Source organism: Falsiroseomonas sp. HW251, assembly GCF_050563545.1.
In the GTDB taxonomy this organism is placed as follows: domain Bacteria; phylum Pseudomonadota; class Alphaproteobacteria; order Acetobacterales; family Acetobacteraceae; genus Falsiroseomonas.
On sequence record NZ_JBNXUM010000039.1, the window covers coordinates 1 to 52890 of the forward strand.

Below are 52890 nucleotides of genomic sequence, written 5' to 3' on the forward strand. Positions count from 1 at the left end.
GGGGACGAGGTTCGGCGCTTCGGACAAATAGGCTGGACTGCTCGACGCGATGCTGCCCTATCCTCCACGGCAGGCACGTAGGAACTTGGCGGCATAGACGATGGCGGATTGACGGGTTCAAAGATCGGCAAGTTTTCCTATATCGGCTTCTCGACCTCACGTCCAGCGATTTCCCTTGCGTCCAGCAGACAGAACACGCGCAGCGCGCTGGCCAGCGGCAGGGCCGGGTCGGCGCGGCCCGCATCCACGGTCGCCACAAGACCCGCCAGGCTCACGTCCCTCGCCGCCGCGATGTCCTCCAGCGCTTCCCAAAAGGCCGGTTCGAGCGCCACCGAAGTCCGGTGGCCCGCGAGGCGGAAGCTGCGCTTGCGGAGGTGGAGCGTCACGCGCCGCCGCCGTCGCGCACGGCCTGCGCGACCAGCCAGGCGGCGACCGCGGCCGCGTCCGGATGGTCTCGCCAGCGCGCCACCTGGAGCTTTCCGCAGGGCCGGGCCTCGGATCGCGGTGCGAGGCGGACCAGGCGGCGGCGGCGCAGCGCACCCGCCACCAGCAGGGACCGGCCGAGCGCCACGCCGCTGCCGTCGAGCGCGGCCTGCAGCACGCCGCCGATGTCGCGGAAGCGCAGCGCGAAGGGGCGGGCGCGTCCGGGCCCGATCCAGGCCGGCCAGGACCATTCGGGCCCGGTCTCCTCGCCGCTGCGGCCCTTGGCGAGCAGCGGCGCGGTCTCCCGCCAGGTCGCGCGATGCGCGCGCAGCAGCGCGGGCGCGGCGACCGGAAAGACGGTCTCGGGCGGGAAGGCGAGTTGGTGCGTGCCGGAAGGCGGACTGCCCGGGGGCTGCCAGAACAGGCCGAGTTCGACCTCGGCCCGCGCCGCCTGACCAGCGCTGTCCCAGGTCTCGACATCGATCGCCAAGCGCGGGAACGCGGCGGCCAGCGCGGGCAGCAGCGGCGAGAGCCACCACGCGAAGAGCCCCTGGCCCGTGCCGAGCCGGAAGGGCGCCGGCGCACCGCGCGCGAGCGCCGTCGCGCGCAGCGCCGACAGCCCGGCCAGGGCGGGGCCGAGCGCCTCCGCGAGCCTGGCGCCGGCCGGCGTCGGCCGCAGCCCGGGATTGAGCCGGTCCAACAGGCGCGTGCCGAAGAAGGCCTCGAGGGCACGCAGCCGGTGGCTCACGGCGCTCTGCGTCAGGCCGAGTTCCTCGGCCGCGAGGGTGACGGAGCCGTGGCGCAGCGCGGCCGCGAAGGCGAGGAGCCCGGGGACGGAAGGCAGGTCGCGGTGGTCCGGCACGAGCGCATGAAATCCGTTCATGCGCCGGCGCACAATGCTCATTTGCACGCCGGCCGCGCCGGGCGTCCCTCGGCTTCATGGCACGAACGGACCTTGTCATCGGTGTCGCCGCGGCACTGGGCGCGGCGCTGGTGGGGGCGGGCTGGCAGGTCGCGACGCGCGCGGCGTTGACGGGCAGCACGCTCGCGCCGCTCGACCTCGCAGTGTTCCGCTATGTCGTGCCGGCGCTGGTGCTGCTGCCGGTGCTCCTCCGCCAGGGGCCCTGGCCGAGCACGCGGCCGCGCTGGCTGGCGCTGCCGCTGGTCGCGGGCGGCGGCCTGCCCTTCGGCCTGCTCGCGATGTCGGGGGCGAGCCTGGCGCCGGTCGCGCATATGGGCGCGCTGATGCCCGGGACGATGCCGGTGCTGACCGCGCTGCTGGCCGCGGCGCTGCTGGGCGAGCGATTGCGGCGGCGGCAGGTCGCGGGATTCGGCGTGGTGACCGCGGGCGTCGTGCTGGTCAGCGGCAGCGCGCTTGGCGACGCCGGCCTTGCCACGCTGGCCGGCGACGCGCTGTTCCTCTGCGCCGCCATGGCCTGGGCGGTATTCGGCGTGGCGTTCCGCGCGGCCGCGCTGCCGGCACTGTCCGCGACCGCCCTGATGTCGCTGGTCTCCTCGGTCCTGGTCATGCCGCTGTGGCTGGCCTCCGGCACTGAGCGGCTGATGCAGGCGCCGCCGGCGGTGCTGCTGCAGGCCATCGCGATGCAGGGGTTGGTGGCGGGGCTGCTGGGGGTCTGGACCTATGCCGTCGCGGTGCGGCGGCTCGGCGCCGCGCCCGCCGCGCTGTCCGGCGCGGCGGTGCCGGCGCTCTCGGCGGCGGGCGGTTGGCTGTTGCTGGACGAGCTGCCGGCCCTGCCGGCGCTGGCCGGCATCGCGCTGACCATGGCGGGGCTGGTGCTGGCGGCGCCGCCCGGGATCATCCGCCGTCCAGCGTTCCGCCAGGCCGGATCATCGCTTCCGGCCGCACCCAGCGCTCGAAATCCTCGGGCGTGACATGGCCTAGGCGCTGCGCGGCGTCCTTCAGCGTGATGTCCTCCGCCAGCGCCAGCTTCGCGATCTGTACGGCCTTGTCGTAGCCGATCCTGGGGTTCAGTGCCGTCACCAGCATCAGCGACTTCGCGAGGTTGTCCTCGATCCGCGCCCGGTTGGGCTCGAGCTTGTCCACCATGTTGGCGGCGAAGCCCGCGGCGGCGTCGCCGATCAGCCGCGCGGATTGCAGCACGGCCTGGATGATAACGGGCTTGAAGACGTTGAGCTCCAGATGGCCCTGCGCGCAGGCCACCGTCACGGTGGTGTTGTTCCCCATGACCTGCGCGGCGACCATGGTCAGCGCCTCGGACTGCGTCGGGTTGGTCTTGCCGGGCATGATGGAGCTTGAGAGGCCGTCCGAGGGGATCACCAGCTCCGCGATTCCCGCGCGCGGACCCGAGCCCAGCAGGCGGATGTCATTCCCGATCTTGGTCAGCGAGACCGCGACCGTGTTGAAGGCGCCGTGCAGCTCGACGAAGGCGTCATGCGCGGCCATGCCCTCGGACGGCAGGGCGGAATCGACGAAATCCACCCCGGTCAGCACGGCCATGCGCTCGGCGAAGATGCGGGCGAAGTCGGGGTGGCGGTTGAGCCCGGTGCCCGCCGCCGTGCCGCCCTGCGGCAGGACCTTCATCCGCGGCAGCGCGACCTCGATCCGGGCGATGCCGAAGCGGACCTGCTCCGCCCAGGTCGCGGCTTCCATGCCGAGGGTGACGGGCACCGCATCCATCAGATGCGTCCGCCCGATCTTTACCACCTCCGCCCATTCCGCCGCGCGGCGCGCCAGCGAGGCATGCAGCGCCTGCAGCCCGGGGATCGTCGTATCCAGCACCGCCAGCACGGCGGCGACATGCATCACCGCGGGGAAGCTGTCGTTGGAGGACTGCCCGCGATTGACGTGGTCGTTGGGATGCACGGGCTTGCGCCCGTCGTCGGATCCCAGCGCGCGGTTGGCCAGGCGCGCGATCACCTCGTTGGCGTTCATGTTGGTCTGCGTGCCCGATCCCGTCTGCCAGACCGGCAGGGGGAAGTGCTCGTCACGCCGGTTGGCCGCGACCTCGGCGGCGGCCGCGGCGATGGCGTCGGCGATGTCGGGCGGCAATTCGCCGAGCGCCTTGTTGGCCTCGGCGGCCGCCTGCTTCTGCAGGCCGACGGCGCGGATCAGGATGGGGGGGAAGCGCTCCGTCCCGATCCGGAACAGGCGCCGGGCGCGCTCGGTCTGCGGGCCCCAGAGGCGGTCGGACTCGATCTCGATCGTGCCGAGGCTGTCTGTTTCGGTGCGGGTGCTGGTCATGGCTGTCTCCGGGGGCTCAGATGGGGAGCGCAACGCGGGGGCGTCATCACGGCTCCGCATGATGGTTGGAGCGAAGACGACATGACCGAACGCGTCGCCGACTACCTGGCGGGCCAGAAGGACGCGATCCTCGACCGCCTGCTGACGCTGATCCGCTTTCCCTCCGTCAGCACCGACCCGGCCTTCGAGTCCGGCATGCGCGGCGCGCGGGAGTTCCTGCTGGACCGGCTGCGCGCGATCGGGATGCAGGATGTGCGCCTGCTGGAGGCGCCGGGTGGCCAGCCCGCGGTCTATGGCGCCTGGCTCGGCGCGGGCCCCGACAAGCCCACCATCATGATCTACGGCCATTACGACGTGCAGCCCGCGGACCCGCTGGAGCTCTGGCATTCCCCGCCCTTCGAGCCCGCGATCCGCGACGGGCGGATCCATGCGCGCGGCGCGTCGGACGTGAAAGGCTCCACCACCATCGCAATCGAGACCATCGCCGGCTTCCTCGCGGTGGAGGGCGGCTGCCCCGTCAACGTCAAGCTCTTCCTGGAAGGCGAGGAGGAGGTCGGCAGCCCGTCGCTCACCGGCATCATCGAGCGCAACCGCGACCTGCTCCGCGCGGACGCCATGCTGTCGGCCGATGGCGGCGGCGCGGCCGGTCCGCGGCCGGTGCTCAACATCGGCTGCCGCGGCATCACCGCGCTGCAGTTTCGGCTGCGCACCGCGTCCAAGGACGCGCATTCCGGCAAGGTCGGCGGCGCCATGCGCAACGCGCTCCACGAGATGGCGAAGCTCGTGGCCTCCCTGCATGACGAGCAGGGGCGCGTGGCGGTCGAGGGCTTCGAGGCCGGCGCCGCGCCGATCTCCAACGCGCTGCGGGCCGAGGCCGCGTCGCTGCCGCTGGACGAGGCCGCCTGGTATGCCGAGTTCGGCGCGACGCCCTTCGGCGATCCCGCCTACTCCGTGCGCGAACGCACGACGCTCCGCCCGACCGTCGAGGTGAACGGGATGTGGGGCGGCTACACCGGCGCCGGCGGCAAGACCGTCACGCCGGCCGAGGCGCACGCCAAGCTGACGATGCGCCTGGTGCCCGGCCAGAATCCAGCCGCCGCGCAGGAAGCGGTCAAGGCGCATCTCGAGCGGATGGCGCCGCGCGGCGTGACGCTTGCCTTCGACTACACGCCCGGCGGCACCCGCGCCTACACCCTGCCGGCCGACCACCCGCTGCGCGCCGCGACCGCCGCCGTACTGCGCCGCGAGAAGGGCGGCGAGCCCGCGGTGACGCGCCTCGGCGGGACGGTGCCGATCACCACGATCTTCGCCGAGGAGCTCGGGATGGACAGCCTGATGTTCGGCCTGGCCAGCCCCGACGAGGACGCGCATGCGCCCAACGAGTTCTTCCGGCTGTCCTCGCTGGAGGAGGGGCTGCGGCTGTGGCCGCTGTTGCTGACGGAACTCGGCGGGATGCGCGCGGCCGATTTCCGCCGACCGGCCTGACCGGCCCGCCGCGTCATACCGTTCGAGCCTTTTCGTTGGCACGAAAAGGCTCCCTCAAGCGCCGGCGCCGCCATCCGGCGGCTTGGCTCGCCGCACTGGCGGCGGCGGCCGTTCGGCCGCTCGGCCGGCTGCGCCGGCCGCCATCGGATCACTGGAAATGTCCAGCGCGTCAGCCCGGCAGCCCGAGCCGGCGCAGCAGCCCCTCGAGCTCGGCGGACCAGCGCCGCTTGTGCGCGCGGTGGATCTCGAGCGCGGTCTGCGGGTCGCCGCGCCGCACCGCTTCCACCACGGCGGCGTGGTTGACGTTGGCGTAGACCGGCCGCTCGCGCAGCGGGGTGGTCAGCAGGCGGACGCGGTGGGCCTTGTCGAGGAACAGCCTGGCGATCTGCGCGAGGTGGCGGTTGCCGCAGAGCTCGATAATGAGGCGGTGGAAGCGGTAGTCGGCCTCGGCCCAGGCGGCACGGTCCTCGCCTTCCAGCGCGCGGTCCATGGTCGCGATAGCGGCGTCGAGCAGCGCCATCTCCGCAGGGCCGGGATGGCGCCGCGCCAGGCGCTCCGCGGCCTCCGCCTCGAGGCAGGCGAGCACCTCGTTGATCTCGCGGATGTCCTGCGCGGAGAGCGGCGTCACGCGCAGCCCGCGCGGCGCGGGCTCGAGGAACCCCTCGGACTGCAGGCGGATCAGCGCCTCCCGCACGGGGGTGCGGGAGGTGCCCAGCGCCAGGGCGAGCTCGGCTTCCAGCACCTTGGCGCCGGGGGCCAGGCGGCCATCGACGATTCGGGCCTTGATGGCCTCGTAGAGCCCTTCGACGAGGGACTGCCGCTCCGCCTCGTGTGCAGGCGTGGGAATTTGCGTATGCAGGAAACGCCTCCTCGATGCGGCCGGCCCCGTCATCTCCGATCGAGGCCGAGAGGGAACGGCCTTGCCGCGGCCGCAGCATTGCGCATACGCTCGGGCAAGACAACGTGCACGAGGAAGCGGCCCGGTCCATGCCCAGGTTCCTTGTCCTGCCCGGCGACGGCGTCGGCCCGGAGATCACCGCCGCCACGCTCGCCGTGCTGCGCGCCGCCGATGCGCGCTTCCGCCTCGGCCTCGACTTCGATGAGCGGGAGATCGGCTTCGCCAGCCTGCGCAGCCAGGGCACGACGCTGCCCGACGCCGTGCTGGACGCGGCGAAGGCGAGCGACGGCGTCATCCTCGGCCCCATCGGCCATCTCGATTATCCGCCGCGCGAGCAGGGGGGGATCAACGTCTCGGCCGCCTTCCGCGTCGGGCTCGACCTCTTCGCCAATGTCCGGCCGGCGCGGACGCGGCCGGGCCTCGGCTACCGGCCGCTCGACCTCGTGATCATGCGGGAGGCGACCGAGGGCTTCTATCCCGATCGCAACATGCATGCCGGCACGGGCGAGTTCATGCCGACGCCCGATATCGCGATGTCGGTGCGCAAGATCACGGCGCACGCCTCCACGCGCATCGCGCGCGAGGCCTTCCTGCTGGCGCGCCGGCGCCGGGGGAAGGTGACGGCGGTGCATAAGGCCAATACCTTCAAGCTGACCGACGGGCTGTGGCTTCGCTGCGTGCGGGAGGTGGCGCGCGACTTCCCCGACGTGGCGCTGGACGAGATCATCGTGGATGCCTGCGCGGCGATGCTGGTGCGCGACCCCGCGCGCTTCGACGTGCTGGTGGCGACCAACTTCCATGCCGACATCCTCTCCGACCTGGCGTCGGAGCTCTCCGGCGGGCTCGGCCTTGCCGGCAGCACGAACGAGAACGACCGGCTGTGCTGCGCGCAGGCGCAGCACGGCAGCGCGCCCGACATCGCGGGACAGGACCGCGCGAACCCGACCTCGCTGATCCTCTCGGCGGCGATGCTGCTGGACTGGCATGCGCGCCACCGCGGGAACGAGGCGGCGGGCCAGGCCTCGGCGGCGATCCATGCGGCGGTGGACGCGGCGCTCGCCGATCCCGCGACGCGCACGCCCGACCTCGGCGGCCCGCTCGGCACGGCGGCCTTCGGCGAGAGGCTGGCGGCGGCGCTGCGCGGCTGACCGCGCGCGACGGGAGGGAGAAGAGGACCGATGATCACGATGCTGCGGCGTGGATGCCTCGGCGTGATGGCGGCGCTGTTCGGCGCGCTGGCGCCCGTCGCGCCTGCGGGGGCGCAGGCCTGGCCTGACCGGCCCGTGCGGCTCATCATTCCCTTCCCGCCGGGCGGCGGCACGGACGTCGTCGCGCGCGTCGCGGCGCAGTGCATGAACCTCGGCCAGCCCATCGTGATCGACAACCGCGCCGGGGCCGGCGGCACCATCGGCACCGAGGCCGCGGCGAAGGCGCCGGCGGATGGCTACACGCTGGTCTCGCTGACGCTCTCCTCGGCGGTGCTGAACACCTTCCTCTACAACAACCTCGGCTTCGACACCCGGCGCGACCTGGCGGCGGTGGCGGAGATCGGGCGCAGTCCGAACATCGTGACGGTGCGGCCGAACTTCCCGGCACGGGACGTGCGCGGCCTGATCGAGCATGCCAGGGCGAACCCGGAGCGCGTCACCTACTCCTCCGGCGGGAACGGGACGATCGTTCACATGTCTTCCGTCCTCTTCGCCAACATGGCCGGGGTGCGGCTGCAGCACGTGCCCTTCCGCGGCGGCGGGCCGGCGCTGCAGTCGGTGATGGCGGGGCAGGTGGACCTGATGATCGACGCGCTGCCGGTGGTGGGGGCGGCGGTGCGGGATGGCTCGATCCGCGGCCTCGCCGTCACGGCCGCGCAGCGCCTGCCGCAATTCCCCGACCTGCCGACCGTCGCCGAGAGCGGCCTGCCGGGCTACGAGACGCAGAACTGGTTCGGCATCTTCGCCCCCGCCCGCACGCCGCGCGCCGTGGTGGACCGCGTCGCGGCGGAGGTCGCGCGCATCGCGCGAGACCCGGCCTGCCGCGCGCGGCTGACGGATATCGGCGTCGAGCCCACGGGGCTTGGGCCCGAGCCCTTCACCGCCTTCTGGGACCAGGAGCTCGCGACCTGGGGGCCGATCGTCCGCGACTCCGGCGCGCGGGTGGAGTGAGGTCGGGGCCCGGTCAGCGCGCGCGGTCGCCCGCGGCAATCAGCCCGCCGCCGCCCTCGACCAGCCCGATCAGCCAATCCACGGCGTTGCCGACATCCGCCTCCATGCTGCGGCGCGCGGAGGAGGCGTCGCCGCGCGCCAGCGCGCGCAGCGTCGCGCCGCGCAGGCTGCCGCGTTCCTGCTGGGTGTAGCCGCGGAACAGCAGGTTGTTGTAGGGCCCGCTGCGCAGCCAGAGGCCCTCGATCAGCTGCACCAGCGCCGGCATGGCGGAAGCGCGGTAGATCGTGAAGTGCAGCCGGCCGATGGCCGGGATCATCGCCTTGGCGTCGCCCGTCGGGCGAAGCGCGACGATCTCCGCCTCCCGCTGCTGCAATTCCTCGATCAGCGCGGGCGTGACATGCGCGGCGGCGCGCTCCGTCGCCAGCCCTTCCAGCGCGACGCGGATGTCGCGCAGCTCGCGCAGCTCGGCAGCGGTCAGCAGCGGGATGCGGATCCAGCGGTTCGGCTCCGCCTCGATCGCGCGCTCCGCGGCGAGGCGCGCGACCGCCTCCCGCACCGGCGTCATGCTGGTGCCGAGCTCCTCGGCCAGGCCGCGGATGGTGACGCGCTGGCCCGGCTCAAAGCGGCCGGCCATCAGGGCGCGCCGCAGCTCCCGCGTCGCGTGGTCGCGCAGCGTGGCGGGTGCGGTCATCCCCGGCCCTCGCCGCGGCGGACATGGTCGAGAAACTCGCGCACGCGCGGGCCGGCGGGATGGGCGAAGAAGGCTTCGGGCGGGCTGTCCTGCAGGATCTCGCCGCGGTCCATGAACAGGATGCGGTGCGCGACCCGGCGGGCGAAGCCCATCTCGTGCGTGACGACGATCATCGTCATGCCCGTATCAGCCAGGCCGATCATGGCGTCCAGCACCTCGTTCACCATCTCCGGGTCGAGGGCGGAGGTCGGCTCGTCGAACAGCATGACGCGCGGGCGCATCGCCAGCGCGCGCGCGATCGCGACCCGCTGCTGCTGGCCGCCGGAAAGCTCGGCCGGATACTTGTGCGCCTGCTCCGGGATGCGGACCCGCTCGAGCAGCGCCATCGCCTCGGCCTCCGCCTCTGGCTTCGGGCGGCGCTGGACCGTGATGGGGCCGACCGTGCAGTTCTCGAGCGCGGTGAGATGCGGGAAGAGGTTGAAGGACTGGAACACCATGCCGACGCGGCGGCGGATGTCGGGAGCCGTGCCGCGCCGGTGATCCAGCTCGATGCCGTCCACCTTGATCAGCCCGGCATCGTGCGGCACGAGGCCATTGATGCAGGCGATGGCGGTAGACTTGCCGGAACCCGACGGGCCGCAGATCACGACGCGCTCGCCGCGCGCGACGGTGAGGTCAAGTCCCGGCAGCACGAGCACCGGCCCGTAGCTTTTCCGCACGCCCTTCATCGTCACGACGGGGGTCACCGCACGCCGACGCCGAGGCGCCGTTCCAGCCCGCGGCTGTAGGCCGACATCGCGGAGCAGAAGGCGAGGTAGATCACGGCGATGAACAGGTAGGGCTCGATGTAGAGCCCCCACCATTGCGCCTGGGCGGTGGAGGCATTCGCCGCCCCCAGCAGGTCGAGCATCGAGATCACCACCACCAGCGAGGTGTCCTTGAAGGCGGCGATGAAGATGTTGACCAGGCTCGGGATCACGGTGCGCAGCGCCTGCGGCAGGATGATGCGACGCCGCGCCTGCCAGTACCCCATGCCGAGGCTGTCGGCGGCAAGGTATTGCCCGCGCGGGATGCCCTGGAGCCCGCCACGGATCGCCTCCGCCATGTAGGCCGCGAAGAACAGCGCGAAGGCGAGCTGCGCGCGCAGCAGCGTGTCCATCGTCCATTCCGCCGGCACGAGGTAGGGGAACAGGATCGCCGCGAGGAACAGCAGCGCGACCAGCGGCACGCCGCGGAAGAACTCGACGTAGAGCAGGCAGAGCGTGCGGATCACCGGCATGTCGGAGACGCGGCCGAGCGCGAGCAGCACCGCAAGGCCGAATGCCAGTGCGACGCCGACGCCGGCCAGCATCACCGTCAGCGGCAGCCCGCCCCAGAGGCGCGCGGGCACGAAGGCCAGCCCTGCGACGCCGCCCCACATCAGCGCGCCCATCAGCGGCGCGACGAGCAGCCAGGCCAGGGCCAGCGCGCGGGCCCGCCGGGGCGCGCGCCAGGTGGCCGGCGCTGCCGTCGCCGCGACCAGCGCGACGAAGGCCAGGAGTGCCAGCGCCGGCCGCCACTGCTCGGCATAGGGGTAGGGACCGAAGAGGATCAGCCGCCAGCGGTCGCGCAGGAAGGCCCAGCAGGCGCCGCCCGCCCGCGCGCAGGCCTCGGCGTTCGGCGCCTCGAGGCTGGCGCGCGTCACGCCCCAATCCCACAGGCCGAGCGCTGCACGCGCGACGAGCCAGAGCAGCGCGAGCGAGACGACGGCGTTTGGCACGCTGTCGAACATCCCCGCCGTCCAGCGCCTCACCGCCCGCCCCCGCCGCGCGCCATGATCCGGCGGTTGTAGAGGTTCATCAGCAGCGCCGTGAGCAGCGAGAGCGAGAGATAGACCAGCAGCAGGATCGCGATGCATTCCACCGCGCGCCCCGTCTCGCTGATCGTCACCTGGCTGACCCGCACCAGGTCGGGATAGCCGATTACTACGGCGAGCGAGGAGTTCTTGGTCAGCGAAAGGTACTGGCTGGTGACCGGCGGGATCACGATGCGCAGCGCCTGCGGGAAGACGACGAGGCGCAACGACTGGAAGCGCCGCAGCCCGAGCGAGGTCGCCGCCTCAACCTGGCCCTTCGGCACGCCCTGGATGCCGCTGCGGAGCGTCTCCGCCATGAAGGCCGACTGGTAGATGGTCAGCGCGACGACGAGTGCGACGAATTCCGGGCTGAGCGAGACGCCGCCCTGGAAGTTGAAGCCGCGCAGCGCCGGCCGCGTGATCTCGATGGGATCGGCGCGCAACAGCAGCACCAGCAGCGGCGGTGCTGCCATCGCCATCCAGGCGAGCCCGCGCCGCCCGATCGGCAGCAATCGGCCGAGCGCCAGTGCCAGCCCCGCGCCGATCGCCAGGGCCAGCGCGGCCTCGCCGAAGGCCGGCTGTGCAAGGGCTGCGGGAAAGTAGAGCCCGCGATTGGACAGGAAGACGTCCGGCAGCAGCTCCCAGGCCTGGCGCGGGGCGGGAAGCTGGCGGATGGCGATCTGGTGCCAGAACAGCAGCTGCAGCAGCAGCGGCGTGTTGCGCACCACCTCGATCCAGGCGCCGGCGATGTTGCGCGCGAGCCGGTTTGGCGAGAGGCGCATCAGTGCCAGGAAGACGGAGGCGAGCGTGGTCAGCGCGATGCCGACCACGGCGACGAGCACGGTGTTCGCGAGCCCCGCCTTGAAGGCCATCAGGAAACTGTCGCCAGGCCGGTAGCCCACCAGGTTCTCGCCGAACTCGAAGCTCGCGCGGCCGGCGAGGAAGCCGAAATCGATGCCGAGGTTCCGCCGCGCCAGGTTGCCCGTGACGTTGCCCCAGACCCAGAACGCGGCAGCGCCGACGAGGAGCAGCGCCAGTGCCTGCCAGACGGCGGCACGCAGGCCGGGGCGCTTCCACAGCGTGCGGACGGCGGGGGCCGCGGCGTCAGCGCGCAACGGTCGCCCCACCCCGGCCCCCCCCCGTGAACGGGGGAGGGAGAAGCGCGCTCAGCGCCAGGTCGGCGACCATTGCAGCCCGCCATTCTCGGCGAGCGCGTTGAGCCCGCGCGGCAGCTTGATCTCGCTCGCCATGCCGTAGTGACGCTCGAAGATCTCGCCGTAATTGCCGACCGAGCGGATCACCGTGACGGTGAAATCGTTGGGCAGGCCCATGTTGCGCCCGATATCGCCCTCGAGGCCGAGGAAGCGCCGGATCGCGGGGTCGCGGCTTTCCAGCATCTGGGAGACATTGGCCTGGGTGATGCCCATCTCCTCCGCGTTCACCAGCGCGTAGTGGACCCAGCGCGCGACATGGGCGAAGCGGCGGTCGTCGTCGCGGATCACCGGACCCATGTGGGACTTCGCGAAGATCTCGTTCAGGATCAGGTGCTGGTCGGGCTGCCGGAGGCGGGAGCGGCGCATGCCGAGGAAGGGCACCTCCGACGTCACGACGTCGCAGCGGCCTTCCTCGTACAGCGTGTACATCTGCGTGGTGTTCTCGACCGCGAGCGGGCGGAAGGTCATGTTGCGCGCGCGGAAGTAGTCGGCGATCAGGCTGTCGGTGATGCCGCCGGCGACCAGGCAGATGGTGGCGCCGTTCAGGTCGGTCAGGCGCTGCGCGCCGGTGCGCCGGTGCACCATGAAGGCCTGGCCGGAGAACAGGGTGGGGCCCACGAAGTCCAGGCCGAGCTCGGTGTCGCGCTGGATGGTGTAGGTGATGGCCAGCGCCACCATGTCCACCTCGCCGCTGCGCAGCGCCGGGATGCCCTGCGCCAGCGTCATGGTCCGGAACTCGACCTTGTTCGCGTCGCCGAGGATCGCGGCCGCCATGGCGCGGCAATAATCCACGTCGAAGCCGACGCGGTTGCCCCGCGCGTCGAGCGCGGAAAGGCCGGGCACGTTCTCGTAGACGCCGCAGCGGAAGACGTTCCGCTGCCTGATGGTGTCGAGCTGCGGCGCGACCTGCGCCGCTGCCTCCGCGATGCCGAGGCCGAGGCAGGCGGCCGCGGCCAGCAGCAGGGATCTCATCGGGGTCATCGTGCTTCTCCTCCCTTTGGCTTGTTGGTCAGTATGTCCGCTCGACGGGCGTGTCGGATGTCGCGCGCGTGGCGCGCACCTCCTCCACCGCGTCGCGCAGATCGGCGAGGTACATCTCCGCGGTCTCGGCATGGACGGGGTTGAGGTGCATGTGGATGCCGGGCGGCTCCGCCTGGCGGCCGACGAACCAGCCGCGCGCCGTCAGCCCCTCCGCCACCGCGCCGATGTCGAGCGCAGGATCGGTCGAGCGGTAGACGAAGATGCAGAGCTCGTGCGGCTCCAGCACCGCCAGGCCGGGGATCGCGTTGATCCCCGCGGTCAGCGTCGCGACGGTGTCCATGATGACCTTCGCCCAGTGGACATAGCCCTCGCGGCCCAGGAAGTTCATCACCGCCCAGGCCGCCGCCACCGCTCCGCCCGCGCGCGTTCCCTGAGACGTATTGGACACGTAGGCGCCGCGTTCCCAGTCGTTGAAGGTGAAGGTCTGGTACTGCTGCAGCGCCGCGTCGCGCAGCATCATCATGGAGGCACCCTTGGGCGCGTAGCCGTATTTGTGCAGGTCGGCGCTGATGGACATGACGCCGGGCACAGCGAAGTCGAAGGGCGGGATCTCCTGGCCGAGCTCGCGCACGAAGGGCGCGAGGAAGCCGCCGACGCAGGCATCCACATGCATCCAGAGCCCGCGCGCCTGCGCGAGCGCGGCGATCTGCTCGATCGGGTCGAAGACGCCGAAGGGATAGTTCGGCGCGCTGCCGAGCAGCATGATCGTCTCGGGCGTGATCCGCTTCGCCATCTCGGCCGGGTCGGCGCGGAAATCGTTGCGCGTGGTCGGCACGCGGATGACGCGGATGCCGAGATGCTGCGCGGCACGGTCGAAGGTCGGGTGTCCGGTGCGCGGGATGACGATGTTCGGGTTCGTGATTCCCTTCGTCTCCCGCGCCCAGTCGCGCGCGGTTTTCAGCGCAAGGAAGATGCTTTCCGACCCGCCGGAGGTGAAGGTCGCGACGGCGTCCCCGGGCGCGTGGTGCAGCGAGAGGCCCATCTGCAGGACCTCGCTCTCCAGCTTCTTCATGCTGGGGAAGGCGCGCTGGCCCATCGCGTTCTCCGTCCAGTAGGCGCAATAGGCCTCCTGCTGGACGCGCTTCACCTCCTCGTTGAGGTAGTAGAAATAGAGAGCCATCCGGCCCTCGCGCCACCTGAAATCGTCCTTCTTGGCGGATTCGAGCTCGGCCTTCAGCTCCTCCCAGGGGCGGCCTTTCTCGGGGATGCTCAGCATCGTCGCGGTGTCTCCGTCAGGCGCGCGGGCGTGCGCTGGTGGCAAGCGTGAAGCCGTCCATCCGCGGCTCGTAGGCGACATTCGCCCGCGTGGCCCAGAGGTTCGACATGTAGTGGGTCGGCAGCACGGCATGGTCGCGCATGGCGATGGCGGTCGCCTCGCGCAGCAGCGCCTCGCGCGCCGTGTCGTCCATCGTCTCGAAGGCCTGCCACATGCGGCGGTCCACCTCGGGGTTGGAGTAGCGGCCGCGGTTCTGCGCGCCGAAGCCGCGGTCGCGGTCGAAGCTCGCGATCAGGGTGCGCATGGTCGTCAGCCCGCCGGAGGTGCCCGCGCCCCAGGAATTGAAGAAGAAGCCGAACTCCAGCCGCCCGACCCGCGGGAAGAACGCCGTCGAGGGCAGTGCATCCACCTGCGCCTGGATGCCGACCCGGGACAGCATCTGGGCGAGCGCCTGCAGCACCTTCTCGTCGTTGACCAGGCGGTCACTGGTGCCGGTAATGGTCAGGCGGAAGCCGTTGGGCAGCCCGGCCTCGGCCAGCAGGCGCCGCGCGCGGTCGGGGTCGAAGGTCAGCGGCGGCAGGTCGGGGACATGGCCGAAGACGCCGCGGTCCACCAACTGGTTGGCCGGCACCGCCATACCTTCCATGACCACGCGGCAGACGGCCTCGCGGTTGATCGCGAGCGACATCGCTTCCCGCACGCGGCGGTCCCGGAAGGGATTCGCGATCGCGCTGCCGTCGATCGCGGTGACGCCGGGGACGTTGTCGCGGTGGAAGTCGAAGGCGAAGAAGACGACGCGGTTGCCGACGCTCTCCACCACGGCCGTCGCTGGGCCGGTTCGCAGCCGCGGCAGGTCGGCCGGTGGCGGCTGGTCGATCAGCCCGGCCTCGCCCGCGAGCAGCGCGGCAACCCGCGGCCCGTTCGCGGAGACCGGACGGATCACCACGCGTCGGAAGGCGGGCGGCCCGTTCCAGTGACGCGGATTGGCCTCCAGCACGATCCGCTGGCCGCGCGCATACTCCACCGCGCGATAGGGACCGGTGCCGGGGAAGCGCAGCGCGTTGAAGTCCTGCGTCGTCGCCTGCTCTGCCGCCGCCGGCGCGATCATTACCGCGCCCATGTAGTTCGGCATCAGCGGGAAGGGCGCGGCGGTGCGCAGCACCAGGGTCAGCGGGTCCTCCGCCACGGCGTCGGTGATCTGGCGAACGTAGATCGCGAAGGAGCCGGGGCTGTTCGTGATCGCCGGGATGCGCCGGAAGCTCGCCAGCACGTCGGCGGCGGTGAAGGGGCTGCCGTCATGCCACAGGACGTTCGGGCGCAGCCGGAACTCCCAGGTCAGCGGGTCGCGCGGGCGCCAGGACAGCGCGAGCTCCGGCTGCAGCTCCATCCGCGGGCCCTGGCCGACGAGGAACTCGTAGACCTGGCGATGGACGGTGATGGAGGGGTCGTGCTCGTGGAAATGCGGGTCGAGCGAGGTGGCCTCGGCCGCCGTCCCGATGGTCAGCGTCTCGCCCGCCGCCTGCGCGCGAGCGACGCCCGGCACCGCCAGCGCCGCGGCCATGCCCGCCAAGGCGCGGCGAGACACCAGGAGCGCACCATCCACCATCCGAGCCTCCCCGTGTCCTTGCTTGACGTGGAGGCTACCGACAGGATGTGATCACATACAAGAGCTTTGATGGGGGGCCGGCATGTTGAAGGGCGGCGCGGCCGCGGCGGGAATCGGCGATCCGGCCTCGCCCCACTATCCCCGCGCCTTCAACCCGACGCCGCCCTGGCCGCACGGCTTCCCGATCGAGGGCGCGCCGCCCGACATCGCGCGCTGGCGGGCCGGCAACACCGGCATCCCGTATCTCTGGACCTTCGACGGCCCGGCGCCCGGCCCGCACGCCGCCGTCGTCGCGCTGACGCATGGGGAGGAATGGTCGGGCGCGCATGCCGTGGACATGCTGCTGCGAGAGGGCGTGCGGCCGGCGCGCGGGCGCCTGTCACTGCTGTTCCACAACTGGCGCGCCCATGCGCGCTGGAACCCGGCCGAGCCGAACCGCGCCTTCTACATCGACCGCGACCTGAACCGCGTCTGGGATCCCGCGCTGCTCGACGGCGACGCGCAGGGCGGCGAGCTGGACCGGGCGCGCGAGTTGCGCGGCTGGCTCGACACGGTGGATCATCTGCTCGACCTGCACAGCACGCAGCAGCCTTGCCCGCCCTTCGCCCTCGCCGGCCGCCTGTCCCGCAGCGTCGCCTTCGCGCAGGACGTCGGCTTCCCGCACATCGTCATCGAGGACATGCCGCATGCCGCCGGGCTGCGGATGCGCGACTGGCCGCCTTTCGAGGATCCGGCCGGGCACCGCACTGCGCTGGTCGTCGAATGCGGCCAGCACTGGGTCGCGTCGAGCGTGACGCATGCGCGCCAGGCCGCCCTCGCTTTCCTCACGCATCTCGGCATGGCGCCGGCGCCGCTGCTGGCAGCGTGCCCGCCACCCCGCGGCGCGGTCCAGGTGATCGAGACGACAGGGTCTGTCACGGCGACGACGGATGCGTGCGAGTTGCTGGCGACCTGGCCCGACCTTGCGCTGGTGCCGCGCGCGGGGACGCTGATCGGCCAGGACGGCCCGGCGGAGGTCCGCACGCCGCATGACGACGCCGTGCTGATCCTGCCGGTCCGCCGCCCGCGCCGGGGCCTGACCGCGGTGCGTTTCGGCCGCGTGCGTGTTGGAGGTGCGGCCGGATTACCTCTGGCGCACGCACCAGGGTGACGTCAGGGACGGGGCCGCTTCCCGGGAGGGGCAGCGCCCCTCCCGGAACGCATCACGCCGCCTGCTGCAGCGCCACGGGCCACTTCGCCAGCGCGCGCCGGTCGTAGTCGTCGGCCAGGGCCCGCAGCGCCGCTGCGCCGTCCCCGTTGAAGGACGGGCCGTGCATCAGGGCGAGGGTGCGCGGCGCGGTCTCGGCCAGGCGGCGGATCGTGACGCCCATGCCGGGATTGAGGCTCGAATAGCCGAAGAGGTCCTCGCCCTGGATCGCGGGGCCGACGATGTCGCCGCTGGTCAGGGCGGGGCCGTCGCCGAGCTGCGTGAAGAGGTCGCCGCAGAGCAGCGTGCCGCTGCCCTCGTCGTACAGCACGCCGGCGTCCCAGCCATGCGGGATGTGCGGCGTGTCGATGTAGCGCACGCGCCGACCGCGGCCGAGGTCCAGCGCCTCGCCATCTGCGAGCACGCGCGGCGGGCGGTCGGCCATGTCGTTCAGCGAGACCAGCGCGCCGGTCTGGCCATGCGCGACCTCGGCGCGCGGGGCGACGGCGAGCCATTCGTTCATCGCGCCGCACTCGTCGGCCTCGTAGTGGCCGAAGCTGATCCAGCGCAGGGTCTCGAGCGGGATCAGGCGTGCGACGGCATCCCTGAGCAGCGGGAACATCCGGCGCAGGCCGGTGTGGAACAGCAGCGGCTCCTCGCCGCGGATGAGGAAGTGGTTGAAGGTGAAGCCGGCGGGGGGCGCGATGTCCGGCACATGGACGGACAGGCGGAAGATGCCCTCAGCGATCTCGTCGATCTTCGCATTCATGACGCTGTCTCCGGTGCGCCGCCCCGCCGGCAACGGGGGGAGCGCGTCGGTCAATCAATTTGACCGTACAGACATGTATCCCTAAATTGGCGGCAACGTCAACAATGAACGCACATCACTGTGCAGTGAAAATGGCCCGCCCCTACATCCTGAAGCGCCGCGCCGAGCAGCAGTCCGAAACCCGCCAGCGCATCGTCGAGGCGGCGGTGGAGCTGCATTCGAGCCTCGGCCCCGCGCGCACCTCGCTGTCCATGGTGGCGGAGCGCGCCGGGGTGCAGCGCCACACGCTCTATGCGCACTTTCCGGACGAGCGGAGCCTGCACATGGCCTGCTCGGGCCTGGCGCTGGAGCGCGACCCGCTGCCCGACCCCGATGCCTGGGCAGCGCTGCCGGAGGGAAGCGCGCGGGTCGGCGCGGGGATCGGCGCGCTCTTCGGCTGGTATGCGCGCAATGCCGATCTCGCGGCCTGCGTGCTGCGCGACGCGGAGGCGCATGAGGTCACGCGGGAGATCGTCGGCCTGCGCTTCGGCCCGCCGATGCGCCGCGCGACCGAGGTGCTGAACGAGGGGCTGTCAGCACCGCAGCGTGCGATGCTGCACCTGATGATGGGCTACCCTGCCTGGCGCAGCCTGGTGCAGGAGAGCGGCCTGTCGCAGGAGGACGCCGTGGCGGTCGCCGTCCGCGCGGTGGAGCAGTCGGGGTAGCTGGTCGAAGCCTCGGCGAAGGCGCAGAGGATGCACATGGCCTTCGCCGACCCCCGCGACGGGGACATCGAGGACGACGCCTCCTCGACCTCGCGTCACAGCCTGCTGGCGCATGCCGGGACGATGCTGCTCGACACCAGCCTGCCGAAGCTGGCGATCGCGCTGGTGCAGGCGCTGGTGGTCCCGGGCCTGGTGCTGGGCGCGGCGCCGGTCGTGGCGCTGTGGTTCCTGCAGCAGGTCTGGTGGCGTCTTCCCGGAGAGGCGAATGCGGCTTGGCTGTCGGTGTTCCTCGCCGTGGATGCCTGGCTGGTCTGGCGATTCGGCCCCCGGCTGTTCCGGATGGTGGAGCGCGCCTTCTGGTCGCTGAATGCGGGCCTCGTGCAGCCGCTCTTCATGGCGGTGCGGGAGGCGGTGCGGCAACTGCTGGAACGCCGCCTCGCGCGGCGCGAGGCCGGGGCGGAGGCGCTGGCGAAGCGGCGCGTGACGGCGGGGCTGGTCGCGGGCGGGCTGATCGCGGCCGTGGGTGCGCTGACCGCTTATGCCGTAGGGCCGCTGCCGCGCTGGTTCTCGCCGGTGCTGGGGGTCGAGGACCTGCCGCTCTTCCTGCGCGACGCGCTGGCGAACGGGGTCTGGGCGGTCTCGGCCTATCTGGCGGTCGCCGCACCCGCCTGGTCGCTGGGCGAGGCGATCGCGGGCTCGCCGCGCGACCTGCCGCCGGCGCCGGAGGGAGAGGCGGAATGGCGCGTCGCGCATCTCTCCGACATCCACCTGGTCGGCGAGGAATACGGCTTCCGCCTGGAATGCGGCCGCGACGGGCCGCGCGGGAACTGGCGCTTCGAGGCCGCGCTGCGCGCGCTGGAGGAGGCGGATGCGCGCGCGAGGCTCGACCTGGTGCTGATCACCGGCGACGTGACGGATGCCGGCCGCAACGCGGAGTTCATCGCCTTCGCCGACGCCATGCGCGCGCATCCCTCGCTCGCTGCTCGGACGCTGATCCTGCCGGGTAACCACGATCTCAACATCGTGGACCGCGCGAGCCCGGCGCGGCTGGAATTGCCGACCTCGCCGGGGCCGTGGATCCGGCGACTGCGCATGCTGGCCGCGACGGCAGCGCTGCAGGGCGGGCGGGTGAGGGTGATGGCACCGGGGCGGCGCGCGGTCGGGCCGACGCTGGACGAATTCCTCGCGCAGGATGGGCGCAGCGCGTCGATGGCAGCGTTCCTGGACGACGGGCGCGTGCCACGCGGCCAGCCACGCCCGCGGGATGTGTGGGAGGCCTGCTTTCCGATGGTGGTGCCGCCGGCGTCACCGGACGGGTGCGGCGTGCTGCTGCTCGACAGCAACGCGCTGACGCATTTCTCCTTCACCAACGCGCTCGGCATCCTGGCGGCGGCGGAATGGCACGCGGCGGAGCATGCGATGGCGGAATGGCCGCGGGCGCGCTGGCTGGTCTGCCTGCACCATCACCTCGTCGAATATCCGAAGGCCGGCGTGAAGCTCGCCGACCGGATCGCGACGGCGCTGACCAACGGGCACTGGGTGATCGCGCGGCTGCGACGGCAAGCGGCTCGGCTGGTGGTGCTGCACGGGCACCGGCATACCGACTGGACGGGGGAGGTCGGGGGCGTGCGTATCCTCTCGGCGCCCTCGCCGGTGATGGGGGACGCGGATCTGGCGTCGCCACGGTACTTCTGGATCCAGCGTTTCGCGCGCGGGGAAGGTGATGCGCTGGCGGTGCTGGCGGCAGAGCGCATCGATGTTGCCTGCCAGCCCGGCGCGCCAGCCGCCGAATAGCCGTGAACCCGTGGCCTCGGGCGGTGTAGTAGAACCGCTGCTCCGCAGGAGGCGCCCTTGGTCGGGATGTCGTTCCGCGATGCGGAATACGCCGGCTGGACCGCGCGGGCGGCCAGCTACGACGCGCATTTCGCGGCCATCACCAGCCAGGCCATCCCGGCGATCCTGGAGGCCGTCGGCGACCTGGCAGGCCGCAGGTTTCTCGATGTCTGCTGCGGACCCGGCCACCTTGCAGCGGCGGCGGCCGAGCGCGGCGCGCTGGCCGAGGGGATCGATTTCGCGCCGACCATGGTTGCGCAGGCTCGACGCAACCACCCGGCCGTTACCTTCCGCGAGGGCAATGCCGAGCATCTGGACCATCCGGCAGCCAGCTTCGATGCCGTTGCCTGCGCCTTCGGCGTGCTGCATCTGCCCTCTCCCGACCAGGCCATCGCCGAAGCGTTCCGGGTGCTGCGGCCCGGCGGGATCTTCACCTTCACGCAGTGGGCCGCGGAGGACGAGCTGCTCGCCCTCGTCGGCAGCGCGGTGGCGCGGCATGGCGATCCCGGCGTGACGCTGCCCCCGGCACCGCCGCCGATGCGGTTTGCGCTGGCGGATGAGTGCTGCCGCACACTCGTCGCGGCGGGCTTCACGGAGGTCGCGGTCGTCCGCCTCGGACTCGCCTGGCACACCGAGCGGCCCGAGGCCGTGCTCGAGCTCATCCATGGCGGCGCGTTGCGCGCCGCGATGCTGATCGAATCCCAGCCGCCGTCCAACCGCGAGCGCATCGAGGCCGCGATCGTCGAAGCCGTCAGGTCGCGGCCGGCGCCAGGCGGAGGCTTTCGCGTCCAGCGACCGACGTTGCTCGCGAAAGGCCGCAAGCCGCCCGCTCGCTGCCCCGATCAGCCCCCGAACGCTTCCCCGTAGCTCGCGATCTCGATGAGGTTGCCGTCGGGGTCGCGGCAATAGACGCTGCGGATCGGACCGAGCGCGCCCTGCTTGGCCGTCGGCCCGACCTCCACCGTCACGCCGCAGCCATGCAGGTGGTCCACCACCTGCTCGGGGCTGACCGTCACGACGAAACACAGATCCTGCGAGCCCGGCGCGGCGGCGGTGCCGGTGAACCAGTCATGCTGCGTCGCCTCGACGGGGCGCAGGTTGATCTTCTGACCGCCGAACTTCAGGGCGGTGCGGCGGTGCACGCCCGAGGTGAACTCGTCGCGCTCCATCCCGAGCACGCGCTGGTACCAGGCGGCACTGATCTCGACGTCGCGGCAGGTGATGACGAGGTGGTCGAGGCGGTCGACGGCGAAACGCATCAGGGGGTGCTCCGAAGGCGCGCGGTCACTTCGACCTCGATCTTCATGTCCGGCGATTGCAGCCCGGCGACCAGCATGGTGGCCGCCGGCCGCGCCTCGCCGAGCCAGCGCTTCACGATGGGCCAGCAGGGCGGCCAGTCCGCGCGATCCGGCAGGTAGAAGACGACGCGCACGACATCCGCCATGCGCGCGCCGGCTTGGTCGAGCGCGGCGGCGATGTTGCGGAAGGCCTGGTCGCACTGCGCCTCGACCCCCGGCGCGATTGTCATGGTGGCGTAGTCGTAGCCCGTGGTGCCGGATACGAAGACAAGGTCGCCGTCGAGCACGGCGCGGGAATAGCCGATCTCGTCCTCGAAACGGCTGCCGGAGGTGATGAGACGCCTGATCATGGCCGTCCTCCTAGCCCGCGGGCGGCGCGCCGCAAAGGGCGGCTGTGCAAGGCCGCCGGCCTGGTGGCAGGCTGGCGGCGGAGATGGGAGACCGGGACCATGCGCCTTCTGCCGAGCCTTGCCTTGGGGGTATCGCTGTTCCTCGCCGGGCCGGCGATCGGGCAGAACCTGCGGATCGGGATCCAGGCGCCGCCCTCGACGCTCGACCCGCACTGGCTGCTGAACCTCGCGAACACCGGGGCGCTGCGGAACATCTACGACACGCTGGTCGCGCGCGACCACGAGATGAAGCTGGTGCCGGGCCTCGCGGAATCCTGGCGCGTGGTGGACGACACGACATGGGAGTTCCGGCTGCGCCCGGGCGTACGCTTCCATGACGGCTCGCCGCTCACCTCGGCCGATGTCGCGGCGTCCTTCCGGCGCGTGCCGAACGTGCCGGGCAACCCCAACCCCTATTCGATCTACCTGGCGGGGGTGACGGGGGTGGAGGTGGTGGACGACCTGGTCTTCCGCATCCGCACCAGCGGCCCGCTGCCGATCCTCACGACCAACCTGACCCAGGTCTTCATCGTGCCGCGATCGGTGGCCCAGCTCGGCAACCCCGAGTTCAATTCCGGCCAGGCGGCGATAGGCACTGGGCCGTTCCGGGTCGGCAGCTGGCAGACCAACGCGCCGCTCGTGCTGCGGCGGAACGACGCCTACTGGGGCGGCCGCGTGCCCTGGGAGACGGTGACGATGACGCCAATCCCGAACGACGCCGCGCGGATCGCGGCGCTGCTGGCCGGCGACGTGGAGTTCATCAACAACGTGCCCCTGCAGGACACCGGCCGCGTGCAGGGGGACCGGCGGCTCGCGCTGTTTGCGGCGCCGTCCATCTACGCCGTGAACATCTATCCCGACATCGAGCGCGACAACGCGCCAGGGATCGACGCCGGCGGGCGCAACCCGATGAAGGACGTCCGCATCCGCCGCGCCATGTCGCTCGCGCTGAACCGGGACGCGATGGCGCGCCAGATCATGGAGGGCTATGCCGACCCGACCGACCAGCCCGTGCCGCCCTTCGTCTTCGGCGCGATCCCCGACCGCGCCGTGCCCGCGCCCAACATCGCGCAGGCCCAGGCGCTGCTGGCCGAGGCCGGCTGGGGCCAGGGCTTCGGGCTGAACCTGTTCTGCTCGCCCAACCGGACGCCGCGCATCTGCCAGGCGATCGCCGCTTCCTGGACGCGCATCGGCATCCGCACGACGGTCGAGGTCGTGCCGCAGGCGACCTTCCTGCCGCGCCGCAACCGGCGGGAATTCGGGCTGTTCGTGACGGTCTTCGGCTCGCTGACCGGCGAGACGAGCTACCTGCTGGGGTCCCAGCTGCATTCCGTGGGGACGGTGCCGGGATTGGGCACGCTGAACTTCAACGGCCTCGGCGCGCCGGCGACGGATGCGGCGATCGTGCAGGCGCGCGCGACGCTCGACGACGCCGAACGCGCGCGGCTGTTGCGGGCGCTGGTCCAGCATGTCGTGGACGACAGCCTGATCATCGGCGTCGGCCTGCTGCGGTCCGTGAATGCCGGGCTGGCCACGCTGACCGCGCCGGCGCGCGCCGACGAGGAGGTCTTGGCAGTGGAGATCAGGCCGCGGTGAGCGCGATGGGCACGGCCGGCGGGGACGAGGGACGATTGCGCCGCTTCGCGGTGCTGATCGACGCCGACAACACCTCGCCGCGCATCGCGGAAGGCCTCTTCGCGGAGATCGCGCGCTTCGGCGAGGCGAGCGTGCGCCGCATCTACGGCGACTTCTCCTCGCCTCGCCTGAAGTCCTGGGCGGAAATCCTGCAGCGCTTCGCCATCGATCCCCACCAGCAATTCGCCTACACCCAGGGGAAGAACGCGTCCGACATCGCGCTGGTCATCGACGCGATGGACCTGCTGCACGCCGGCCATCTCGACGGCTTCTGCCTGGTGTCTTCCGATAGCGACTTCACGCGGCTGGCGTCGCGCCTGCGGGAGCACGGCGCCGAGGTCTATGGCTTCGGCGAGCAGAAGACGCCGGAGAGCTTCCGCAACGCGTGCCGGCGGTTCATCTACACGGAGAACCTGTCGGCGCCGTCGGAAGCGACGGCGGCGGGGCAGGCCTCGCCACCGGTCGCCCGCCAGCCCCTGGCGACGGCGGCCGAGTTGCTGTCCACGGCGGTCGCGCAGATGGAGGCCGACGAGGACGGATGGGTCCATCTCGGCGGCGTGGGCACCCGCGTCAGGACCATCGCGCCCGATTTCGACGAGCGCACCTATGGCTGCCGGAAGCTCAGCGAGCTCGTCGGCAAGATGCCGGAGTTCGAGGTGAAGCAGTCGGCAAAGGGCATGCTGATCAGGCCGGCCGCGCGGGCCAAGCCACGCGGCACGGCACGACGGTCGCCGGCTTCCGGCGCGCGGTAGCGCCCGCTACCCCCCGCAGGCCGCGAGCTTCGACCGCTTGCGCGTCGTCGCGGCGGGGAACTTCGCGAGCTTCTCCGGCGGCCTGATCGGCCTCGGCTGCAGATCGCCGCCGCAATTCGGGCAGCGTCCGCCGAGCCGTGTTGCCGCGCAGTCACGGCACCACGTGCATTCGAAGGAGCAGATCAGCGCGTCACGGCTGTCGGGCGGCAGGTCGCGGTCGCAGCACTCGCAGTTCGGGCGGAGCTCCAGCATGGCCGGTCAGGACGGCAGGCTGGGCTGGTTGACCTTGAGGCCGAAGAGCACGACGCGCTGCTCGCCCGTGAGGTCGATGCGGATCGAGCAGACGCGGTAGTTCTGCTCGCCGACCAGGATGAACTCGCCGACCTCCGGCAGGACGGAGGTGCGGGTCACCAGCCGCGAAGGACCCCAGGAGCCCTGGCCGGATCGCGACGGAACATATTCCGCCAGGCCGACATCGACGGGGGCGGGGAGGACGGTGGGCATGCCCTGTGACTACTCCAGGCCCTCATAGAAGTCGTTACCCTTGTCGTCGCAGACGATGAACGCCGGAAAATCCTCGACCTCGATGCGCCAGACCGCCTCCATGCCGAGCTCGGGGTACTCCAGCACCTCGACCTTGCGGATGCAGTCCTGCGCGAGCCGCGCCGCGGGGCCGCCGACGGAGCCGAGGTAGAAGCCGCCGTATTTCCGGCAGGCGTCGCGGACGGCCTTGCTGCGGTTGCCCTTGGCCAGCATCACGAAGCTGCCGCCCGCGGCCTGGAAGGCCTCGACATAGCTGTCCATGCGGCCGGCGGTGGTCGGGCCGAAGCTGCCCGTTGCCATGCCCTGCGGCGTCTTGGCGGGGCCGGCATAGTAGACCGGGTGGTTCTTCAGGTAGTCCGGCAGGCCCTGGCCGGCGTCGATGCGCTCCTGCAGCTTCGCATGCGCGATGTCGCGCGCGACGACCATGGGCCCGGTCAGCGACACCCGGGTCTTCACGGGATACTTCGAGAGCTCCGCGCGGATCTCGCTCATCGGCCGGTTGAGGTCGATCCTGACGACCTCGCCGCCGAGGAAGTCGTCGGTGGCCTCGGGCAGGTAATGCGCGGGGTCCTGTTCGAGCTGTTCGAGGAAGACGCCGTCGGGTGTGATCTTCGCCTTGATCTGGCGGTCGGCGGAACACGACACCCCGATGCCGATCGGCAGGCTCGCCCCATGGCGCGGCAGGCGGATCACCCGAACGTCGTGGCAGAAATACTTGCCGCCGAACTGCGCGCCGATGCCGAGGTTCTGGGTGAGCTTGTGCACCTCCTTCTCGAACTCGACGTCGCGGAAGGCGTGGCCGGCCATCGAGCCTTCGGTCGGCAGGCTATCGAGATAGCGGGTGGAGGCAAGCTTCACCGTCTTGAGGTTCGTCTCCGCGCTGGTGCCGCCGATGACGATGGCGAGGTGATAGGGCGGGCAGGCGCTGGTCCCGAGCGACTTGATCTTGTCCTCGAGGAACTTGAGCAGCTTGTCCTTCGACAGCACCGCGCGGGTCTGCTGGAAGAGGAAGGTCTTGTTCGCGCTGCCGCCGCCCTTGAGGACGAACATCAGGTGCAGCTCGTCGGCGTGGTGGTCGCCGGGTGCGGCCAGGATCGAGAAGTCCACGGGCAGGTTGTTGCCGGTGTTCTTCTCCTCCCACATCGTCAGCGGCGCCATCTGGGAATAGCGGAGGTTGGTCTCGGTGTAGGTGCGGTGGACGCCGTAGGACAGCGCCTCCTCCTCGTCGCCCTCGACCCAGACGCGCTGGCCCTTCTTGCCGAAGACGATGGCGGTGCCGGTGTCCTGGCACATCGGCAGGACGCCGCCGGCGGCGATGTTGGCGTTCTTCAGCAGGTCGAGCGCCACGAAGCGATCGTTCGGGCTGGCCTCGGGGTCCTTCAGGATATTGGCGAGCTGCTGCAGGTGGCCGGGGCGCAGCAGGTGGGAGACGTCCTTGCAGGCCGCGAAGGCGAGCTGCTCTAGCGCTTCCGGCTTCACCTTGAGCACGGTCTTGCCGTCGCACTGCACGGTGGACACGCCGCCGATCTCGAGCTTGCGCCAGGGCGTCGCATCGGGGCCCAGCGGGAACATCGTGGAGAAGTTGAAGCCTTGGGGGCGGCCAAGGGGACGGGACGGGTTGTCGAGGGGCATCGCAGCCTTCCGGGGTATTTTCCCGAGGCTTTAGCCCAGGCCGCGCGTCCCGTCAGCCGGGCGGGCCAGAAACCGCTTGAGAGCGCCGGACAAGGTCGGCTCCGCGGGGCTTTTCCGCTCCTGCGTCGTTCCCAGGCTTGCCGATGCAATCAGCATCGGCTGCGCCCGGCGCCTGGCAGGATCAAAAAATCCCCTGCGCTGGCACTCTCAAACGGTCTCTCAGGCGTCCCGGGCCGGCTTGCGGCGGAAGGCGTCGAGGCTGACGACCTGGGCGGGCCCGTCCTCGGCCGCCTTGGCCGGCGGCGGGGGCGCCGGCGGTTCCTCGGCCACCGCGGCGGGCGGGGCTTCCATGTCGGGCTGGAAGCGCAGGCCGTAGCGCACGGCAGGGTCGGCGAAGCCGGTGAGGGCGGACATGGGGACGACGAGGGTCGCGGGCATGCCGCCGAAATAGAGGCGGACGGAGAAGAGGTTGGCCGCGCGGTCCACGGTCAGCGCCTCGAACTGGTGCTGCAGGACGATGGTCATCTCCTGCGGGTATTTCGCCTTGAGGTGGCCTGGCACCTTGGTACCGGGGTGGTCGGTGCGGAAGGTCAGGTAGAAATGGTGTTCGCCCGGCAGGCCGTCGCGGCCGGCGAGCTCGAGCGCCCGCAGCACGACTTCGCGCAGCGCGTCGTCGGTCCAGAGTTCATACGGGATCAGGCTCTCGGCCTGGCGGGACTCGTCGCTCATTCGGGCTTCCCTGGCTAGGCAACCATAGGGCGAGCGACGCCCCGGTGAAAGAGGCCACACCGGAATGCGACATTGCCCGGAAAGCTGGAAGCCCACGGAATCGTATCGCGGCTTTGCCGCGATACGGCGAACAGAATTCCCAGGAACAGGCGCTGAACCGGGCCCCCACGGCGGTGCGGCGTGGCGCGCCTCCGGCGCGCCACGCAGCAACGTCGCGGGGAGAAAGAAGTGGGGGGCTTCTGTTGCCCGGCGCCCCCCGAGCCGCGCTTACCTATTTAGGCAGCGAGTGCGACAGCCTCGCGGCTGTTGTCGTTCGCACTTAGGTTTTAGCCCGATAACGGCGGTACAATGCCGGGCAAAAGCGACCCCTTTACCACGCGCGTCGAGCCTGTTTCGCCCCCGCTCCTGCCCACCCGACAAGTAGGGCTGATTGGTGGAGGCGCCGGGCACTGCCCCCGGGTCCGCAACGCTTATGCCGAGTCGTGTTTATCGCCATAGCCGGCAAGCCGGCACCGCTGGATATAGGCCGTTCCTACCGGGATTGCGAGGTCTGCCCTTCCCGTTGGCGCTGGCATCCCCGGGCTGTTACCGTGCCGCGCACCTCAGCCCGGGAGGACAGGTTCCATGGCAGCTGCGTCATCCACCGCCGCGGCCCCCATCGAGCAGCGCGTCGCGGCCGTCGAGCGCGTGCTGGAAGGCCGGGCGCGCGGCACCGGGCTCTCGGTGGACGGCATGGTCGCGCATGTCGAGGAGAACTTCGTTCCGGAGAACGGCGCCCGCGTGGTCGCGCGCGCCTGGACCGACCCGGCCTTCCGCGAGCGGCTGCTGCGCGACGGCAAGGCGGCCGTCGAGGAGCTCGGCATCCGCTTTCCCGCGCATCACCGGCAGCTCGTCGTGCTGGAGAACACGCCGGCGGTGCACAACGTGATCGTCTGCACGCTCTGTTCCTGCACCGCGCTCGCGGTCATCGGGCTGCCGCCGGACTGGTACAAGGATTTCGAGTACCGCGCGCGCGTCGTGCGGGAGGCGCGGACGGTGCTGCGGGAGATGGGGTGCGACCTGCCCGAGGGCGTCGAGATCCGGGTCTGGGACACCACGGCCGACACGCGCTACATGGTGCTGCCCGAGCGGCCGGCGCACACCGCGGGCTGGGCGGAGGAGAAGCTGGCCTCCGTCGTGACGCGCGATTCCCTCATCGGCGTCGAAAGGCTGTAGCCCGTGGACGGCGTGCATGACCTCGGCGGCCGGCAGGGCTTCGGCCCGGTCGGCTTCACGCCGGACGCGGCCGCGCGGCATGCGGCGTGGGAAGCGCGGGCGAATGTGCTCTACGGCATGGCCGTGCGGCTCGGCATCATCAACATGGACGAGTATCGCCATGCGATCGAGCGCATGGACCCGCGCCACTACCTCGGGGCGAGCTACTACGAGCGGTCGCTGACCGGCGTGGCGACGCTGCTGGTGGAGAAGGGCGTGGTCACGCGCGCCGAGCTGGAGGCGCTGGCGGGCGGCGGCTTTCCGCTCTCGCATCCCGGCACCGGCGGGCGGTCCAACGCGTCCGACCGGCGCCGCTTCCAGCGCGGCGAGCGCGTGCGGGTGAAGGACGACTTCGTGCCCGGCCATGTCCGCATGCCCGGCTACATCCGCGGCAAGACGGGCGTGATCGTGGGGGAGGGGCCACCCACGCCCTTCCCCGACGCCCATGCGCATGGCCTGCATGCCGAGGACGAGCCGACCTACGACGTGCGCTTCCGCAGCGAGGACCTATGGCCGAAGGGGGCGGAGGCCAGCCTGGTCCATGCCTGCGTCTTCCAGAGCTACCTGGAGCAGGCGGGCTGAGGGCCTGCGTCGGGGGCTGCCCGCGACTCGGGCTTCGGGCTAGGAAGGCGCCGGGATCGAGGAGCCGGGCATGGCGCTGACCAGCGAGCAGCAGCAGGAGATCGAGGCCGCGCGCCGGGCGACCGCGCCGACGCGGCGTCCCACCGTGCCTGCGCTCGAGGCCATGCTGTTCGAGGCGCTGCCGGTGCTCGACCACGGCTTCGTGCGGGTCGTCGACTACATGGGCGACGATGCCGCGATCGTGCAGGCTGCGCGCGTGAGCTACGGGCGCGGCACGCGGGCGGCGAACGAGGATCGCGGGCTGATCCGCTACCTCATGCGGCACCGCCACTCCACGCCCTTCGAGATGTGCGAGATCAAGTACCATGTGAAGCTGCCGATCTTCGTCGCGCGGCAGTGGATCCGCCACCGCACGGCCAACGTGAACGAATACTCCGCGCGCTACTCGATCCTGGACCGGGAGTTCTACCTGCCGGCGCCGGCGCAGCTGGCGGCGCAGTCCTCTGTCAACCGCCAGGGTCGCGGCGACGTGCTGGAAGGTGAGGAGGCACGCCGCGTGCTCGACCTGCTGCGCGAGGACGCGACGCGCAACTACGACCACTACCTCGAGATGCTGAACGAGGACGAGGACGGCAAGGTCATCGACGAGGGCCGGTCGGGCCTGGCGCGGGAGCTCGCGCGGATGAACCTGACGCTGAATGCCTATACGCAGTGGTACTGGAAGACGGACCTGCACAACCTCTTCCACTTCCTCTCGCTGCGGGCGGATGCGCATGCGCAGTACGAGATCCGTGTCTATGCGGAAGCCATGATGCGGACCGCCGAGGCCTGGGTGCCGATCGCGGCCGGCGCCTTCCGCGACTACCGGCTGGGGGCGGTGACCTTCTCCGCGCAGATGCTGGACATCGTGAAGCGGATGGTGGCCGGCGAGGCCGTGGCGCAGGAAGGCTCGGGGCTGTCGAAGCGCGAATGGCGCGAGCTGATGGAGGCGCTGGGGCGTGGCTAGCGCCTCGGCGGGCAGGCGAGCACCCGCGCGCGGCAAGGCGAAGGCCGCGCCGCGCTTCGCCTTCGGCTTCGGCCGGTGGTGGAAGGTGGCGCTGCTCGTCGGGCTCGTGATGATCGGTCTGCCGCTGGCGCATGCGATGTTCGGCGAGATCGGCGCGCTGCTCGGCGGGGCGGTGCTGTTCGGGTTTCTCCTGGGACGGTGGACGCTGCGATGACACCTGACCGCGTGGCCGCCGTGATCGACTTCCTCGCGCTGGCCGATCGCCTGAAGCACGTGGAGCGCCGCGGGCGGACCGTCGGGCCGGACGGCGCGGCGCGGCAGGAGAACTCGGCCGAGCATTGCTGGAACGTGGCGCTGGTCGCGATCCTGTTGCATGGCGAGGTCGTGGACCCGCCCGACCTCGGCCACGTGCTGGCGATGATCGCCGCGCATGACCTGGTGGAGGTCGAGGCCGGCGACACCTTCGCCTATGACGAGGCGCATGTGCTGACCCAGGCCGATCGCGAGCGCGCGGCCGCCGACATCGTCTTCGGCGGCCTGCCGCCCGACCTCGGCGCCAGGCTGCGCGGGCTTTGGGAGGAGTTCGAGGAAGGCGTCACGCCGGCTGCCCGCTTCGCCATGGCCTGCGACCGCGCGCAGGGGTTCCTGCAAGGCGTGATCGGCACCGGGCACTGGCGGCACGAGGGCATCGCCGAGGCCGCGACCCACAGGCGCATGAACCCCGCGCGGCAGGTGGCGCCGGTCTTCGAGGCGCTGATCGCGACGCTCTACGAGCGCGCGCGGGCGGGACGCATGTTCGCGGAGCCCGCGCCATGACGGTGATCGTGTTCGGCTCGGCCAATGCCGACCTCGTCTTCACCGTGCCGGACCTGCCCGCGCCGGGTGTCACGGTGATGGGCCAGGACGTGAAGACCTTCCCGGGCGGCAAGGGTGCCAACCAGGCGGTCGCCGCGGCGCGCGACGGCGCGCGCGTGATCTTCGCCGGCGCGGTCGGGCGCGACGGCTTCGCCGAGGTCGCGACGGCGGCGCTGCGCGACGCCGGCGTGGACCTCTCGCGGCTGGCGGTGCCCGACGCGCCGACCGGCTGCGCCTCGATCTGCGTGGACGCGGCGGGGCGGAACCAGATCGCGGTGGCGCCGGGCGCGAATGCGCTGGCCCGCGCTGGTCAACTGGAGGACGCGATTCTCTCCCCCGGCGCGATCGTGCTGCTGCAGATGGAGGTGCCGCCGGATGAGGTCGCAGCGCTGATCCGCCGGGCCAAGGCGCGCGGCGCGCGGGTGGTGCTGAACCTGGCGCCGCCGGGTGAGCTGCGGGTGGAGGCCATGCGCGCCGTCGACCTGCTGATCGTCAACGAGCACGAGGCGGAGGTGCTGGCATCGCGGCTGGGCTGCGCCCCAGACGCCGCGGCACTGCGCGGCGTACTGGGCGCCGGGGTCGCCGTGACGATGGGCGAGGCCGGGGTGGTCGCAGCGACGGCGGCGGGCGAGGTCGCGGTGCCGGCCTTCTCCGTCACGCCGGTGGACACGACGGGCGCCGGCGATTGCTGGTGCGGCGTGCTCTGCGCGGCGCTGGATCGCGGGCTGGTGCTTGAAGCGGCGATGCGGCGCGCGAGCGCGGCGGCGGCGATCGCGGTGACGCGTCCAGGTGCCGCGAGCGCGATGCCGCGCGCGGCGGAGACGGACGCGCTGCTGAGCCCCCTCCGCCCCTAAGAGCGAGAGAGGGCTCCGCGTCTCAGCGCTGGCAGCGCGGGCGCAGCGCCGCGACCACCAGGTCGTTCAGCGCGCCCACGGTGCGCGCCTGGCGCGCCCAGGCATCGTCGAGCTCCACGCCGAGGTCGCGCCGGATCGCCATCACGATCTCGACCTCCGAAAGCTCGTCCGCGCGAAGATCCTCGGCGATGCGGGCCTCCGGGCGCATCGCCGCCGGCGGCACGCGCAGCACCTCGGCGAGGACGCGGGAGACCGCGGCGGGCACGCCGTTGGCGGCCAGCGCGGCGCAGCCCGAGGGGCGCTGCGCCTGCGCGGCCGCACAGCAGGCCAGGGCCAGCATCGCGACGACGATCGCCCCGCGTCCTGCCATCTGCCGATCCTCCCGACCGTCCCGTCCGCCGACCTCTACTCCACCACGATCCGCGGTCCGGCCTTCGCGCCGGCGCGCCCGGCCAGCTTCTCCCGCAGGCGGCTCGCGATGCGCTGGTAGGTCTTCGCCTCCTCGCTGTCGGGGCGCGACGCCACGATTGGCGTGCCGGCATCGGCGAGCTGGCGAATCTCGAGCTTGAGCGGCAGCTCGCCCAGGAATTCGACGCCGAGCGCCTCGGCCTCCTTCCGCGCGCCGCCATGGCCGAAGAGGTCGGCGCGGTGGCCGCAGTTCGGGCAGCAGTAGAAGCTCATGTTCTCGATCAGCCCGAGGACGGGGACGCCCACCTTCTCGAACATCTTCACGCCGCGTCGGGCGTCGATCAGGGCGACGTCCTGGGGCGTGGAGACGATCACCGCGCCGGCGAGCGGCACGCGCTGGGACATCGTGAGCTGCGCGTCGCCGGTGCCGGGCGGCATGTCCACGACCATGACGTCGAGGCTGCCCCACTCGACCTGGCCCATCAGCTGTTCCAGCGCGCCCATGACCATCGGGCCGCGCCAGATCATCGCGGTATCCTCTTCCACCAGGAAGCCGATGGACATCGCCTTCAGGCCCCATCGCTGCAGCGGGATGATGCGCTGGCCCTCCGCGCGGGGGCGTTCGCGGGTGCCGAGCATCTGGGGAAGCGACGGGCCGTAGATGTCGGCGTCGAGCAGCCCGACCTTCAGCCCCTGGGTCGCCAGGGCGACGGCGAGGTTGACCGCGGTGGTGGACTTGCCGACGCCGCCCTTGCCTGAGGCGACGGCGACGATCGCGCCGACATCCGGGAGGAGCATCGGCCCCTGGCCTGTTGGGGTGCGGCCGGCGGGCTTGGCAGCGGCGGGCGCCGGCTCCGCCCGGTGGGCGGTCAGGACGGCGGTCGCCGACAGGACACCGGGGACGGCGGCCGCGGCCTTCTCGGCGGCCGTGCGCAGCGGCTCGGAATCGCGGGCGCGTTCGCGGGGGACCTGTATCGCGAACTGGACCATGCCGGCCTTCTCGGTCAGGCCCTCCACCATGCCCGCCTCGACGATGTCGCGGCCGCTGGCGGGGTCCCTCACCGAACGAAGCGCCGTGCGGATACGGGCCTCAAGTGTCTCGCCCATCGCTTGAAAAACCTCCCGAAGGCTTCGATATCGCCGGGGCCGCAACCGGGTGACCCAAAGGGGTGACCTGGGCCTGCCGCCGGGGCGCCGGGGGTGATATGGACCGGCGGCACGGCGGCTGCACCCCTGCCGCCCAAACACTGGACTGCCGGGACAACAAGGAGGTCGAGGACCCGAATGGCGTGGAACAACAGCGGCGGACCCAGCCCCTGGGGCAATCCCAGGCCAGGCGGGCCGTGGGGATCGCCGCCACCGCCTCCGGGCGGAGGCCAGGGCGGCGGGCGCGGGCCCACCCCCGACCTCGACGACATAATCCGCCAGGCGCAGGACGCGGTCCGGCGCTGGCTGCCGCGCGGCACCGGGGGCAAGGGCCTGGCGCTGATCGCGCTCGTCCTGGTCGTGCTTTGGGCCGCGTCGGGCTTCTACCGCGTCCAGCCGGACGAGCAGGGCGTTGTGATGCGCTTCGGCGCCTTCGAGCGCACCGCCCCGCCGGGCCTGAACTACCACATCCCCTGGCCCGTCGAATCCGTCACCACGCCGCGCGTGACGCGCATCAACCGCGTGGATGTGGGCTTCCGCACCGCCGCCGACACCTCGCCGGGCATGCGCCCGGTCGCGGCGCGCGACGTGCCGGAGGAAAGCCACATGCTGACCGGCGACGAGAACATCATCGACATCGACTTCGCGGTGTTCTGGCGCATCCGCGACGCCGGCGAGTTCCTGTTCAACACCCGCAACCCCGAGGCGACCGTCAAGTCGGCGGCGGAGAGCGTGATGCGCGAGGTGATCGGCCGCACGCCGATCCAGCCCGCGCTGACCGAGGCCCGCGCGCAGATCGAGCAGGAGGTCCGGCGCGGGGCGCAGGCGATCCTCGACCAGTACCGCTCGGGCGTGGAGATCACGCAGGTGCAGCTGCAGAAGGTCGATCCGCCCGCGCAGGTCGTGGACGCTTTCCGCGACGTGCAGCGCGCCAATGCGGACCGCGAGCGCGCCCGCAACGAGGCCGAGAGCTATCGCAACGACATCATCCCCCGCGCCCGCGGCGAGGCCGAGCGCATGGTCCAGGAAGCCGAAGGCTTCAAGGAAAGCCAGGTCGCCCGCGCCCGGGGCGAGGCGCAGCGCTTCCTCTCGGTGCTCAGCGCCTACCAGGTCGCGCAGGACGTCACGACGCGGCGGATGTACATCGAGACGATGGAGGAGATCCTGCGCCGTAACCCGAAGATCGTGGTGGATGCCGGGCTGCAGGGCATCGTGCCGCTGCTGAACCTCGGCGAGCCCGGCCGTGCCGTGCCGCCCGCCGCGGCGCTGCCGCAGGTCAGGCCGCAGCCGGGGCAGCAACCCAGCGTCAGCACGACGCCCCGTGGCCAGGGAGTGCCCCGATGAGCCGCGCCCTGATCGGGGCGGTGGTGCTGGCGGCGGCGCTGCTCGTCGCCTCCTCCACGCTCTTCACCGTGCATCAGACGCAGCAGGTGCTGATCACCCAGTTCGGCGAGCCGATCCGCGTGATCCGCGAGCCCGGGCTGCACTACAAGCTGCCCTTCATCCAGTCGGTGATCGCCTTCGATCGCCGCCTGCTGGACTACGACGCGCCCGGCGAGGAGGTGATCCTCGGCGACCAGCGCCGCCTGATCGTGGACAGCTTCACGCGCTACCGCATCACCAACCCGCTCGAGTTCTACCAGACGGTCGGCGCGACGGAGGCGGGCATCCGGGCGCGGCTGAACTCGATCGTGCAGTCCTCGCTGCGCCGGGTGCTGGGCAACGAGCCGCTGCTGTCGGTGCTGTCCACCGACCGCACGCGGATCATGGGCACGATCCGCAACCAGGTGAACGAGGAAGCGCGCCGCTTCGGCATCGAGGTGACGGATGTCCGCATCCGCCGCGCCGACCTGCCGGAGGAGAACACCCAGGCGATCCTGTCGCGCATGCAGTCCGAGCGCGAGCGCGTCGCCCGGGAAGCGCGCGCCGAGGGCGCGGAGGTGGCGGTGCGGGTGCGAGCCGGCGCCGACCGCGAGCGGACGGTGCTGCTGGCCGAAGGCCAGGCGAGCGCCGACATCCTGCGCGGCCAGGGCGAGCAGGAGGCGATCCGCATCTTCGCGGATGCCTTCCAGCGCGACCCCGCCTTCTTCCAGTTCTGGCGGTCCATGCAGGCCTATCGCGACGCCTTCGGCGAGGGCGAGACGCGGCTGCTGCTGTCGCCGGACAGCGAGTTCTTCCGCTACTTCCGCGGGACCTCGCAGATCGGCCAGCCCGGCGCCGTCGCGCCCGCGCCGCCGGCAGCCCCGGCGGCCGCGCCGGCCCCGGCCCGGACCTCGGATTGAGGTCCGGCGCGGGCGATGACGCTGGCCCAGGTCCTGGCCGGCGTGGCGGTGGTGCTGGCGGTGGAGGGGTTGCTCTACGCCGTCGCACCGGACGCCATGCGGCGGGCGGTCGGCAGGCTGGCCGAGCTGCCGGAGCAACGGCTGCGTGTTGGCGGGCTGGTGGCGGCGGCGGCCGGGATCGGCGTCGCCTGGCTCATCACCCGGTGAGCCGAACCCGCGGGGTTCCGTGACGCTCTGTCACGGGACAGGCCCGGCCCGCGGGCTTACCGATCGGGCCGGACATGCCAAACTGGGTGCTTCGCGGCCCACTTGCCGCTAGGCTCGCCCCATCAGGGAAGGTTGCCCCCCGTGCGTCTTGCTCCGCTCGCCATTGCCGCCGTCCTGGCCGCGCCGCTCGGCCTCGGCCAGCCCGCGGCTGCCCAGCAGATAGCCCCGCAGGTCGCGCCGCCGGGCGCGCCGTCCTCCTTCGCGCCGCTGGCGCGGCGGCTGCTGCCGGCGGTGGTCAACATCCAGACCACCCAGGCCGCCGGCAGCGGGCAGCGTGCCCAGCGCGACGCGCCGGAAGTGCCGCAGGCGCCGCCCGGCAGTCCCTTCGAGGAATTCTTCCGCGACTTCCTCGAGCGCAACCGCCCGGGCCAGCAGCCGCAGCCCGGCCAGCCCAACCGCCCGCCGCAGCAGCAGCGCCGTGCGCAGTCGCTGGGATCGGGCTTCATTATCGACGCCACCGGCATCGTGGTGACCAACAACCACGTCATCGAGGGCGCGGACGAGATCAACGTCGTCCTGCAGGACAACACGACGCTGAAGGCCGAGCTGGTCGGCGCCGACCCCCGCACCGACATCGCGGTGCTGCGCGTCCGCCCAGAGCGCCCGCTGCCGGCGGTGCCCTTCGGCGACAGTGACAGCGCCGAGGTCGGGGACTGGGTGGTCGCGATCGGCAATCCCTTCGGGCTTGGCGGGTCGGTGACGACCGGCATCGTCTCGGCGCGCGGGCGCGACATCCGCCAGGGGCTCTACGACGACTTCATCCAGACCGACGCCGCGATCAATCGCGGCAATTCCGGCGGGCCGCTGTTCAACCTGAACGGCGAGGTCATCGGCATCAACACCGCGATCTACTCGCCATCCGGCGGGTCCATCGGCATCGGCTTCTCCATCCCGTCGAACCTGGCCAGGAGCATCGTGGCGCAGCTACGCGACGACGGGCGCGTCCGCCGCGGCTGGCTCGGGGTGAACATCCAGCAGGTCACGGACGAGATCGCGGAGAGCCTCGGCCTGCAGCACAACGGCGTGCGCGGGGCGCTGGTGGCGCGCGCGCAGGATGGCGGGCCGGCGGCGGCCGGTGGCATCCAGGCCGGCGACGTGATCCTGCGCTTCAACAACCAGGAAGTGCGCGAGATGCGCAACCTCCCGCGCATCGTGGCCGAGACGCGGGTCGGCACGCAGGTCCCCGTCGTGGTCTGGCGCAACGGCAAGGAGGAGACGGTGCAGGTCACGGTCGCCGAGCTGCCCTCCGACCAGCAGCAGGCCGCTGCCCAGCCCAACCAGCCGACGCCGCGGCCGCAGACGACGGAGCTCTCGGGCCTCGGCCTGCGGATCGCGCCGCTCACGCCGGAACAGCGCGAGCGCTTCAGCCTGCGCGCGGAAAGCCGCGGCGTGGTGATCACCGAGGTCGCGCCGGGCAGCCCGGGCGCCGAGCGCGAACTCCGCCCCGGCGACGTGATCGTCGAGGTGCAGCAGGAACGCGTGACGACGCCGCAGGAGGTGCAGGACCGCCTGGAGCGCCTGCGCCGACAGGGCCGCGCGACGGCGCTGCTGCTGGTGGAAGGCCCGCAGGGCCAGCGCTGGGTGCCGCTGCGCCTGGCGCCGCAGCCGCAGCAGGGGCGTCCCGGGTGATCCAATCCCCACGAAGCCGCTTCGCGTCTTCGCGGGGACCCCGGATTGGCTCCCGACGCCTCGACTAGGCTCCGCCTCCCGCGGCAACGCCGCGGGAGGGCACCGGGGGGCGGAACGGCGACCGCGGGCGCGGTGCCTGCGCTGTCAGCCGCCGCGGAACTCTTGCCGACGGTACCCCTGGGCAAAGAGCAGCGCCGTCAGGTCGCCGTGGTCCACCCGCGCGCCGGCCGCGGCCGCGACCACGGGCTTGGCCTTGAAGGCGACGCCGAGGCCGGCGGCGCGGATCATGTCGAGGTCGTTCGCGCCGTCGCCGACGGCGAGTGTCGCGTCCATCGGCAGGCCGTGCTGGGTGGCGAGGCGCGTCAGCGTCGCGAGCTTGGCGTTGCGGTCGAAGATCGGCTCGGCGACACGACCCGTCAGCTTGCCGCGCTCGATCACCAGCGTGTTCGACGCGTGCTCATGAAAGCCGAGGCGCTCCGCCACGCGTCCCGTGAAGAAGGTGAAGCCGCCGGAGGCGAGGCAGGTGACGGCGCCATGCGCGCGCATCGTGCCGACGAGCTCGGCCGCACCCGGCATCATCCGCGTGGCCTGCCAGACCGCGTCGAGCGCCGCGGCGGAGAGGCCCTCCAGCATGCCGACGCGCTCGATGAGCGCGGCGCGAAAGTCGAGCTCGCCGTTCATGGAGCGGCGGGTGATCTCGGCGATCCTGTCCTTCAGCCCGGCATAGGCGGCGATCTCGTCCAGCGTCTCGGAAGTGACGATGGTGCTGTCCATGTCGGCGATGAGCAGACGCTTGCGGCGGCTCTCGGCCGGGGTCGCGATGGCGTCCACCGGGGCGTCGGACAGCGCGGCGCGGGCAGCGGCGACGGCCTGGTCGGGGGCGCCCTGGAACGGGATGTCGGCGGCCTCCCTCTCCGACAGCCAGTCCGGCTTGCCGGGCGCGATGCCGAGCGCGTCCAGCGCGGTCCGGGCACGCGCGACGAGGGCAGGGTCGAGCGCGCCTGGCGGCGCGACCAGGGTCAGCACATTGGGCATGGGCGCCCTCTGCCACTGTGACCGGGACTAGGCAACCACCGGCGATCCTGGTCGCCGGGCCGACGGCGTCTGGGAAGAGCGCGCTGGCGCTGGACCTGGCGGAGCGGGTCGGCGGCGTGGTGATCAACGCGGATTCCATGCAGGTCTACCGGGAGCTTCGCGTCATCACGGCGCGGCCGACCGACGCCGACCTGGCGCGGGTGCCGCACGAGCTCTACGGCGTTCGCCCGGCGGCGGAGGCCGGGACGGCGGCCTGGTGGCGCGGCGCGGCGCTGGCGGCGATGGACCGCGCGTGGCAGGCGGGTCGCGTGCCGATCCTCTGCGGCGGGACGGGCCTGTATTTCGCGGCTCTGACCGAGGGCCTGGCGGAGGTCCCGCCGGTGCCGGCAGTCGCGCGGGCGGAGGCGCGGCGCCTGCTCGCGGAGGAGGGGCCGGCAGCGCTCCATGCGCGGCTGGCCGCGCTGGACCCCGAGACCGCGGCGACGCTGCGGCCTTCCGACAGCCAGCGCATCGCGCGGGCCTACGAGGTCGCGACAGGCACGGGGCAGGGGCTCCGGGCCTGGCAGAAGGCCGGCGGCACGGGCCCCGCGCCCTTTGATTTCGCGGGCGTGGTGCTCGACCCCCCGCGCGATGCGCTGCGGGCCGCCATCGCGGCGCGGTGGGACATGATGTTGCGCGAGGGCGCGATCGAGGAAGTCCGCGCGCTCGGGGAGCAGCACCTTAATCCCGCTCTGCCGGCGATGCGCGCGCATGGCGTGCCGGAACTGCTGGCGCATCTGGCCGGCCGCATGACGCTGGAGGAGGCTTCGAAGCGCGCCATCCTCAACACCGGGCAATACACCAAGCGGCAGGCGACCTGGTTCCGCCACCACGACCTCGCAGGACCGGCACGGACACGACGATTCGCTGCAAGATGGGCTAATAACACGCAAGATTCGGAAAGTTTGTTAGAATATTTCGCATTATTCCTTGGGAAGGCGCGTTGACGCAGTGCGGCATAGGGTCTAGGGGTGCCGCCCCGCCGCGGATGGGCCGCGAGCGCAGAGAGAGGCGCGCACGAAAATTGCGCGCGAAGAAAGCACCACTCCGATGTCCGCCACGTCCCAGCACGCCGATCCCGCCGCCCTGACGATGTCGGGCGCGGAGGTCGTCCTTCGCGCGCTGAAGGACCAGGGCGTAGAGGTCATTTTCGGCTATCCCGGCGGCGCGGTATTGCCGATCTACGACGCGCTGTTCCAGCAGAACGCCATCCGCCACATCCTGGTCCGCCACGAGCAGGCCGCGGTGCATGCGGCGGAGGGCTATGCGCGCTCCACTGGCAAGGTGGGCTGCGTGCTGGTGACGTCCGGCCCCGGCGCGACGAACGCCGTGACGGGCCTCGTGGACGCGCTGATGGACAGCATCCCCGTGGTCTGCCTGACGGGCCAGGTGCCGACGCACCTGATCGGCAACGACGCCTTCCAGGAAGCCGACACGACGGGCATCACGCGCCCCGCGACCAAGCACAACTACCTCGTCAAGAAGTCGTCCGACCTGGCGCGCGTCGTGCACGAGGCCTTCCGGGTCGCGCGCACCGGCCGTCCCGGCCCGGTGGTGATCGACCTGCCGAAGGACATCCTGATCGCCAAGGCGCCCTATACCGACGCGCCGCCGGCCGACCAGCCGCACCGTTCCTACCGCCCGCAGACCGAGCCCGATGCCGGCCAGATCCGCAAGGCCGTGGCGCTGCTCAAGGCCGCGAAGCGCCCGGTCGTCTATGCCGGCGGCGGCGTGATCAATGCGGGTCCCGAGGCGTCGGAGCTGCTGACGAAGTTCGTCCGCATGACGGGCTTCCCCTGCACCAACACGCTGATGGGGCTCGGCGCCTACCCGTCCTCCGACCCGCAGTTCCTCGGCATGCTCGGCATGCACGGGACCTACGAGGCGAACCTGGCGATGCATGGCTGCGACGTCATGCTGAACATCGGCGCGCGCTTCGACGACCGCGTGACGGGGCGGCTGAACGCCTTCGCGCCGGATTCCAAGAAGATCCACGTCGATATCGACCCGTCCTCGATCAACAAGAACGTCAAGGTGGACGTGCCGGTCGTGGGCGATGCGGGCCGCGTGCTCGCCGCGCTGATCGAGGCCTGGAAGGAAGACCCGGCCCCGCACGACCGCGAGGCCATCGCGGCCTGGTGGCGCGCGATCGATGGCTGGCGCGCGAAGGACTGCCTGCGCTACCGCCAGGAAGGCAAGATCATCAAGCCGCAGCACGCGGTGAAGCGGCTCTACGAGATAACGAAGGAAATGGGCCGTGAGACCTTCATCACGACGGAGGTCGGCCAGCACCAGATGTGGGCCGCCCAGTATTTCGGCTTCGAGAAGCCGAACCGCTGGATGACGAGCGGTGGCCTCGGCACGATGGGCTACGGCCTGCCCGCCGCGATGGGCGTGCAGATCGCGCATCCCGACGCGCTGGTCATCGACATCGCGGGCGAGGCGTCCATCCTGATGAACATCCAGGAGATGGGGACGCTCGCGCAGTACCGCCTGCCCGTGAAGGTCTTCATCCTCAACAACGAGTACATGGGCATGGTCCGCCAGTGGCAGGAACTGCTGCATGGCGGCCGCTATTCCGAGAGCTACAGCGCCGCGCTGCCCGACTTCGTGAAGCTCGCCGAGAGCTTCCACGCCGTCGGCATGCGCGCGACGTCGGCCGACGACCTCGACCGCGTGATCCGGGAGATGATCGCGATCGACAAGCCCGTCATCGCCGACATCGCGGTGGACCAGAAGGAAAACTGCTTCCCGATGATCCCGTCCGGCGCGGCGCATAACGAGATGATCCTGGGGCCGGAGCAGGAAGGCGGCGTCGCCGGCGTCACCGACGAGGGCAAGGTCCTCGTCTGACGCCGACGACTTCCGACCAGCGGCGCGGTGATCCCGCCCGCTTTCTCCTGCTCCTTCCGGACCTGGATCCATGCCTGACCCCACCGACAACGACATGCGCGCCGCGACGATCGCGGTGCTGGTGGAGAACGAGGCCGGCGTGCTCGCGCGCGTCATCGGCCTGTTCTCCGGCCGCGGCTACAACATCGACAGCCTGACCGTCGCGCCGGTGGACGACACCGGCCGCATCTCCCGCATCACCATCGTAACCAGCGGCACGGAGATGGTGATCGAGCAGATCAAGGCGCAGCTCGATCGCCTGGTGCCGGTGCACAAGGTCTCCGACCTGACGCTGGAAGGCCCGCACCTCGTCCGCGAGCTCGCGCTCATCAAGGTCGTCGGCAAGGGCGAGAACCGCGTCGAGGCGCTGCGCCTGGCCGATGCCTTCCGCGCCCGCGTGGTGGATGCGACCACCGAGAGCTTCGTCTTCGAGATGACGGGCAATGCGGACAAGATCGACGCATTCTGCGCGCTGATGCGGCCCGTCGGGCTGGCCGAGGTGTCGCGGACCGGGGCCGTGGCGATCGCGCGCGGCACCTCCTCGCTCAGGCCCTGAAACCTTGGGTGGGATCGCGCGGTTCCAGGGGCGCACCGATACCGGAACCCCGCTCATGCGCCTCTTCGCCTGCCAGAAGTGCAGCAACCTGCTGCATTTCGAGAACACGAGCTGCGAGAAATGCGGCTCCGCCCTCGGCTACTTGCCGCCGCAGCGGATGCTGTCCGCCTTCGCGGACGGCGTCGCACTGCTCGACCGGCAGCGCTGGAAGCCCTGCGCCAATGCGGCCTGGCAGGCCTGCAACTGGATGCTGCGGGAGGACGAGGAGCAGGAATACTGCCCGGCCTGCCGCCACAACGCCGTCGTGCCGGACCTCACCATCGCGGCGAACCTGCCGCTCTGGCAGAACCTCGAGGTCGCGAAGCACCGGCTGCTCTACACGCTCGACCGGCTTGACCTGCCGCACGACCCGGAGGAGCTGCGCTTCTCCTTCCTGGCCGACACCGCCGCGCAGAACGCGATGACCGGGCACGACAACGGCCAGATCACCGTGGCGCTGGCCGAGGCCGACGACGCCGAGCGGGAGAAGCGGCGCAGCGCGATGCACGAGCCCTTCCGCACGCTGCTCGGCCATTTCAGGCACGAGGTCGGGCACTACTACTTCCTCGTCCTGGTGGAACGTGCCGGCCGCCAGGACGCATTCCGCGCGCTGTTCGGCGACGAGCGGGCCGACTACGCCGAGGCGCTGAAGGCGCATTACGCGAAGCCGCCTTCGGACGACTGGCGCGGCCAGTACATCTCGGCCTACGCGGCGGCGCATCCGCATGAGGACTGGGCGGAATGCTTCGCCCACTACCTCCACATGGTGGACAGCCTGGAGATGGCGGCGAGCTTCGGCATGAGCATCCGCCCGCGGCTGGACCGCGAGGGCGTGCTGGAGGCGGAGGTGGATTTCGACCCCTACCGCGCCTCCATCGAGGACATCCTGCTGGCCTGGACCCCGCTGACGGTCGCGATGAACGCGATGAACCGCAGCATGGGGACGCCGGATCTCTACCCCTTCGTCCTGAGCGAGGCCGTCGGGCGGAAGCTGGGCTTCATCCACGAGTTGGTGCATCACAGGCCACGAACACGGCCGAACTAGAAGGAACGGGACCAATGCGCGTTTACTACGACCGCGATGCGGATGTGAACCTGATCAAGGGCAGGAAGGTGGCCGTCATCGGCTTCGGCAGCCAGGGCCATGCGCATGCCATGAACATGCGCGACAGCGGCGTGAAGGACGTCGTCATCGGGCTGCGCCCCGGCGGGTCCTGGGCGAAGGCCGAGGCGGCGGGCTTCAAGGTGATGACGCCGGCGGAGGCCGCGAAGTGGGCCGACGTGACGATGGTGCTCACGCCCGACGAACTGCAGGGCGACCTCTACCGCGACCACCTGCACGCGAACCTGCGCCCGGGCTCGGCCATCGCCTTCGCCCACGGCCTGAACGTGCACTTCAACCTGATTGAGCCGCGCCCCGACATCGACGTCTTCATGATCGCGCCGAAGGGCCCCGGCCACACCGTTCGCGGCGAATACCAGAAGGGCGGCGGCGTGCCCTGCCTGGTGGCCGTCCACCAGAACCCTTCGGGCAATGCGCTGGAGATCGCGCTGTCCTATGCCTCGGCCGTCGGCGGCGGGCGTTCCGGCATCATCGAGACGACCTTCAAGGAGGAGTGCGAGACCGACCTCTTCGGCGAGCAGGTCGTGCTCTGCGGCGGCCTGGTCGAGCTGATCAAGGCGGGCTTCGAGACGCTGGTCGAGGCGGGCTACGCGCCGGAGATGGCGTATTTCGAGTGCCTGCACGAGGTAAAGCTGATCGTGGACCTGATCTACGAGGGCGGCATCGCCAACATGAACTACTCGATCTCCAACACCGCGGAGTACGGGGAGTACGTCACGGGCCCGCGCATCATCACGGCCGAGACGAAGAAGGAGATGAAGAAGGTGCTGGAGGACATCCAGTCCGGCCGCTTCGCGCGCGACTGGATGCTGGAGAACAGGGTCAACCAGGCCAGCTTCAAGGCGACGCGCCGGCGGCTCGCGGAGCATCCGATCGAGGAGGTCGGCGAGAAGCTCCGCGGCATGATGCCGTGGATCAAGAAGAACCAGCTGGTGGACAAGAGCCGGAACTGAGGCAGGCCCCCTCCCGGCCTCCCCCGCATCGCGGGGCAGGTGAAGCAAGGGCGCCGGAGGGAGACCTCCGGCGCCCTTCTTCATGCGCCAAGGAAGGTCGCGCGCACCAGCGCGCGGTAGAGCAGAATGTGCCGCGACAGCAGCCGCGGGTCGCGCATCACGCGGGAGATCGTGATCCCGCCATCCACCGTGACCGAGACCATGTCGGCGAGGTCATCGAGGTCCACCGCGATGCGCGGCGGATACATCGCCGCAATGCGCTCCAGCCTTTCGCGGAAGCGCCCGCGCCAGGCGAGTACCGCGTCGCGGTTGAGGTCGCGGATCTCGCGGTCGAAGAGCTGCTCCTGGTAGCAGACCGAGGCCACCATGCAGCCGGGATGCACCTCCGTCATCTCGGCCATCAGCTCTGCGAACAGCTTCAGCGCGACGAGAAAGCCGTGCAACGGATCGTCGTTCAGCGCGTCGGCGCGCGCGAAGAGGTCGTCCAGGATCGCCCGGTCGCGCTCGATGTAGCGCAGCAGAAGGGCCTTCGCGAGCTCTCCCTTGTCGCGGAAGTGGTAGAAGAAGCCGCTCTTGGAAAGGCCGGCGCCGGCGATCAGCTCCTCGATGGAGGTGGCGCCGAAGCCCTTCTGCAGGACCGCGGCCTCGGCCAGGTCCAGCAGGCGTTCACGCGCGCTGTCGCGCCTCGCGAGTGTCGTGGCCATGGGTTCACTGTACCGCAGGTGCAGTCGCGCTGTGCAAGAACACCTGCAGAGCAGGCCGCGGCAGCGCAACCCGGGGCCCAAATCATTGGAACCAAAGGCGTTGCGGAAAATGCGGCGGCTGCACCACGCGGCCGGTGGAGCGACGGCCGCCGGGGCGGCAAACAGGGGCCAGCCGGAACCGCCGAAAGGAAGACACACATGGCCACCGACATCAGGGGCAACCCGCTGAGCTGCGATGCGGCGACCGCCGCGAAGCTCGACGCCGCCTTCCTGAAGTTCCACACCTACCAGGTCGATCCCATCGCCGCGCTGGACGAGGTGATCGCCGACCAGCCGGACTGCGTCATGGCGCATGCCGTGCGCGCCGGTATCATCGCAACCGCCACCGACAAGGCCTTCGACGCCGAGTTGCGGTCGAGCCTCCAGCAGGCGGAGGCGCTGGCAGGCAAGGCGAATGGGCGGGAGCGCCGCTACATCACCGCGGCACGCCTCTGGGCCGATGGCGATCTCCACGCCGCGACCGAGCAATGGGGGCTGGCGGCGGTCGAGAACCCCCACGACCTTCTTGCCGTTCAGCTCGCCCAGCTCGGCGACTTCTTCCTCGGCCAGAGCCAGATGCTGCGCGACCGCGTGGCACGCGTCCTGCCGGCCTGGCGGGACGGCATGCCGGGGCATGGCTACCTGCTCGGCATGCATGCCTTCGGGCTCGAGGAATGCGGCGACTACGCGCGCGCCGAGGAGGAAGGCCGGCGCGGCGTGGCGCTCGACCCGCGCGACGGCTGGGCGGTGCATGCGGTGGCGCATGTCCTGGAGATGCAGGGCCGGGCAGAGGAAGGTGCCGCCTTCCTGCGCGACACCGCGCCGGGCTGGTCGCCCGACAACCTCTTCGCCTTCCACAACTGGTGGCATCTCGCGCTGTTCCGCATCGAGCAGGGCGATATCGCCGGCTCGCTCGCGCTGTTCGACGATCGCATCTCGGCCGGCGGCTTCGCGTCCGCGCTGGAGGCGGTGGACGGTTCGGCGCTGCTCTGGCGGCTCTGGGTGCTGGGGCACGATGTCGGCGACCGCTGGTCGCGGCTGGCGGAGGCCTGGCAGTCGCGGATGGCGGACGGCATCTACGCCTTCAACGACGTGCACGCGATGATGGTCTTCGTCGGAACGGGCGACGTCGGGGCGCAGAACGAGGTGCTGAGCACGCTGGAACGCGCGGCGGCCGGCGGCGGGACGAACGCGATGATGTCGCGCGACGTCGGGCTGCCGCTGGCGCGCGGGCTGGCGGCCTTCGGGCGCGGTGACCATGCCGGCGCGATCGCCCATGTCCTGCCGCTGCGTGGCCACGCCCATCGCTTCGGCGGCAGCCATGCGCAGCGCGACGTGCTGAGCTGGACGCTGTGCGAGGCGGCGATCCGCGCCGGCGACGCCGCGATGGCTCAGGCGATGGTAGCGGAGCGGTTGGCCACGAAGGAAGGCAGCCCCGTCGCGCAGGGCTGGGCGGCGCGATGCCGTGCGCTCGGCCACCGCGCCGCGGCGTGACCCGCCTGCCTATCGACTGCAAGGGGGCGGCAGGGCAACCTGCCGTCCTTTGTCGTTCAACGGGAGGAACAAGGCCATGAAGACCATCGCCTGCCTGCACACCGCCGCGGGCAACGTCGCGGTCTTCGACGCGGCCTGCCCGCCCGGCGTGACGCTGACCCACACCGTCAACGAGGCCCTGCTGAAGGACGCCGAGGCCGCGGGCGGGCTCACCGACGCCATCGCGGACCGCACCGCCCGCGCACTGGAAGCGCTCGCCGCGCCCGGCGTGGATGCGGTGCTGCTGACCTGTTCGACCGTCGGGCCTGGCGCAGCGCGCGCCGCGGCGCCCATCCCCGTGCTGCGCGTGGACGCCGCGCTGGCGGATACCGCGACGAAGCAGGGCGGCAAGGTCGTGGTGCTCTGCGCTGTCGAGACGACGGTCGAGCCGACGCGCGCCATCTTCGCCGAGGCGGCGGCGCGCAACGGCGCGACGCTGGACGTCCGCCTGGTGCCCGGGGCCTGGGCGGCGTTCCGCGGCGGCGATGTCGGCGCCTATCACCGCATCGTCGCGGAAGCTTCCGACGCTGCCTATGCCGAAGGGGCGAAAGCCGTCGCGCTGGCGCAGGCCTCGATGTCGGGGGCAGTCGCGATGGCGAAGGGGCCGAAGCCGCTGGCGAGCCCGCCGGTGGGTCTCGCCGCGGCGGCCGCGGCGTGATCCGCGCGATCCTGCTGGTGCTGCTGCTGGCCGCGCCGGCCGGCGCCCAGACCCGCGCCTGGACCGTCGAGAAATGCAGCCGCTACGGGCAAAGCTGGTCGGAGGCGCTGTCGCGCTTCGGGCGCGAGGGCCTGTCGGAGGAATTCCTGTCGCGCCATGACGCCTTCCTCGCTTCGGGCTGCCAGACCCGCAACGTCTGCCCGCGCAGCCCGCAGGAGCTGGCAATGGCGGATGTCATGACGGTCGCTGCGATGAATGCCGGGACCGCGAGCAGCTTCGTCCCCTTCATCTGTCGGGACTGAACGCGATACAGTCGCCGGCATGACAGACGCCCGCTTCCCCGACGACGGCACCGGCTATCCCCGCGACCTCCGCGGCTATGGCGCGAACCCGCCCGACCCGAAATGGCCGAACGGTGCGAAGCTCGCGCTGTCCTTCGTGCTGAACTACGAGGAGGGCGGGGAGAACACCGTGCTGAATGGCGACCCCGGCAGCGAGCTCTATCTGCACGAGGTGCCGGGCGGATCGCCGGTGCTGGGCGAGCGCAACCGCAGCGTCGAGACGCAGTTCGACTACGGCGCCCGCGCCGGAGTCTGGCGCGTGATGCGCCTGTTCGCCCAGCAGGGCTTCAACTTCACGGTCTATGGCGTCGGGCGCGCACTGGAGCTCAATCCCGATGTCGCCCGCGCCTTCGCCGCAGCGGGCCATGAGGTTGCGTCGCATGCCTGGCGCTGGTTCGACTACCATTCTATGAGCGAGAGCGAGGAGCTCGACCACATGGCGCGCTGCGTGGAGACAATCGGACGCCTGACCGGCACGCCGCCGGTGGGCTGGTACACCGGCCGCTTCAGCCCGCGGACGCGGCGGCTTGTCGCCCGCCACGGCGGCTTCCTCTACGACAGCGACAGCTACGACGACGACCTGCCGCACTACGTGAAGGTCGAGGGGAAGGACGTGCTGGTCATCCCCTACACGCTCGACAACAACGACATGAAGTTCGCGGTGCCGCCGGGCTTCGGCGATCCCGACGGCTTCGAGCGGCATCTGCGCGACGCCTTCGACCTGCTGCTGGAGGAAGGGCGTGAGGGGAGCCCGAAGATGATGTCGGTCGGGCTGCATTGCCGGCTTGTCGGCCGGCCTGGACGCGCGCGGGCGCTGCAGCGCTTCCTCGCCCATGTCGCGAAGCACCGGGACGAGGTGTGGGTGACGCGCCGGGCCGACATCGCGCGGCACTGGTGGAAGACGCATCCACCAAGGTGAGGCGGCGGCCGATGGCAAGACGCAGGCCGGGTTGGGCGAACCGTCCCCGCATGACGGTCATCGCGGAGCGCCGCTACGACGCGCTGCATCTCTGGCTCGACACGGTGCCGCTGAAGGCGGAGAGGCGCCTCGGGCTCGACGGCTTCGCTGGCTATTTCGACCTGCCGGAACTGCGCTTCCACCCTCGCCATCCGGGCATCCCGCCGGGCATCCCGGCGGGCCGGAACCGGATGAGCCCAACGCAACGCTTGCCCAACCCCCCCGCCCCGGCTAGGTTCGGCGCGTCATGACGCCGCGCGCGCCCCGCATCGAGCCTGCCGCCGCCCTCCGGGCTGGCCTGGGCCTGCGCGCGCTCCTTCTCCTTCGACTTCGTCGCCCCTGGGCGTGACGCCCGGCCGCTGACGGCCGGCACCGCTCAGGGGAAGCCCTGGCGCCTCGTGCGCCATCCGTTGGCTTAACGACGCAAGCAGGAACGCCCCACATGTCCATCCAGCACCCCTCCTTCGGGACGCTCGACCCCGACCGCATCATCGTCTTCGACACCACGCTGCGCGATGGCGAGCAGTCGCCCGGCTTCTCGATGAACCTCGAGGAGAAGATCCGCATGGCCGAGGCCCTGTGGGAACTCGGCGTGGACGTGATGGAGGCAGGCTTCCCCATCGCCTCTGTCGGCGACTTCGAATCTGTTGAGGCGATCGCGAAGCGCTTCGCGAAGGACGGCCCGGTGGTCTGCGGCCTGGCCCGCACCGCGCCGGGCGACATCGCCCGCGCTGCGGAGGCCATCAGGCCCGCCGCGCGCGGCCGCATCCACACCTTCGTCTCGACCAGCCCGCTGCATATGCGCGTCAAGCTGCGCATGGAGCCCGACCAGGTGCTGGAGCTCGTCACCAGTTCCGTGACCGCGGCCCGCAACGCGACCGCCGACGTCGAATGGTCGGCCGAGGACGGGACGCGCACCGAGCCCGATTTCCTCTGCCGCTGCGTCGAGGCCGCCATCAAGGCCGGCGCGACCACGATCAACATCCCCGACACCGTGGGCTACGCCGTGCCGGAGGACATCACGCGCATCTTCCGCATGCTGCGCGATCGCGTCCCCGGCGCGGACCGCGTCGTCTTCTCCGCCCATAACCACAACGACCTCGGGCTGGCGGTCGCCAACACGCTGGCCGCGATCCAGGCCGGCGTGCGCCAGGTCGAATGCACGATCAACGGCATCGGTGAGCGCGCGGGCAATGCGAGCCTCGAGGAGATCGTCATGGCGCTGCGCACGCGCCACGACGCCATTCCCGTCCGGAACGGCGTGAACTCGGGAAACATCCTGCGGACATCACGGCTGCTGGCGACCATCACCGGCTTCGACGTGCAGCCCAACAAGGCGATCGTCGGGCGGAATGCCTTCGCGCATGAATCCGGCATCCACCAGGACGGCATGCTCAAGGACAGCTCGACCTACGAGATCATGACGCCGGAGAGCGTCGGCTGGTCCAAGACGTCGCTGGTGCTCGGCAAGCATTCGGGCCGCGCCGCCTTCCGCGACAAGCTGAAGGCGCTGGGCTACGAGGTCGGCGACAACGCGCTGAACGACGCCTTCAAGCGCTTCAAGGACCTCGCCGACCGCAAGAAGGTCGTCTACGACGAGGATATCGCGGCGCTGGTGGACGACGAGGTCGTGCGTGGCAACGACCGCATCCGCCTGACCGGGCTGACCGTCTCGACGGGGATGCACACGCGGCCCATCGCCTCGATCCAGCTCGAGGTGGACGGCGAGAAGCGCGAGGCGGTGGCCGGCGGCGACGGCGGCGTGGACGCGACCTTCGCCGCGCTGCGCCAGGCCTTTCCGCATGAGGTGAACCTCAAGCTCTACGCCGTGCAGAGCGTGACGGGCGGCACCGACGCGCAGGCCCGCGTGACGGTGCGGCTTGAGGAGAACGGCAAGCTCGTGGACGGTCAGGGCGCGGATACCGACACCATCGTCGCCTCCGCGCGCGCCTATGTGCACGCCCTGAACAAGCTGCTGGTCAAGCGCGAGCGCACCGCGCCGGCCGGGATCGCCGCGCCGGCAGCGTGACCGCGTGGCGCCCGGATCAGGGGCGCCGCGCGAGCAGCAGGCGGATGTCTGTGTCCTCCCGGTCCGGGCGGCCCAGCCTCGCACGGTGATGGTCAGCGCTGTCCGCGCGAACGGTCGCTCGCGATCAGTGCCAGAAGCTCTGGCGGGATCGGTTCGCGGGCGACGCCGTCGTAGAGCTTGTGAAGGCTGCTGTGCAGCCACAGGTCGAAGGCGTCGGGCGCCTCCGGTTGCGGGCCGGGAGGGGGCTCCGGCAGGTTCGGTTTCTGCTGGTCCTTGTCCATGCCGCCCGTCGCGCCGCGTGCCGCCGCGCGCGAGGCGCGGCGGCTTCAGGCGGCAAGAGATCAGGCTTCCGCCCGGGACTCGTCAAGCAGTCGATTGTCGGTCCGGGTCGTTTCGGGCGTGCGGGCCGGCTTCTCCTCGCCCATCAGCCAGGCCTGGAGCTGGCGGCGGGCACGGAAGACACGGCTCTTCGCCGTGCCGACGGCGCAGCCCGTGGCGGCGGCCACGTCTTCATAGGACATGCCCTGCAGAACGACCATGAACAGCGCCTCGCGCTGGTCCACCGGCAGCTTGTTTACGGCGCGGCCGAGTTCCTTCAGCACCAGCCGGTCCTCATGTGTCGCGCCGACCGCGAAGGCGCCCGCGGGCAGGTCCTCGATGTCGGTGGTGTCGCGCTGCTTGCGTAGCGTGGAAATGAAGCGGTTGCGCAGAATGCGGTGCATCCACGCCGCGAAGTTGGTGCCGGGGGTAAAGCTGTCCTGCGCGGCGAGGGCATTGGCGACCGCGTCCTGGACCAGATCCTCCGCCGCCGCCCGGTTGCGCGTGAGCGCGAGTGCCTGGACGCGCAGGCGGGGCAGCAGGGTGATGAGCTGGTCGTGGAACTCGTTGGGCATGGAAATCTCCGCTTCCGATACCCTGTCTATGATCGGCACGGAGGGCCGGTTGCATCGCGGATCCGTCAGCGCATCACGGAAGCGGGAGAGACGCGCCAAGGATCAACGCGAGTTGCTTGCGCGCGCGCGACACGCGGGCCTTCATCGTGCCAACGGGCACGTCGCAGATGCGCGCGGCGTCCTCGTGGCTCATCCCCTGCGCGCCGACGAGCACGACCGCCTCGCGCAGCGCCGGCGGCAGCGTTGCCAGCGCGCGGGCGAGGTCGCGCATCGTGCTCGCGCTTTCCTGTCCGCCGCTACGGCCCTCCTCCCGCGGCGGATGCGCCTCGAGGTGGGCGTGTTCGCGCCTGCGTCGACGCCACTGCTCGCGGAAGGCGTTGCGCAGCACGGCGACGCCCCAGGGCCTGAGCGCCGCGACGACGTCCCCGGCATGTTCCGGATCCACGACGAAACCCTCTAGCCCGCGCAGCATGCGCAGCACCGCTTCCTGCACGAGATCGTCGGCTTCGGATCGCGATGCGGTGAGCAGGCGCGCTGCGGCGCGAAGCTCTGGCAACAACTGCGCGATCCCGCCGCGCAGCACGTCATCGTTGTCTTGTGGTCCCACGACACGGTGCATATCAACGCAGGGGGCGCGCGGCATCGCACAGCCAGGAGCGGGAGATGACAAGGCGATGAGCGACACCGACCGCGCGGCGCTGCTCGCGGCGCTGCCTTATGCCCGACGCTTCGCCCGCGCGCTGACCGGCAGCCAGGCCGCCGGCGACGCCATGGTTGCCGATGCGCTCCGCCACGGCGCGGCAGCGGTGCCGGGGCAGGATGGCGCGCGGCTCGGGCTTTTCGCCGCGGTCGCGCGCGTCGCTGTGGCGAAGCCGGAGGAGCCCGCCGCGCCGCTGTCGCGCACCGAGCGGATGCTGCTGCTGCTGACCTCCCTCGAGGAGCTGGATGCGCCCACGGCGGCGATGGTGCTCGGCCTCGACGAGGACCTGGCGGAGGCGATGCTCGGCGCGGCGCGCGACCGCCTGCGCGCGGCGACGGCCGCGCGCGTGCTGATCATCGAGGATGAGGCAATCATCGCGATGGACCTGCAGCAGCTCGTCGAAAGCGCGGGGCACGAGGTCGTCGGCATCGCCGCGACCGAGGATGCGGCGGTCGCGATCGCCGAGCGCGAACGGCCGACGCTCGTGCTGGCCGACGTCAACCTCGGCCATGGCGGCGACGGCGCCACCGCCGTGGAGCGGATCCTGACGCGGGTCTCGACGCCGGTCATCTTCGTCACCGCCTATCCCGAGCGTCTGCTGACGGGCAGCCGCGTGGAGCCGGCCTTCGTCATCACCAAGCCGTTCGAGCCGACGACGCTCGCGGTCGCGACGTACCAGGCGGTGACGCGGGGACTGCCGCTCGGGGCGGGTTGACGTCACGGCAACCGAGGGTGGCCGAACGCGTTGCACGGCCGACATCAATTCGCGGAGGCCGCGCATGCTCTACTGGACCCTCGTCTTCCTCGTGATCGCGCTGGTCGCGGGGCTGTTCGGCTTCGGCGGCATCGCCACTG

At 71.3% G+C, this 52890-nt stretch carries 58 protein-coding genes and 1 other RNA gene (1 of these 59 only partly in view); 33 read left to right on the top strand and 26 right to left on the bottom strand.

Annotated features, from left to right (window positions below; all coding sequences use genetic code 11):
• Nucleotides 1–137: 137 nt before the first annotated feature.
• Together ACLF3M_RS30870 and ACLF3M_RS30875 are read right to left on the bottom strand one after the other, a co-directional pair.
• The gene (locus ACLF3M_RS30870) at nucleotides 138–386 is read right to left on the bottom strand and encodes a ribbon-helix-helix domain-containing protein (RefSeq protein WP_430660861.1); all 249 of its coding nucleotides are present in this window, start codon (nucleotides 384–386) and stop codon (nucleotides 138–140) included.
• Nucleotides 383–1306 (bottom strand): LysR family transcriptional regulator, encoded by a 924-nt coding sequence (locus ACLF3M_RS30875; RefSeq protein ID WP_430660862.1) that lies wholly within the window; start codon nucleotides 1304–1306, stop codon nucleotides 383–385. Before ACLF3M_RS30875 ends, ACLF3M_RS30870 begins: the two co-directional genes overlap by 4 nt.
• A 56-nt stretch (nucleotides 1307–1362) precedes the next feature.
• On the opposite strand from ACLF3M_RS30875, the gene ACLF3M_RS30880 reads away from it, so the two are divergent.
• On the top strand, nucleotides 1363–2316 hold the full coding sequence (locus tag ACLF3M_RS30880; RefSeq protein ID WP_430660863.1) for a DMT family transporter: 954 nt from the start codon (nucleotides 1363–1365) through the stop codon (nucleotides 2314–2316).
• Here ACLF3M_RS30880 and ACLF3M_RS30885 read toward each other — a convergent pair.
• Nucleotides 2240–3646: a class II fumarate hydratase gene (locus ACLF3M_RS30885; RefSeq protein WP_430660864.1), complete on the bottom strand. Its 1407-nt coding sequence runs from the start codon at nucleotides 3644–3646 to the stop codon at nucleotides 2240–2242. The two genes, ACLF3M_RS30880 and ACLF3M_RS30885, sit on opposite strands and share 77 nt — an antisense overlap.
• An 81-nt stretch (nucleotides 3647–3727) precedes the next feature.
• Between ACLF3M_RS30885 and ACLF3M_RS30890 the strand changes: the two genes are divergently transcribed.
• Nucleotides 3728–5131: a M20/M25/M40 family metallo-hydrolase gene (locus ACLF3M_RS30890; RefSeq protein ID WP_430660865.1), complete on the top strand. Its 1404-nt coding sequence runs from the start codon at nucleotides 3728–3730 to the stop codon at nucleotides 5129–5131.
• A gap of 169 nt (nucleotides 5132–5300) precedes the next feature.
• Here ACLF3M_RS30890 and ACLF3M_RS30895 read toward each other — a convergent pair whose 3' ends face one another.
• A complete protein-coding gene (locus ACLF3M_RS30895; protein WP_430660866.1) occupies nucleotides 5301–6023 on the bottom strand; it encodes a GntR family transcriptional regulator in 723 nt (240 codons plus the stop codon).
• A gap of 95 nt (nucleotides 6024–6118) precedes the next feature.
• Here ACLF3M_RS30895 and ACLF3M_RS30900 point away from each other — a divergent pair, with 95 nt between their 5' ends.
• Complete coding sequence (locus tag ACLF3M_RS30900; RefSeq protein ID WP_430660867.1) at nucleotides 6119–7177, top strand: isocitrate/isopropylmalate dehydrogenase family protein; 1059 nt, start codon at nucleotides 6119–6121, stop codon at nucleotides 7175–7177.
• A 30-nt stretch (nucleotides 7178–7207) separates the two neighbouring features.
• Nucleotides 7208–8188 (top strand): Bug family tripartite tricarboxylate transporter substrate binding protein, encoded by a 981-nt coding sequence (locus tag ACLF3M_RS30905; protein WP_430660868.1) that lies wholly within the window; start codon nucleotides 7208–7210, stop codon nucleotides 8186–8188.
• Between the two features lie 13 nt (nucleotides 8189–8201).
• Here the strand turns inward: ACLF3M_RS30905 and ACLF3M_RS30910 are convergent, their stop codons facing one another.
• Genes ACLF3M_RS30910 through ACLF3M_RS30940 form a run of 7 tightly spaced genes read right to left on the bottom strand, consistent with a single transcriptional unit; the run spans nucleotide 8202 to nucleotide 15790 of the window.
• A complete protein-coding gene (locus tag ACLF3M_RS30910) occupies nucleotides 8202–8879 on the bottom strand; it encodes a GntR family transcriptional regulator (RefSeq protein WP_430660869.1) in 678 nt (225 codons plus the stop codon).
• A complete protein-coding gene (locus ACLF3M_RS30915) occupies nucleotides 8876–9625 on the bottom strand; it encodes an amino acid ABC transporter ATP-binding protein (RefSeq protein WP_430660870.1) in 750 nt (249 codons plus the stop codon). The genes ACLF3M_RS30910 and ACLF3M_RS30915 overlap by 4 nt, the downstream gene beginning before the upstream one ends.
• Complete coding sequence (locus tag ACLF3M_RS30920; protein ID WP_430660871.1) at nucleotides 9622–10671, bottom strand: amino acid ABC transporter permease; 1050 nt, start codon at nucleotides 10669–10671, stop codon at nucleotides 9622–9624. The genes ACLF3M_RS30915 and ACLF3M_RS30920 overlap by 4 nt, the downstream gene beginning before the upstream one ends.
• Entirely contained in the window at nucleotides 10668–11828 is a 1161-nt protein-coding gene (locus ACLF3M_RS30925; protein WP_430660872.1) for an amino acid ABC transporter permease, read from the bottom strand. The genes ACLF3M_RS30920 and ACLF3M_RS30925 overlap by 4 nt, the downstream gene beginning before the upstream one ends.
• A 51-nt stretch (nucleotides 11829–11879) precedes the next feature.
• Entirely contained in the window at nucleotides 11880–12908 is a 1029-nt protein-coding gene (locus ACLF3M_RS30930) for an amino acid ABC transporter substrate-binding protein (protein ID WP_430660873.1), read from the bottom strand.
• A 28-nt stretch (nucleotides 12909–12936) separates the two neighbouring features.
• A complete protein-coding gene (locus ACLF3M_RS30935) occupies nucleotides 12937–14184 on the bottom strand; it encodes a pyridoxal phosphate-dependent decarboxylase family protein (protein WP_430660874.1) in 1248 nt (415 codons plus the stop codon).
• 16 nt (nucleotides 14185–14200) lie between these two features.
• On the bottom strand, nucleotides 14201–15790 hold the full coding sequence (locus ACLF3M_RS30940; protein ID WP_430660875.1) for an ABC transporter substrate-binding protein: 1590 nt from the start codon (nucleotides 15788–15790) through the stop codon (nucleotides 14201–14203).
• 82 nt (nucleotides 15791–15872) lie between these two features.
• Here ACLF3M_RS30940 and ACLF3M_RS30945 point away from each other — a divergent pair, with 82 nt between their 5' ends.
• Complete coding sequence (locus tag ACLF3M_RS30945; protein ID WP_430660876.1) at nucleotides 15873–16940, top strand: peptidase M14; 1068 nt, start codon at nucleotides 15873–15875, stop codon at nucleotides 16938–16940.
• A 52-nt stretch (nucleotides 16941–16992) separates the two neighbouring features.
• On the opposite strand, the gene ACLF3M_RS30950 is transcribed toward ACLF3M_RS30945, so the two are convergent.
• Nucleotides 16993–17745, bottom strand: coding sequence for an MBL fold metallo-hydrolase (locus ACLF3M_RS30950; RefSeq protein WP_430660877.1), 753 nt, complete (start codon nucleotides 17743–17745; stop codon nucleotides 16993–16995).
• Nucleotides 17746–17876: 131 nt separating this feature from the next.
• Here ACLF3M_RS30950 and ACLF3M_RS30955 point away from each other — a divergent pair, with 131 nt between their 5' ends.
• The 3 genes from ACLF3M_RS30955 to ACLF3M_RS30965 all read left to right on the top strand — a co-directional run bounded on the left by ACLF3M_RS30955 (nucleotide 17877) and on the right by ACLF3M_RS30965 (nucleotide 21149).
• Nucleotides 17877–18449 (top strand): TetR/AcrR family transcriptional regulator, encoded by a 573-nt coding sequence (locus ACLF3M_RS30955; protein ID WP_430660878.1) that lies wholly within the window; start codon nucleotides 17877–17879, stop codon nucleotides 18447–18449.
• A 36-nt stretch (nucleotides 18450–18485) separates the two neighbouring features.
• Nucleotides 18486–20243 carry a metallophosphoesterase family protein gene (locus ACLF3M_RS30960; RefSeq protein ID WP_430660879.1) on the top strand — a complete coding sequence of 586 codons (1758 nt, stop codon included), beginning with the start codon at nucleotides 18486–18488 and terminating at the stop codon, nucleotides 20241–20243.
• 66 nt (nucleotides 20244–20309) lie between these two features.
• Complete coding sequence (locus tag ACLF3M_RS30965; RefSeq protein WP_430660925.1) at nucleotides 20310–21149, top strand: class I SAM-dependent methyltransferase; 840 nt, start codon at nucleotides 20310–20312, stop codon at nucleotides 21147–21149.
• Here the strand turns inward: ACLF3M_RS30965 and ACLF3M_RS30970 are convergent.
• Nucleotides 21125–21541 carry a VOC family protein gene (locus ACLF3M_RS30970; RefSeq protein ID WP_430660880.1) on the bottom strand — a complete coding sequence of 139 codons (417 nt, stop codon included), beginning with the start codon at nucleotides 21539–21541 and terminating at the stop codon, nucleotides 21125–21127. The genes ACLF3M_RS30965 and ACLF3M_RS30970 overlap by 25 nt on opposite strands.
• Complete coding sequence (locus ACLF3M_RS30975; protein ID WP_430660881.1) at nucleotides 21541–21930, bottom strand: RidA family protein; 390 nt, start codon at nucleotides 21928–21930, stop codon at nucleotides 21541–21543. Before ACLF3M_RS30975 ends, ACLF3M_RS30970 begins: the two co-directional genes overlap by 1 nt.
• 99 nt (nucleotides 21931–22029) lie before the next feature.
• Here ACLF3M_RS30975 and ACLF3M_RS30980 point away from each other — a divergent pair, with 99 nt between their 5' ends.
• Both ACLF3M_RS30980 and ACLF3M_RS30985 read left to right on the top strand, forming a co-directional pair.
• Nucleotides 22030–23565 (top strand): ABC transporter substrate-binding protein, encoded by a 1536-nt coding sequence (locus tag ACLF3M_RS30980; RefSeq protein WP_430660882.1) that lies wholly within the window; start codon nucleotides 22030–22032, stop codon nucleotides 23563–23565.
• Between the two features lie 5 nt (nucleotides 23566–23570).
• Nucleotides 23571–24356 (top strand): NYN domain-containing protein, encoded by a 786-nt coding sequence (locus tag ACLF3M_RS30985; RefSeq protein WP_430660926.1) that lies wholly within the window; start codon nucleotides 23571–23573, stop codon nucleotides 24354–24356.
• Between the two features lie 6 nt (nucleotides 24357–24362).
• Here ACLF3M_RS30985 and ACLF3M_RS30990 read toward each other — a convergent pair whose 3' ends face one another.
• The 5 genes from ACLF3M_RS30990 to ssrA form a co-directional block, all read right to left on the bottom strand.
• On the bottom strand, nucleotides 24363–24608 hold the full coding sequence (locus tag ACLF3M_RS30990) for a DUF1272 domain-containing protein (RefSeq protein ID WP_430660883.1): 246 nt from the start codon (nucleotides 24606–24608) through the stop codon (nucleotides 24363–24365).
• A 6-nt stretch (nucleotides 24609–24614) separates the two neighbouring features.
• A complete protein-coding gene (locus tag ACLF3M_RS30995) occupies nucleotides 24615–24860 on the bottom strand; it encodes a hypothetical protein (RefSeq protein ID WP_430660884.1) in 246 nt (81 codons plus the stop codon).
• Between the two features lie 9 nt (nucleotides 24861–24869).
• The gene (locus ACLF3M_RS31000) at nucleotides 24870–26471 is read right to left on the bottom strand and encodes a fumarate hydratase (RefSeq protein WP_430660885.1); all 1602 of its coding nucleotides are present in this window, start codon (nucleotides 26469–26471) and stop codon (nucleotides 24870–24872) included.
• Nucleotides 26472–26750: 279 nt separating this feature from the next.
• The gene (locus tag ACLF3M_RS31005; protein WP_430660886.1) at nucleotides 26751–27260 is read right to left on the bottom strand and encodes an SspB family protein; all 510 of its coding nucleotides are present in this window, start codon (nucleotides 27258–27260) and stop codon (nucleotides 26751–26753) included.
• A 227-nt stretch (nucleotides 27261–27487) separates the two neighbouring features.
• Nucleotides 27488–27811: a transfer-messenger RNA gene (ssrA, locus tag ACLF3M_RS31010) on the bottom strand.
• A 73-nt stretch (nucleotides 27812–27884) separates the two neighbouring features.
• Here ssrA and nthA point away from each other — a divergent pair.
• From nthA to ACLF3M_RS31040, 6 genes are all read left to right on the top strand, one after another.
• Entirely contained in the window at nucleotides 27885–28475 is a 591-nt protein-coding gene (nthA, locus tag ACLF3M_RS31015) for a nitrile hydratase subunit alpha (RefSeq protein ID WP_430660887.1), read from the top strand.
• 3 nt (nucleotides 28476–28478) lie between these two features.
• The gene (locus ACLF3M_RS31020; RefSeq protein WP_430660888.1) at nucleotides 28479–29096 is read left to right on the top strand and encodes an SH3-like domain-containing protein; all 618 of its coding nucleotides are present in this window, start codon (nucleotides 28479–28481) and stop codon (nucleotides 29094–29096) included.
• Between the two features lie 70 nt (nucleotides 29097–29166).
• The gene (thyX, locus tag ACLF3M_RS31025; protein WP_430660889.1) at nucleotides 29167–30102 is read left to right on the top strand and encodes an FAD-dependent thymidylate synthase; all 936 of its coding nucleotides are present in this window, start codon (nucleotides 29167–29169) and stop codon (nucleotides 30100–30102) included.
• Complete coding sequence (locus tag ACLF3M_RS31030) at nucleotides 30095–30316, top strand: hypothetical protein (protein WP_430660890.1); 222 nt, start codon at nucleotides 30095–30097, stop codon at nucleotides 30314–30316. Before thyX ends, ACLF3M_RS31030 begins: the two co-directional genes overlap by 8 nt.
• On the top strand, nucleotides 30313–30918 hold the full coding sequence (locus ACLF3M_RS31035; protein ID WP_430660891.1) for an HD domain-containing protein: 606 nt from the start codon (nucleotides 30313–30315) through the stop codon (nucleotides 30916–30918). Before ACLF3M_RS31030 ends, ACLF3M_RS31035 begins: the two co-directional genes overlap by 4 nt.
• Nucleotides 30915–31811, top strand: coding sequence for a ribokinase (locus tag ACLF3M_RS31040; protein WP_430660892.1), 897 nt, complete (start codon nucleotides 30915–30917; stop codon nucleotides 31809–31811). Before ACLF3M_RS31035 ends, ACLF3M_RS31040 begins: the two co-directional genes overlap by 4 nt.
• A 22-nt stretch (nucleotides 31812–31833) precedes the next feature.
• Here the strand turns inward: ACLF3M_RS31040 and ACLF3M_RS31045 are convergent, their stop codons facing one another.
• Nucleotides 31834–32181, bottom strand: coding sequence for an acyl carrier protein (locus ACLF3M_RS31045; protein ID WP_430660893.1), 348 nt, complete (start codon nucleotides 32179–32181; stop codon nucleotides 31834–31836).
• A gap of 35 nt (nucleotides 32182–32216) precedes the next feature.
• On the bottom strand, nucleotides 32217–33326 hold the full coding sequence (locus ACLF3M_RS31050; RefSeq protein ID WP_430660894.1) for a P-loop NTPase: 1110 nt from the start codon (nucleotides 33324–33326) through the stop codon (nucleotides 32217–32219).
• Nucleotides 33327–33503: 177 nt separating this feature from the next.
• On the opposite strand from ACLF3M_RS31050, the gene hflK reads away from it, so the two are divergent.
• The 4 genes from hflK to ACLF3M_RS31070 all read left to right on the top strand — a co-directional run bounded on the left by hflK (nucleotide 33504) and on the right by ACLF3M_RS31070 (nucleotide 37543).
• Nucleotides 33504–34709: an FtsH protease activity modulator HflK gene (gene hflK / locus ACLF3M_RS31055; RefSeq protein WP_430660895.1), complete on the top strand. Its 1206-nt coding sequence runs from the start codon at nucleotides 33504–33506 to the stop codon at nucleotides 34707–34709.
• Nucleotides 34706–35647, top strand: coding sequence for a protease modulator HflC (gene hflC / locus ACLF3M_RS31060; protein ID WP_430660896.1), 942 nt, complete (start codon nucleotides 34706–34708; stop codon nucleotides 35645–35647). Before hflK ends, hflC begins: the two co-directional genes overlap by 4 nt.
• 15 nt (nucleotides 35648–35662) lie before the next feature.
• Nucleotides 35663–35854, top strand: coding sequence for a DUF2065 domain-containing protein (locus ACLF3M_RS31065; RefSeq protein ID WP_430660897.1), 192 nt, complete (start codon nucleotides 35663–35665; stop codon nucleotides 35852–35854).
• A gap of 141 nt (nucleotides 35855–35995) precedes the next feature.
• Nucleotides 35996–37543 carry a DegQ family serine endoprotease gene (locus ACLF3M_RS31070; RefSeq protein ID WP_430660898.1) on the top strand — a complete coding sequence of 516 codons (1548 nt, stop codon included), beginning with the start codon at nucleotides 35996–35998 and terminating at the stop codon, nucleotides 37541–37543.
• 144 nt (nucleotides 37544–37687) lie between these two features.
• Here the strand turns inward: ACLF3M_RS31070 and serB are convergent, their stop codons facing one another.
• Nucleotides 37688–38578 (bottom strand): phosphoserine phosphatase SerB, encoded by an 891-nt coding sequence (gene serB, locus ACLF3M_RS31075; RefSeq protein WP_430660899.1) that lies wholly within the window; start codon nucleotides 38576–38578, stop codon nucleotides 37688–37690.
• Nucleotides 38579–38595: 17 nt separating this feature from the next.
• On the opposite strand from serB, the gene miaA reads away from it, so the two are divergent.
• The 5 genes from miaA (at nucleotide 38596) to ilvC (ending at nucleotide 44180) form a co-directional block, all read left to right on the top strand.
• Nucleotides 38596–39564 (top strand): tRNA (adenosine(37)-N6)-dimethylallyltransferase MiaA, encoded by a 969-nt coding sequence (miaA, locus tag ACLF3M_RS31080; RefSeq protein WP_430660900.1) that lies wholly within the window; start codon nucleotides 38596–38598, stop codon nucleotides 39562–39564.
• 103 nt (nucleotides 39565–39667) lie between these two features.
• Nucleotides 39668–41470, top strand: coding sequence for an acetolactate synthase 3 large subunit (locus ACLF3M_RS31085; protein WP_430660901.1), 1803 nt, complete (start codon nucleotides 39668–39670; stop codon nucleotides 41468–41470).
• Between the two features lie 70 nt (nucleotides 41471–41540).
• Nucleotides 41541–42065, top strand: coding sequence for an acetolactate synthase small subunit (gene ilvN, locus ACLF3M_RS31090; protein ID WP_430660902.1), 525 nt, complete (start codon nucleotides 41541–41543; stop codon nucleotides 42063–42065).
• A 55-nt stretch (nucleotides 42066–42120) separates the two neighbouring features.
• A complete protein-coding gene (locus tag ACLF3M_RS31095) occupies nucleotides 42121–43149 on the top strand; it encodes a zinc-binding metallopeptidase family protein (RefSeq protein ID WP_430660903.1) in 1029 nt (342 codons plus the stop codon).
• Nucleotides 43150–43163: 14 nt separating this feature from the next.
• Nucleotides 43164–44180, top strand: coding sequence for a ketol-acid reductoisomerase (ilvC, locus tag ACLF3M_RS31100; RefSeq protein ID WP_430660904.1), 1017 nt, complete (start codon nucleotides 43164–43166; stop codon nucleotides 44178–44180).
• Between the two features lie 80 nt (nucleotides 44181–44260).
• Here the strand turns inward: ilvC and ACLF3M_RS31105 are convergent, their stop codons facing one another.
• Nucleotides 44261–44884, bottom strand: coding sequence for a TetR/AcrR family transcriptional regulator (locus ACLF3M_RS31105; RefSeq protein WP_430660905.1), 624 nt, complete (start codon nucleotides 44882–44884; stop codon nucleotides 44261–44263).
• Nucleotides 44885–45082: 198 nt separating this feature from the next.
• Here ACLF3M_RS31105 and ACLF3M_RS31110 point away from each other — a divergent pair, with 198 nt between their 5' ends.
• The 6 genes from ACLF3M_RS31110 (at nucleotide 45083) to ACLF3M_RS31135 (ending at nucleotide 50442) form a co-directional block, all read left to right on the top strand.
• Nucleotides 45083–46417, top strand: a complete 1335-nt coding sequence (locus ACLF3M_RS31110; protein ID WP_430660906.1) for a tetratricopeptide repeat protein — start codon at nucleotides 45083–45085, stop codon at nucleotides 46415–46417.
• 76 nt (nucleotides 46418–46493) lie between these two features.
• Complete coding sequence (locus tag ACLF3M_RS31115) at nucleotides 46494–47114, top strand: aspartate/glutamate racemase family protein (RefSeq protein WP_430660907.1); 621 nt, start codon at nucleotides 46494–46496, stop codon at nucleotides 47112–47114.
• Nucleotides 47111–47416: a hypothetical protein gene (locus ACLF3M_RS31120; RefSeq protein ID WP_430660908.1), complete on the top strand. Its 306-nt coding sequence runs from the start codon at nucleotides 47111–47113 to the stop codon at nucleotides 47414–47416. The genes ACLF3M_RS31115 and ACLF3M_RS31120 overlap by 4 nt, the downstream gene beginning before the upstream one ends.
• A gap of 19 nt (nucleotides 47417–47435) precedes the next feature.
• On the top strand, nucleotides 47436–48374 hold the full coding sequence (puuE, locus tag ACLF3M_RS31125; RefSeq protein ID WP_430660909.1) for an allantoinase PuuE: 939 nt from the start codon (nucleotides 47436–47438) through the stop codon (nucleotides 48372–48374).
• 50 nt (nucleotides 48375–48424) lie between these two features.
• Entirely contained in the window at nucleotides 48425–48664 is a 240-nt protein-coding gene (locus ACLF3M_RS31130; RefSeq protein ID WP_430660910.1) for a hypothetical protein, read from the top strand.
• A gap of 191 nt (nucleotides 48665–48855) precedes the next feature.
• Complete coding sequence (locus ACLF3M_RS31135; RefSeq protein ID WP_430660911.1) at nucleotides 48856–50442, top strand: 2-isopropylmalate synthase; 1587 nt, start codon at nucleotides 48856–48858, stop codon at nucleotides 50440–50442.
• Nucleotides 50443–50534: 92 nt separating this feature from the next.
• Here ACLF3M_RS31135 and ACLF3M_RS31140 read toward each other — a convergent pair whose 3' ends face one another.
• The 3 genes from ACLF3M_RS31140 to ACLF3M_RS31150 all read right to left on the bottom strand — a co-directional run bounded on the left by ACLF3M_RS31140 (nucleotide 50535) and on the right by ACLF3M_RS31150 (nucleotide 51978).
• Nucleotides 50535–50723, bottom strand: coding sequence for a NepR family anti-sigma factor (locus ACLF3M_RS31140; protein ID WP_430660912.1), 189 nt, complete (start codon nucleotides 50721–50723; stop codon nucleotides 50535–50537).
• Between the two features lie 60 nt (nucleotides 50724–50783).
• Nucleotides 50784–51335 (bottom strand): sigma-70 family RNA polymerase sigma factor, encoded by a 552-nt coding sequence (locus tag ACLF3M_RS31145; RefSeq protein ID WP_430660913.1) that lies wholly within the window; start codon nucleotides 51333–51335, stop codon nucleotides 50784–50786.
• A gap of 73 nt (nucleotides 51336–51408) precedes the next feature.
• Nucleotides 51409–51978, bottom strand: a complete 570-nt coding sequence (locus ACLF3M_RS31150) for a sigma-70 family RNA polymerase sigma factor (RefSeq protein WP_430660914.1) — start codon at nucleotides 51976–51978, stop codon at nucleotides 51409–51411.
• A gap of 31 nt (nucleotides 51979–52009) precedes the next feature.
• Here ACLF3M_RS31150 and ACLF3M_RS31155 point away from each other — a divergent pair, with 31 nt between their 5' ends.
• Together ACLF3M_RS31155 and ACLF3M_RS31160 are read left to right on the top strand one after the other, a co-directional pair.
• Nucleotides 52010–52750 (top strand): PhyR family response regulator anti-anti-sigma factor, encoded by a 741-nt coding sequence (locus tag ACLF3M_RS31155; RefSeq protein ID WP_430660915.1) that lies wholly within the window; start codon nucleotides 52010–52012, stop codon nucleotides 52748–52750.
• Between the two features lie 64 nt (nucleotides 52751–52814).
• On the top strand, nucleotides 52815–52890 hold the 5' end (the start) of the coding sequence (locus ACLF3M_RS31160; protein WP_430660916.1) for a DUF1328 domain-containing protein. Its footprint extends 89 nt past the window's final position; the window shows 76 of its 165 coding nt (coding positions 1–76); the start codon lies at nucleotides 52815–52817; its stop codon lies off the right edge, out of view.

Excerpts from the sequence above, each read along its gene's own strand:
- serB (WP_430660899.1), bottom strand. The coding sequence starts at position 38,578 with ATGCCCAATGTGCTGACCCTGGTCGCGCCGCCAGGCGCGCTCGACCCT.
- ACLF3M_RS31145 (WP_430660913.1), bottom strand. The coding sequence starts at position 51,335 with ATGCCCAACGAGTTCCACGACCAGCTCATCACCCTGCTGCCCCGCCTG.
- ACLF3M_RS30910 (WP_430660869.1), bottom strand. The coding sequence starts at position 8,879 with ATGACCGCACCCGCCACGCTGCGCGACCACGCGACGCGGGAGCTGCGG.
- hflK (WP_430660895.1), top strand. The coding sequence starts at position 33,504 with ATGGCGTGGAACAACAGCGGCGGACCCAGCCCCTGGGGCAATCCCAGG.
- ACLF3M_RS31130 (WP_430660910.1), top strand. The coding sequence starts at position 48,425 with ATGACGGTCATCGCGGAGCGCCGCTACGACGCGCTGCATCTCTGGCTC.
- ACLF3M_RS30935 (WP_430660874.1), bottom strand. The coding sequence starts at position 14,184 with ATGCTGAGCATCCCCGAGAAAGGCCGCCCCTGGGAGGAGCTGAAGGCC.
- ACLF3M_RS30945 (WP_430660876.1), top strand. The coding sequence starts at position 15,873 with ATGTTGAAGGGCGGCGCGGCCGCGGCGGGAATCGGCGATCCGGCCTCG.
- ACLF3M_RS30975 (WP_430660881.1), bottom strand. The coding sequence starts at position 21,930 with ATGATCAGGCGTCTCATCACCTCCGGCAGCCGTTTCGAGGACGAGATC.
- puuE (WP_430660909.1), top strand. The coding sequence starts at position 47,436 with ATGACAGACGCCCGCTTCCCCGACGACGGCACCGGCTATCCCCGCGAC.
- ACLF3M_RS30950 (WP_430660877.1), bottom strand. The coding sequence starts at position 17,745 with ATGAATGCGAAGATCGACGAGATCGCTGAGGGCATCTTCCGCCTGTCC.
- ACLF3M_RS31150 (WP_430660914.1), bottom strand. The coding sequence starts at position 51,978 with ATGCCGCGCGCCCCCTGCGTTGATATGCACCGTGTCGTGGGACCACAA.
- ACLF3M_RS31040 (WP_430660892.1), top strand. The coding sequence starts at position 30,915 with ATGACGGTGATCGTGTTCGGCTCGGCCAATGCCGACCTCGTCTTCACC.
- ACLF3M_RS31050 (WP_430660894.1), bottom strand. The coding sequence starts at position 33,326 with ATGGGCGAGACACTTGAGGCCCGTATCCGCACGGCGCTTCGTTCGGTG.
- ACLF3M_RS30985 (WP_430660926.1), top strand. The coding sequence starts at position 23,571 with ATGGGCACGGCCGGCGGGGACGAGGGACGATTGCGCCGCTTCGCGGTG.
- ACLF3M_RS31005 (WP_430660886.1), bottom strand. The coding sequence starts at position 27,260 with ATGAGCGACGAGTCCCGCCAGGCCGAGAGCCTGATCCCGTATGAACTC.
- ACLF3M_RS31115 (WP_430660907.1), top strand. The coding sequence starts at position 46,494 with ATGAAGACCATCGCCTGCCTGCACACCGCCGCGGGCAACGTCGCGGTC.
- ACLF3M_RS30970 (WP_430660880.1), bottom strand. The coding sequence starts at position 21,541 with ATGCGTTTCGCCGTCGACCGCCTCGACCACCTCGTCATCACCTGCCGC.
- ilvN (WP_430660902.1), top strand. The coding sequence starts at position 41,541 with ATGCCTGACCCCACCGACAACGACATGCGCGCCGCGACGATCGCGGTG.
- ACLF3M_RS30990 (WP_430660883.1), bottom strand. The coding sequence starts at position 24,608 with ATGCTGGAGCTCCGCCCGAACTGCGAGTGCTGCGACCGCGACCTGCCG.
- ACLF3M_RS31135 (WP_430660911.1), top strand. The coding sequence starts at position 48,856 with ATGTCCATCCAGCACCCCTCCTTCGGGACGCTCGACCCCGACCGCATC.
- ACLF3M_RS30885 (WP_430660864.1), bottom strand. The coding sequence starts at position 3,646 with ATGACCAGCACCCGCACCGAAACAGACAGCCTCGGCACGATCGAGATC.
- ACLF3M_RS31000 (WP_430660885.1), bottom strand. The coding sequence starts at position 26,471 with ATGTTCCCGCTGGGCCCCGATGCGACGCCCTGGCGCAAGCTCGAGATC.
- thyX (WP_430660889.1), top strand. The coding sequence starts at position 29,167 with ATGGCGCTGACCAGCGAGCAGCAGCAGGAGATCGAGGCCGCGCGCCGG.
- ACLF3M_RS30875 (WP_430660862.1), bottom strand. The coding sequence starts at position 1,306 with ATGAACGGATTTCATGCGCTCGTGCCGGACCACCGCGACCTGCCTTCC.
- ACLF3M_RS31155 (WP_430660915.1), top strand. The coding sequence starts at position 52,010 with ATGAGCGACACCGACCGCGCGGCGCTGCTCGCGGCGCTGCCTTATGCC.
- ACLF3M_RS30960 (WP_430660879.1), top strand. The coding sequence starts at position 18,486 with ATGGCCTTCGCCGACCCCCGCGACGGGGACATCGAGGACGACGCCTCC.
- hflC (WP_430660896.1), top strand. The coding sequence starts at position 34,706 with ATGAGCCGCGCCCTGATCGGGGCGGTGGTGCTGGCGGCGGCGCTGCTC.
- ACLF3M_RS30980 (WP_430660882.1), top strand. The coding sequence starts at position 22,030 with ATGCGCCTTCTGCCGAGCCTTGCCTTGGGGGTATCGCTGTTCCTCGCC.
- ACLF3M_RS31065 (WP_430660897.1), top strand. The coding sequence starts at position 35,663 with ATGACGCTGGCCCAGGTCCTGGCCGGCGTGGCGGTGGTGCTGGCGGTG.
- ilvC (WP_430660904.1), top strand. The coding sequence starts at position 43,164 with ATGCGCGTTTACTACGACCGCGATGCGGATGTGAACCTGATCAAGGGC.
- ACLF3M_RS30955 (WP_430660878.1), top strand. The coding sequence starts at position 17,877 with ATGGCCCGCCCCTACATCCTGAAGCGCCGCGCCGAGCAGCAGTCCGAA.
- ACLF3M_RS31110 (WP_430660906.1), top strand. The coding sequence starts at position 45,083 with ATGGCCACCGACATCAGGGGCAACCCGCTGAGCTGCGATGCGGCGACC.
- ACLF3M_RS31095 (WP_430660903.1), top strand. The coding sequence starts at position 42,121 with ATGCGCCTCTTCGCCTGCCAGAAGTGCAGCAACCTGCTGCATTTCGAG.
- ACLF3M_RS30880 (WP_430660863.1), top strand. The coding sequence starts at position 1,363 with ATGGCACGAACGGACCTTGTCATCGGTGTCGCCGCGGCACTGGGCGCG.
- ACLF3M_RS30965 (WP_430660925.1), top strand. The coding sequence starts at position 20,310 with ATGTCGTTCCGCGATGCGGAATACGCCGGCTGGACCGCGCGGGCGGCC.
- ACLF3M_RS30940 (WP_430660875.1), bottom strand. The coding sequence starts at position 15,790 with ATGGTGGATGGTGCGCTCCTGGTGTCTCGCCGCGCCTTGGCGGGCATG.
- ACLF3M_RS30995 (WP_430660884.1), bottom strand. The coding sequence starts at position 24,860 with ATGCCCACCGTCCTCCCCGCCCCCGTCGATGTCGGCCTGGCGGAATAT.
- ACLF3M_RS31035 (WP_430660891.1), top strand. The coding sequence starts at position 30,313 with ATGACACCTGACCGCGTGGCCGCCGTGATCGACTTCCTCGCGCTGGCC.
- ACLF3M_RS31105 (WP_430660905.1), bottom strand. The coding sequence starts at position 44,884 with ATGGCCACGACACTCGCGAGGCGCGACAGCGCGCGTGAACGCCTGCTG.
- ACLF3M_RS30930 (WP_430660873.1), bottom strand. The coding sequence starts at position 12,908 with ATGACCCCGATGAGATCCCTGCTGCTGGCCGCGGCCGCCTGCCTCGGC.
- ACLF3M_RS30890 (WP_430660865.1), top strand. The coding sequence starts at position 3,728 with ATGACCGAACGCGTCGCCGACTACCTGGCGGGCCAGAAGGACGCGATC.
- nthA (WP_430660887.1), top strand. The coding sequence starts at position 27,885 with ATGGCAGCTGCGTCATCCACCGCCGCGGCCCCCATCGAGCAGCGCGTC.
- ACLF3M_RS30905 (WP_430660868.1), top strand. The coding sequence starts at position 7,208 with ATGATCACGATGCTGCGGCGTGGATGCCTCGGCGTGATGGCGGCGCTG.
- ACLF3M_RS30900 (WP_430660867.1), top strand. The coding sequence starts at position 6,119 with ATGCCCAGGTTCCTTGTCCTGCCCGGCGACGGCGTCGGCCCGGAGATC.
- ACLF3M_RS31085 (WP_430660901.1), top strand. The coding sequence starts at position 39,668 with ATGTCCGCCACGTCCCAGCACGCCGATCCCGCCGCCCTGACGATGTCG.
- ACLF3M_RS31140 (WP_430660912.1), bottom strand. The coding sequence starts at position 50,723 with ATGGACAAGGACCAGCAGAAACCGAACCTGCCGGAGCCCCCTCCCGGC.
- ACLF3M_RS31045 (WP_430660893.1), bottom strand. The coding sequence starts at position 32,181 with ATGGCAGGACGCGGGGCGATCGTCGTCGCGATGCTGGCCCTGGCCTGC.
- ACLF3M_RS30895 (WP_430660866.1), bottom strand. The coding sequence starts at position 6,023 with ATGACGGGGCCGGCCGCATCGAGGAGGCGTTTCCTGCATACGCAAATT.